The 57118-nt window shown below is 60.3% G+C and carries 53 protein-coding genes (1 of these 53 running past the window's edge); 16 read left to right on the forward strand and 37 right to left on the reverse strand.

What is annotated here, in order from left to right:
• Positions 1-132: 132 nt before the first annotated feature.
• The 12 genes from JH25_RS24340 to JH25_RS24285 all read right to left on the reverse strand — a co-directional run bounded on the left by JH25_RS24340 (position 133) and on the right by JH25_RS24285 (position 14567).
• On the reverse strand, positions 133-369 hold the full coding sequence (locus JH25_RS24340; RefSeq protein WP_032876127.1) for a hypothetical protein: 237 nt from the start codon (positions 367-369) through the stop codon (positions 133-135).
• 4 nt (positions 370-373) lie between these two features.
• The gene (locus JH25_RS24335; RefSeq protein WP_032876130.1) at positions 374-820 is read right to left on the reverse strand and encodes a GNAT family N-acetyltransferase; all 447 of its coding nucleotides are present in this window, start codon (positions 818-820) and stop codon (positions 374-376) included.
• An 89-nt stretch (positions 821-909) separates the two neighbouring features.
• Entirely contained in the window at positions 910-1239 is a 330-nt protein-coding gene (locus JH25_RS24330) for a hypothetical protein (protein WP_032803867.1), read from the reverse strand.
• 150 nt (positions 1240-1389) lie between these two features.
• Positions 1390-2463: a class I SAM-dependent methyltransferase gene (locus tag JH25_RS24325; RefSeq protein WP_032876133.1), complete on the reverse strand. Its 1074-nt coding sequence runs from the start codon at positions 2461-2463 to the stop codon at positions 1390-1392.
• A 38-nt stretch (positions 2464-2501) separates the two neighbouring features.
• Positions 2502-3950 carry a class-II fumarase/aspartase family protein gene (locus JH25_RS24320; RefSeq protein WP_032876135.1) on the reverse strand — a complete coding sequence of 483 codons (1449 nt, stop codon included), beginning with the start codon at positions 3948-3950 and terminating at the stop codon, positions 2502-2504.
• Positions 3950-5383: an adenylosuccinate lyase gene (gene purB / locus JH25_RS24315; RefSeq protein WP_032876137.1), complete on the reverse strand. Its 1434-nt coding sequence runs from the start codon at positions 5381-5383 to the stop codon at positions 3950-3952. Before purB ends, JH25_RS24320 begins: the two co-directional genes overlap by 1 nt.
• Positions 5384-5412: 29 nt before the next feature.
• Positions 5413-6399: an HOASN domain-containing protein gene (locus tag JH25_RS24310; RefSeq protein ID WP_005787772.1), complete on the reverse strand. Its 987-nt coding sequence runs from the start codon at positions 6397-6399 to the stop codon at positions 5413-5415.
• A 37-nt stretch (positions 6400-6436) separates the two neighbouring features.
• Positions 6437-7432 carry an HOASN domain-containing protein gene (locus JH25_RS24305; RefSeq protein WP_032876140.1) on the reverse strand — a complete coding sequence of 332 codons (996 nt, stop codon included), beginning with the start codon at positions 7430-7432 and terminating at the stop codon, positions 6437-6439.
• Positions 7433-7693: 261 nt separating this feature from the next.
• Positions 7694-9145, reverse strand: coding sequence for an efflux transporter outer membrane subunit (locus JH25_RS24300; RefSeq protein WP_032876143.1), 1452 nt, complete (start codon positions 9143-9145; stop codon positions 7694-7696).
• Positions 9142-12318 carry an efflux RND transporter permease subunit gene (locus tag JH25_RS24295; protein WP_032876146.1) on the reverse strand — a complete coding sequence of 1059 codons (3177 nt, stop codon included), beginning with the start codon at positions 12316-12318 and terminating at the stop codon, positions 9142-9144. The genes JH25_RS24300 and JH25_RS24295 overlap by 4 nt, the downstream gene beginning before the upstream one ends.
• On the reverse strand, positions 12315-13481 hold the full coding sequence (locus JH25_RS24290) for an efflux RND transporter periplasmic adaptor subunit (protein WP_032876149.1): 1167 nt from the start codon (positions 13479-13481) through the stop codon (positions 12315-12317). Before JH25_RS24290 ends, JH25_RS24295 begins: the two co-directional genes overlap by 4 nt.
• A gap of 648 nt (positions 13482-14129) precedes the next feature.
• Positions 14130-14567 carry a DUF3995 domain-containing protein gene (locus tag JH25_RS24285; protein WP_032876152.1) on the reverse strand — a complete coding sequence of 146 codons (438 nt, stop codon included), beginning with the start codon at positions 14565-14567 and terminating at the stop codon, positions 14130-14132.
• 93 nt (positions 14568-14660) lie between these two features.
• Between JH25_RS24285 and JH25_RS24280 the strand changes: the two genes are divergently transcribed.
• Both JH25_RS24280 and JH25_RS24275 read left to right on the forward strand, forming a co-directional pair.
• A complete protein-coding gene (locus tag JH25_RS24280) occupies positions 14661-15050 on the forward strand; it encodes a DUF2946 domain-containing protein (RefSeq protein WP_005787761.1) in 390 nt (129 codons plus the stop codon).
• 94 nt (positions 15051-15144) lie between these two features.
• Positions 15145-17271 (forward strand): TonB-dependent receptor, encoded by a 2127-nt coding sequence (locus JH25_RS24275; RefSeq protein ID WP_032876156.1) that lies wholly within the window; start codon positions 15145-15147, stop codon positions 17269-17271.
• A 126-nt stretch (positions 17272-17397) separates the two neighbouring features.
• On the opposite strand, the gene JH25_RS24270 is transcribed toward JH25_RS24275, so the two are convergent.
• Together JH25_RS24270 and JH25_RS24265 are read right to left on the reverse strand one after the other, a co-directional pair.
• A complete protein-coding gene (locus tag JH25_RS24270) occupies positions 17398-18405 on the reverse strand; it encodes an ABC transporter substrate-binding protein (RefSeq protein WP_032876159.1) in 1008 nt (335 codons plus the stop codon).
• Positions 18406-18536: 131 nt separating this feature from the next.
• A complete protein-coding gene (locus tag JH25_RS24265; RefSeq protein ID WP_177327419.1) occupies positions 18537-18986 on the reverse strand; it encodes a hypothetical protein in 450 nt (149 codons plus the stop codon).
• 780 nt (positions 18987-19766) lie between these two features.
• Here JH25_RS24265 and JH25_RS24255 point away from each other — a divergent pair.
• Positions 19767-19997 (forward strand): hypothetical protein, encoded by a 231-nt coding sequence (locus tag JH25_RS24255; RefSeq protein ID WP_005787750.1) that lies wholly within the window; start codon positions 19767-19769, stop codon positions 19995-19997.
• 71 nt (positions 19998-20068) lie between these two features.
• On the forward strand, positions 20069-20305 hold the full coding sequence (locus JH25_RS24250; RefSeq protein WP_032876165.1) for a DUF2789 domain-containing protein: 237 nt from the start codon (positions 20069-20071) through the stop codon (positions 20303-20305).
• A 7-nt stretch (positions 20306-20312) separates the two neighbouring features.
• Here JH25_RS24250 and JH25_RS24245 read toward each other — a convergent pair whose 3' ends face one another.
• From JH25_RS24245 to JH25_RS24190, 13 genes are all read right to left on the reverse strand, one after another.
• The gene (locus tag JH25_RS24245) at positions 20313-20516 is read right to left on the reverse strand and encodes a hypothetical protein (protein ID WP_005787746.1); all 204 of its coding nucleotides are present in this window, start codon (positions 20514-20516) and stop codon (positions 20313-20315) included.
• 200 nt (positions 20517-20716) lie between these two features.
• Entirely contained in the window at positions 20717-21121 is a 405-nt protein-coding gene (locus JH25_RS24240) for a TraR/DksA family transcriptional regulator (RefSeq protein ID WP_003191666.1), read from the reverse strand.
• Positions 21122-21482: 361 nt separating this feature from the next.
• Positions 21483-22505, reverse strand: coding sequence for an ABC transporter permease (locus tag JH25_RS24235; RefSeq protein ID WP_003191668.1), 1023 nt, complete (start codon positions 22503-22505; stop codon positions 21483-21485).
• A gap of 26 nt (positions 22506-22531) precedes the next feature.
• Positions 22532-24085, reverse strand: coding sequence for a sugar ABC transporter ATP-binding protein (locus JH25_RS24230; RefSeq protein ID WP_032876169.1), 1554 nt, complete (start codon positions 24083-24085; stop codon positions 22532-22534).
• A gap of 65 nt (positions 24086-24150) precedes the next feature.
• Positions 24151-25086, reverse strand: coding sequence for a sugar ABC transporter substrate-binding protein (locus tag JH25_RS24225; RefSeq protein WP_032876172.1), 936 nt, complete (start codon positions 25084-25086; stop codon positions 24151-24153).
• Between the two features lie 49 nt (positions 25087-25135).
• Complete coding sequence (locus JH25_RS28540) at positions 25136-25312, reverse strand: hypothetical protein (RefSeq protein ID WP_005787736.1); 177 nt, start codon at positions 25310-25312, stop codon at positions 25136-25138.
• Positions 25313-25438: 126 nt separating this feature from the next.
• Positions 25439-26467, reverse strand: coding sequence for a Gfo/Idh/MocA family protein (locus JH25_RS24220; RefSeq protein WP_032876174.1), 1029 nt, complete (start codon positions 26465-26467; stop codon positions 25439-25441).
• Between the two features lie 94 nt (positions 26468-26561).
• Positions 26562-27572 carry a Gfo/Idh/MocA family protein gene (locus JH25_RS24215; protein ID WP_032876177.1) on the reverse strand — a complete coding sequence of 337 codons (1011 nt, stop codon included), beginning with the start codon at positions 27570-27572 and terminating at the stop codon, positions 26562-26564.
• A 19-nt stretch (positions 27573-27591) separates the two neighbouring features.
• Positions 27592-29523 (reverse strand): 3D-(3,5/4)-trihydroxycyclohexane-1,2-dione acylhydrolase (decyclizing), encoded by a 1932-nt coding sequence (iolD, locus tag JH25_RS24210; protein WP_032876180.1) that lies wholly within the window; start codon positions 29521-29523, stop codon positions 27592-27594.
• Between the two features lie 10 nt (positions 29524-29533).
• On the reverse strand, positions 29534-30349 hold the full coding sequence (locus JH25_RS24205; RefSeq protein ID WP_032876183.1) for a TIM barrel protein: 816 nt from the start codon (positions 30347-30349) through the stop codon (positions 29534-29536).
• A gap of 26 nt (positions 30350-30375) precedes the next feature.
• Positions 30376-31164, reverse strand: coding sequence for a 5-deoxy-glucuronate isomerase (iolB, locus tag JH25_RS24200; protein ID WP_005787728.1), 789 nt, complete (start codon positions 31162-31164; stop codon positions 30376-30378).
• A 3-nt stretch (positions 31165-31167) separates the two neighbouring features.
• Positions 31168-32055, reverse strand: a complete 888-nt coding sequence (gene iolE / locus JH25_RS24195) for a myo-inosose-2 dehydratase (RefSeq protein WP_032876187.1) — start codon at positions 32053-32055, stop codon at positions 31168-31170.
• 83 nt (positions 32056-32138) lie between these two features.
• The gene (locus JH25_RS24190) at positions 32139-34076 is read right to left on the reverse strand and encodes a bifunctional 5-dehydro-2-deoxygluconokinase/5-dehydro-2-deoxyphosphogluconate aldolase (RefSeq protein ID WP_032876190.1); all 1938 of its coding nucleotides are present in this window, start codon (positions 34074-34076) and stop codon (positions 32139-32141) included.
• Between the two features lie 284 nt (positions 34077-34360).
• On the opposite strand from JH25_RS24190, the gene JH25_RS24185 reads away from it, so the two are divergent.
• On the forward strand, positions 34361-35269 hold the full coding sequence (locus JH25_RS24185) for a MurR/RpiR family transcriptional regulator (RefSeq protein WP_032876193.1): 909 nt from the start codon (positions 34361-34363) through the stop codon (positions 35267-35269).
• A 7-nt stretch (positions 35270-35276) separates the two neighbouring features.
• On the opposite strand, the gene pdxR is transcribed toward JH25_RS24185, so the two are convergent.
• Positions 35277-36689, reverse strand: coding sequence for a MocR-like pyridoxine biosynthesis transcription factor PdxR (gene pdxR / locus JH25_RS24180; protein ID WP_032876196.1), 1413 nt, complete (start codon positions 36687-36689; stop codon positions 35277-35279).
• A gap of 92 nt (positions 36690-36781) precedes the next feature.
• Here pdxR and JH25_RS24175 point away from each other — a divergent pair, with 92 nt between their 5' ends.
• Entirely contained in the window at positions 36782-38017 is a 1236-nt protein-coding gene (locus JH25_RS24175; protein ID WP_032876199.1) for a multidrug effflux MFS transporter, read from the forward strand.
• A 101-nt stretch (positions 38018-38118) separates the two neighbouring features.
• Here the strand turns inward: JH25_RS24175 and JH25_RS24170 are convergent, their stop codons facing one another.
• Positions 38119-39024: a hypothetical protein gene (locus tag JH25_RS24170; RefSeq protein WP_032876200.1), complete on the reverse strand. Its 906-nt coding sequence runs from the start codon at positions 39022-39024 to the stop codon at positions 38119-38121.
• A gap of 392 nt (positions 39025-39416) precedes the next feature.
• On the opposite strand from JH25_RS24170, the gene JH25_RS24165 reads away from it, so the two are divergent.
• Together JH25_RS24165 and JH25_RS24160 are read left to right on the forward strand one after the other, a co-directional pair.
• A complete protein-coding gene (locus tag JH25_RS24165; protein ID WP_005787712.1) occupies positions 39417-40100 on the forward strand; it encodes a response regulator transcription factor in 684 nt (227 codons plus the stop codon).
• A complete protein-coding gene (locus JH25_RS24160) occupies positions 40078-41469 on the forward strand; it encodes a sensor histidine kinase (protein ID WP_032876203.1) in 1392 nt (463 codons plus the stop codon). Before JH25_RS24165 ends, JH25_RS24160 begins: the two co-directional genes overlap by 23 nt.
• Before the next feature lie 37 nt (positions 41470-41506).
• On the opposite strand, the gene JH25_RS24155 is transcribed toward JH25_RS24160, so the two are convergent.
• Positions 41507-43102 (reverse strand): L,D-transpeptidase family protein, encoded by a 1596-nt coding sequence (locus tag JH25_RS24155; RefSeq protein WP_032876206.1) that lies wholly within the window; start codon positions 43100-43102, stop codon positions 41507-41509.
• 40 nt (positions 43103-43142) lie between these two features.
• On the opposite strand from JH25_RS24155, the gene JH25_RS24150 reads away from it, so the two are divergent.
• Positions 43143-43856 (forward strand): murein L,D-transpeptidase catalytic domain family protein, encoded by a 714-nt coding sequence (locus JH25_RS24150; protein ID WP_032876209.1) that lies wholly within the window; start codon positions 43143-43145, stop codon positions 43854-43856.
• Between the two features lie 30 nt (positions 43857-43886).
• On the forward strand, positions 43887-44633 hold the full coding sequence (locus JH25_RS24145) for a creatininase family protein (RefSeq protein ID WP_032876212.1): 747 nt from the start codon (positions 43887-43889) through the stop codon (positions 44631-44633).
• A 137-nt stretch (positions 44634-44770) separates the two neighbouring features.
• Here the strand turns inward: JH25_RS24145 and JH25_RS24140 are convergent, their stop codons facing one another.
• Entirely contained in the window at positions 44771-45112 is a 342-nt protein-coding gene (locus JH25_RS24140; protein WP_032876214.1) for a hypothetical protein, read from the reverse strand.
• Positions 45113-45157: 45 nt separating this feature from the next.
• Positions 45158-45802: a hypothetical protein gene (locus JH25_RS24135; protein ID WP_032876216.1), complete on the reverse strand. Its 645-nt coding sequence runs from the start codon at positions 45800-45802 to the stop codon at positions 45158-45160.
• A gap of 137 nt (positions 45803-45939) precedes the next feature.
• Between JH25_RS24135 and JH25_RS24130 the strand changes: the two genes are divergently transcribed.
• Positions 45940-46224, forward strand: a complete 285-nt coding sequence (locus JH25_RS24130; protein WP_032876218.1) for a hypothetical protein — start codon at positions 45940-45942, stop codon at positions 46222-46224.
• On the opposite strand, the gene yfcF is transcribed toward JH25_RS24130, so the two are convergent.
• Both yfcF and JH25_RS24120 read right to left on the reverse strand, forming a co-directional pair.
• Positions 46183-46815 (reverse strand): glutathione transferase, encoded by a 633-nt coding sequence (gene yfcF, locus JH25_RS24125; protein ID WP_032876220.1) that lies wholly within the window; start codon positions 46813-46815, stop codon positions 46183-46185. The genes JH25_RS24130 and yfcF overlap by 42 nt on opposite strands.
• A 94-nt stretch (positions 46816-46909) precedes the next feature.
• Positions 46910-47452, reverse strand: coding sequence for a DUF924 family protein (locus JH25_RS24120; RefSeq protein ID WP_032880980.1), 543 nt, complete (start codon positions 47450-47452; stop codon positions 46910-46912).
• A gap of 71 nt (positions 47453-47523) precedes the next feature.
• Here JH25_RS24120 and JH25_RS24115 point away from each other — a divergent pair, with 71 nt between their 5' ends.
• On the forward strand, positions 47524-48678 hold the full coding sequence (locus JH25_RS24115) for a DUF1624 domain-containing protein (protein WP_032876222.1): 1155 nt from the start codon (positions 47524-47526) through the stop codon (positions 48676-48678).
• Positions 48679-49152: 474 nt separating this feature from the next.
• Here the strand turns inward: JH25_RS24115 and metE are convergent, their stop codons facing one another.
• Positions 49153-51441, reverse strand: coding sequence for a 5-methyltetrahydropteroyltriglutamate--homocysteine S-methyltransferase (metE, locus tag JH25_RS24110; protein WP_032876225.1), 2289 nt, complete (start codon positions 51439-51441; stop codon positions 49153-49155).
• Positions 51442-51729: 288 nt separating this feature from the next.
• On the opposite strand from metE, the gene JH25_RS24105 reads away from it, so the two are divergent.
• The 3 genes from JH25_RS24105 (at position 51730) to mddA (ending at position 55056) form a co-directional block, all read left to right on the forward strand.
• On the forward strand, positions 51730-52827 hold the full coding sequence (locus JH25_RS24105; protein WP_032876228.1) for a carboxynorspermidine decarboxylase: 1098 nt from the start codon (positions 51730-51732) through the stop codon (positions 52825-52827).
• Positions 52828-52855: 28 nt separating this feature from the next.
• Positions 52856-54100 carry a saccharopine dehydrogenase family protein gene (locus tag JH25_RS24100; protein ID WP_032876231.1) on the forward strand — a complete coding sequence of 415 codons (1245 nt, stop codon included), beginning with the start codon at positions 52856-52858 and terminating at the stop codon, positions 54098-54100.
• Positions 54101-54288: 188 nt separating this feature from the next.
• Complete coding sequence (gene mddA, locus JH25_RS24095) at positions 54289-55056, forward strand: methanethiol S-methyltransferase (protein WP_050549297.1); 768 nt, start codon at positions 54289-54291, stop codon at positions 55054-55056.
• A 314-nt stretch (positions 55057-55370) separates the two neighbouring features.
• Here mddA and glsB read toward each other — a convergent pair whose 3' ends face one another.
• Positions 55371-56279 (reverse strand): glutaminase B, encoded by a 909-nt coding sequence (gene glsB / locus JH25_RS24085; protein ID WP_032876236.1) that lies wholly within the window; start codon positions 56277-56279, stop codon positions 55371-55373.
• 55 nt (positions 56280-56334) lie between these two features.
• On the reverse strand, positions 56335-56679 hold the full coding sequence (locus JH25_RS24080; protein ID WP_032876239.1) for a hypothetical protein: 345 nt from the start codon (positions 56677-56679) through the stop codon (positions 56335-56337).
• 314 nt (positions 56680-56993) lie between these two features.
• Between JH25_RS24080 and JH25_RS24075 the strand changes: the two genes are divergently transcribed.
• Positions 56994-57118, forward strand: the 5' end (the start) of a protein-coding gene (locus JH25_RS24075; protein WP_032880982.1) for an LLM class flavin-dependent oxidoreductase. Its footprint extends 958 nt past the window's final position; 125 of the gene's 1083 nt are visible here — the first part of the coding sequence; its start codon is at positions 56994-56996; the stop codon falls past the right edge of the window.

Raw genomic sequence — 57118 nt, forward strand, 5'->3', positions numbered from 1 at the left:
TCATTCAATAACCACATGTTTTTTATGGTAACGGAACAGTTAGTGCCACTTTTTGGTGCAAGTAACGGTTATACCCGTGCCATAAGTCCATTATAAAAAAGGGTTATTGATTAGGTACGGCACACTGTTCAATCACTGTTCACTCAATTGCTTGCACGTCTGTTGAAGTTCAGCGCGCCTGGCAGCGCTCACCTCCACGACGGTCTCCATTTGCCGACAAAGCGCCAGGCGCTCAGCGGCCTCTTCACGCTGGCGGTCCACCTGGGCGTTGAGTTGAACGAAATAGAACCCCAGTAGCGCCGCGAGGCACAGCACCCCCACGGCGAGATACAGCAAGCCGTTGGAGGATGGGGGTTTTTGGGCACTCATGACCTTAGGGTGCCCTGCTCTTTTCGTAGCGAACATCGTCGCCATCAACTGGGCCGACGTTGGACCAGCCCAGGCGTTGATAGAAACCGTTGGCACGGATTTCATCACGCCCGTCAGTGATCAGGTACAGCCTGTTGTGGCGTTCAAACAAAGCGGCTTCAGCCACTGCCATCAGTTGCCGTCCCAGGCCCAGGTTCTCGTGTGTGGGCAACACGAACATCGCGAACACTTCACCTTCATCCAGATCAACCATGGAAAATCCGGCGGCCTGGCCGTTGACTTCGGCGACCCAGGCGCAAGGCGCTTGGCGTATCGCGTCGACCAGTACCGGCGGCGTGATCCCCCGTTCGGCCATCTGCTCAAGGCTCAGATGGTTTTGCACCACCGAGGTGCGAATAGCGCACAGCGTATCGACATCATCGGCTGTCGCCGCTCGAATAAGCACTCGCATACAAGCCTCCATGAAGAAGTGCGCAATTGTATGCAAATACTCACACAGGGTTTGTGGGGGATTTGTAAGCGTCGTTAAACGGCTTCGGCTTATTTACGTGCGACTTTGTAGCGCAGGCAATCCTGGTAAAAACTTTTGCGGATCGCCTCCGGCTTCAGTCTTGAGTGGCTGTCATAGGTTTGCTCGGTAATCCCCATGGCCATCATGCGCATCCAGGATTTGTTGAACTTGATGGTCTGGATCTTCTGCCGAGCGGCATACAGCGACACTCCGGACAACTTCAACTCCTGAGCCCTGGCAGCTGTGCCCGCGCCCCAACTGCACATGTACTTGTCACCCTCACGCAACTCCCGAGCCTGTACGGTGGTCGCGCCCCCCGCCAGGGAGCAGGCAATCAGCATCATTCCAACAGTGCGCATTTGCATCCCCGCCTAACCACCTGAAAATAAAAGTGATTTTGGCGAGGATTTTGTTACAAAGGGGCCATTAAATTGCCTTATTGCGCAATATTTCGGGAACGCTGCGCACCGTGGCGAGGGTGCAAGCGCCTTCGCCACAGCAAGTTCACATCAAGGCTTGAGTTCGAATAGCGCCGGCATCGGCGGCCACTCCGAGGGAACTTTGCGGAAATGGCTGAAACCGGCCGCCTGCGCCATCTGGCGCGCACGTTTCTCACCCATGAACGCTCCCAGCCCTTCCCCGCCATGGGACAGCGAGCAAGTCATGCAATAGAGGGTGCTCTGCGGGTACATGACGCGGCCGAACAGGTTCATGTTCTCGTGCAGCTCTTCGGACAGGTTGAGTTCTACCATCAGGTAGGTGCCGTCTTTGGCCGTGGCGGCGCGCAGATCCTTGAGCATTTGCTGGGGGTCAGTGGCGTCGTGGATCACCACGAAAGTGGTCACGAAGTCGAACTGCTGGCCGCGCAGGGCATCCGAATCGTTGACCTCGAACTGCACCCGGTCGCCCACCCCGGCCGCCTCGGCGTTGGCGCGGGCCAACTCGATGGAAGGCAAGTGGAAATCGCAGCCGACGATGCGCGCCTCGGGGTAAGCCTTGGCCATAGTGATCGCCGCCAAGCCCGCGCCGCAGCCGAAATCCAGCACACTGCCGCCGGTTTTGAGCTTCTCTTCGACACCGTCCAGGGACGGGATCCAGTGCTGGACCAGGTAGTGCTTGTACCAAGGCATGGTCATGCGCTCCATGCCTTTCCAGGTTTCCAGCGGGAACGCTTCTTCGGCGCAGCCACCGCCATGGCGGAAGGCTTCGATGACTTTGGGCGCCATGCTTACGAACGGCACGCTCAACTGGATGATGCCACCGGCGAAATACGGCGAGTCTTCATCGGCGAGTACCGGCACAAATTCAGCGGGCATCCGGTAGCGGCGAGTTTGAGCGTCATAGGTCACATAATTTCCGGTGACCATACTGCCCAGCCATTCACGCAAGTAGCGGGCGTTGTAGCCGGTCTTGTGCGCCAATTGTTCCAAGGTGACGGCCTCGCCGTCGGCCAGTGCCTTGAACAAGCCCAACTGGTCGCCGATGTAGAGCATGGCGCCGCGCAGCGTGTTGCCGTAGTCCTCCATGATGCGCGCCGAAAACTGTTGAACCTTGGCTTGATCAACTTCCATAAGTTTGGACATCTGTCGCTCCTTGATGATTGTGTAAGTCTGTTCAGTGATCAACGCGCCGCCAGTTTGGACAGCACGTTATCGACGATGTGTTCGGACATGCCCAGGTGAGTTCTCGGCTCGAACAGTCGCGCCAAAGCGCCTGCATTCATGACGGCAAGCACCCGGGCGTCGGCTTCGATTGCGGCGCGGATCGACACGTGATCACGCTGGCTGGCCTGGGACACTTCAAAGATGATCTGGTAGGCGCTGCTCTTGCCCAACTTGCGCGCCATTTCGAACACCACGGCTTCGGTGCAGATCGCATCGCCGTAGGCATGGGCAGTGCCCTCCATCTTTTTGACGTTAACGGTGAGCCCATCGATGGTGTCGGTCAGGATCGACAGCGCCATCAGCGCATAGTGAGAAACGTCCGCCACCGCACACCATTCCAGGCGTGTGCCGCGATAATCGCGCTCGTGTTCGAGGATCATCGCGTCCAGGGCCAGCATGACCTGGGCCTTGGCCAGCCGCGCCAACACCACCACTTGCTCGCAGCCTTCGGGGTTGCGTTTGTGCGGCATGGTGCTGCTGCCGATCTGCTGGTCGCTCCAGCCCACTTCCACTTCAGCGATTTCCCAGCGATTGAGCGTGCGGATCTCATCGGCCACACGGGCCAAGGAGGCCGTGACCATGGCCAGGGTGCTGACGAACTCCGCGACGCGGTCACGGGACACGTGCCACCCCGTCAGCGGCACTTGCAGCGACAGGCGCTGCGCGAAGCGTTCCAGCATCGGTATCGCTTCCGGGCCGAACGCCGCCATGGTGCCAACCCCGCCGAACAGCTGCACTACCAGCACACGCTGACGCGCTTCGGCCAGGCGCTGGCGATGCCGCAACAGTTCATCGATCCAGCCGGCGACCTTCAGCCCGAAGGTGGTCGGCAATGCCGGGATCGAGTGAGTCCTGGCCACCATAAGCGAGTCACGGTGCGCATCGGCCAGGGTCGACAACTTGCCGAGCAAGGTCTCCAGGGCCTGGTCCATCGCGTCGAGGACGTCGCGCATTTCCAAGGACTGGGCGGTGTCCTGGATATCCTGGGTGGTGGCGCCGTAGTGAACGTACTCGCGGGCGCTTGGGCTGCAATTTTTTTGCAGGGCGCTCAGCAACGGCATCAGCGAATGGCCGGTGGCAGCCACGCCGTCGGCCAACTGACGCACATTGATGCCCGATAGCAAGGCGGCTTTCTCGATTTCAAGGGCGGCCTCGCGCGGGATGATATTCACATCGGCCTGAGCCATGGCCAGCGCGGCTTCCACATCCAGCCAGCGTTGCAAGCGACAGTGACTGCAGAAGATCTTGCGACTCTGCGGGCCGGCATAGCCTGAACCGTGGGTTTTCGAGTCGAGAATGTGGCTGTGTTCATGGCGGCATTGCTCGCCTTCATGATCGAGGCCCAGGTGTTCGGTGCGTGCGGTGCAAGACGCACGGGCTACCGTTTCCAACGTTTGCGCATCCATTACATACCCTCCATAGCGTACTGGGACTGACTGGTATTGCCTTGGGTTGCCATCACCGCTTCAAGGTCATCGCTTGAACAGCGGGGGATTGTTTTATTGGCCACCTGCTCGACCATCTCCGCCGCCAACCCGGTGTAGGCGGCCGGGTCAAGCAGGTCGTCGAGCGCCTGGCGGGTGAAACAGCCGTGCAGACGTTGATCGCTGAGCAAGGCTTCGCGAAAAGAACCGCCCGAACCTTGAGCCTGCAGGGCGATGTCGTGGATCAGGTGATGGGCCGTCTGCTTGCCCAGACGCGGCGCCAGCGCGAGCATGATGCGTTCCGACAGGATCAGCCCGCCGAGCATATCCAGGTTGCTGCGCATCCGTGCTTCGCGCACGTCCAGGCCGGCCAGCAGTACGCCTTCCATACGGGCGAGCAAGGCCCCGGCATAGATGAACAGCTCCGGCAAAGCAGCCCACTCAATCCGCCAGGTGGTGCCGTCTCGTTCATGCAGCTGGAATGCCGCGTCGGTGAGCGCAAGCATCTGCGCACGCACCAGGCGCGACAGCGCGCTGATCAAATCCACCGTCGACGGGTTTTGCTTGTGGGGCATGGTGCTGCTCCCCACCTGCCCTGCCCGTCGCCCTTCGCGCACCTCATCAATCTCGGTGCGTTGCAGGTGGTAGATCTCATTGGCAACCCGGCCCAGGGTTGCCGATGCCTGCACCAGCAACCACGCCGCCTCCAGAATGCGGTCGCGGGCGCTGTGCCAACTGCTCAACGGTGCCGCCAGGCCGAGGCTTTCCAGAGTCCGGCGCTGCACCTCCAGGCCCTGCGGGCCAAGACCGGCCAGGGTGCCCACGGCGCCGGTGAGATTGCCCACCATGACCCGGGCATAGGCTTCGTCAAAACGCTCAAGGTGTCGATCGATCTCATCGACCCACACTGCCACCTTGTAGCCGAACGTGGTGGGCAGCGCTTGTTGCCCGTGGGTCCTGGCGACCATCGCCGTGTGTTTGTGTCGCAGCGCAAGCTTGAGCAAATGCCCACGGATAGCGCGCAAACGCTGCAACACCAGGCCCCAGGCATCGCGGACCTGCAACATAAGGCCGGTGTCGAGGATGTCCTGGGTGGTCACGCCGTAGTGCACGTATTCACCCAGGCCATCGGCGCACAGGGCCTCCAGTGCGCGAAGGGTCGGCACCAGGATATGCCCGGTTTCCATGCTTTGGCGTCCCAGGGCATCAAGGTCCAGCAGTTCCACACTGGCGACCCGGGCGATTTCCCGCGCGGCCTCAGGGGGGATGATGCCCATCTGCGCCTGGGTCGCCGCCAGTGCTGTTTCAACATCGAGCCACTTCTGCACCTGATTGGCATCAGAGAAGATCGCGGCAAATTCCGGGGACGAGTAAGCGCCCCCGTGGATACGGGATTCAGTTATATGACTTGGCATGTCGGGGTACTCGCGTTGTCCAGGGAGGGCTATTTCACGCGCTGCATTTCTTCCCAGACCGCATCGTAATAAGCCCGCTCCAGCCGGAAGTGCTCGGCCAGCGACGTCAGAAACGCGTTCTGGAACCCGAGGTCCGGAATACGACGTGAAATCAGCGCCCATTCACGCTTGGCGCGTGGCGGCACCAGGCTGATATGCACTTCGTAGTACTGCGCGTCGTCCTGGCTCAAGCCTGCGTTGCGCAAAGCGTTGTACAGCTTGCCGTGATTGCCGGGCACCACCAGCTCGGTGATATAGAACACCGCCAGGCCCCAGCCGACATCGGGGTTACGGAAACACCGCGCGCGGTTGTTCAGGTAGGCGATTTCTTCGGGCATGGTCGAGATGGCTTCGAAATCGGCGGTCAGGCCAATGGCGGCGAGGAGCTTGGCCAACAACCGAGGGTGGGAGCGCTGCTCGTCCTCTTCACCCAACTCGCCGTACAGATAACGGCCGAGTGCGGCGGCCTCGTCGACGTCGGTCAGGTTGACCAACAGGTCGGCGGCATCACGGTACAGGCGGTAGGTGCGGAACCATTGATGGCGCAGAAATACCTGCAGTTGTTCGCGGGAAGCCTTGCCCTCAAACACATACTGCGACATCGGGTGATGCTCTCGCGATTGCGCGGCAATTTGTTCTTCCAGGCGTTGCTGGAAGCCGGTTTCGGACAAGGGCGATGCCAGATCCACCGACGGCATGAAGCGCTCTTGCACGCGATAGATGGCATTGGCCAGCCAGCGACGGGTCGAGGCGCTGGCAACGTCATCGCTGAGCGAAAGGATATACAGCAATTGCTGGCACTGCGCCGCGTTTGCGGCGTCGCCCTGCAAGCCCGACTCGCACAGGCCGCTCAGCATATTGGCGGCAATTTCGATGCGATTGAACGTTGCCTCGGGCTTCAGCGCTTCGGCCAACAAGCGGGCTTCGGCGGTGTGGATATTCTGCAACTGCGGCTGCGAGAAATTACGTGGGCTCATCATGTGCTCCATTATTGTTGTTCTGCGATCACAGGGCTCAGGCAGACAGGCGCAATGCCTGCATCTGCTGCCACAAACTGTCGAAGTAGGCCTTGTTGATTTCGAAGTGACGTTTCAACGCACGCATGAACGTGCGCTGGAAGCCTTCATCGCCGGCGAACTTGGCAATCAGTGCCCACATCTCCTCGGTATCGATCTCATCCTGGGTGCCATGCAGGCGATGGAATTCACTGGGTTGCTGTGGAACATCCAGACGTTGCAACAGCTCGTAGATGCGCCGATGGTTGACGCAACTGACTGACTCCACCGCATAGAGCAGTGCAAGGCCCCAGGCGACATCGGTGTGGCGCACGCAGCGAATGCGATTATTGAGGTAGGCCTTTTCCAACGGATGCAGCGCAGGAAAATCGATCGCCAGCGCTATATCGAAATATTCCATCAGATGGGCCAGCATCGCCGGGTGCGAACGCTCCGGCGTCTCGGCACCCGCTTCACCGTAAAGGTTGCGGTAGAACACCGAGGCGTCTTCGATCGCTTCAAAGCGAAAGGCCAGTTCGGCCAGCAGGCTGTAAAAGTTGTAGGAGCGGGTCCAGTGATGCTCCAGGAAGAACCGCACATCTTGCACAGGCGGCGTACCCTGGAACAGGTGCACCGACATGGGGTGGTTGACCCGGCTGCGAGCGGCGATTTCAGCGTCGACCAGCTGTCGGAACTCATCCACCGGCAACGCGGTGAAGCCCGGCAGGTCAACGGCGAACTCATCTTCGGCGCGGTAGACCTCACTGGCCATCCAACGGCGGGTCGGCTCAGTGCGTGGATCGCCCGGAATGTGCAGTTGCAGCAGGGCTGCCTGGTAGTGGGCGTAGGCATCGGCATCCCCCGACAAGCCTTGCCGGGTCAGCGCGAGCAGTGCTTCCAGCGCGCGGGTGACCTGGGCGTAATGGGCGCCGGGTTCCAGGGCACTGGCCATCAGTGTCGAGGCCGTGGTGAACAGATCGGAATCCGAGCGTTGTAACAGGGCAGCAGTATCCATTGATAACCCCTCGATTCTTGTTTTTGTGATTTGGCGTACTCGAAGAAAAGGCTAAAGGTTCCTCTAGTGGCAAGGTCAATACCTGTAGGAAATTTCTTTTCCCAATAGACATTTACCTGGCGTGTGGAGAGCAAAATGTGGGAGGGGGCTTGCTCCCGATGGCAGTGGGTCAGTGCCAGATGTACTGACTGACCCGCCGCCATCGGGAGCAAGCCCCCTCCCACATTTGCACTGCCGTGCTGTGTTTTTGCTCGGCTGTGGCTAACGCAGCGCCGCAGCCCCACTGCAAGCCTGCCCCGCCTGTTCACAAATCTGCCAGCCACCGCCCAGCGCCTTGTAGATCCCCACCACCGCCAAGCGCTGCTGGGTGCGCGCCGCCGTTAACGCACGGCGGCTGGTGAAGTCGGCACGTTCGGCCTCAAGCACATCCAGATACATGCCCTCGCCTTCGGCAAATCGCGTGCGCGCAAACCTGGCCGCCTCGCGATTGGCCGCCGCCTCCAGCAGCCGCAGGCCCAAGGTGCTGCCCGCGGCACTGTTGGCCTGGAACGCATCGTCGGTTTCCTGCAGGGCACGCAATACGGTCTGGTCATAGGCGATCAAGGCCGCTTGGGTACGCGCCTCGCTGGCGGCGATCCGTGCGCGTACACGCCCGGTGTCCAGCAGCGACCAGCGAATCACCGGGGCGATAAAGTTCGACTGCATACCGGCGTCCCCCAGCGAACCGAGGCTTCCGGCCAGTAGCCCGATGGAGCCCTGCACCTGGATATCCGGATACAAACCAGCGGTTTCCACGCCTATTTGTGCAGTCTCGGCTGCCAGCGTGCGCTCGGCCGCAGCGATATCGGCGCGCCGGGCCAACAAGCCGGCCGGGTCGCCGACTTGCAGGGTACGCAGGCTCAAGGCCTCACGGCCGGGCTTGGCCGCAGGCGGATTGAACCCCTGCGGCGCCTGCCCCAGCAGCACCGCCAACGCGTTGTTGGAGGTTGCGCGTCGCCGCTCAAGGTCGGGCGCTACCGCCTCGACATTGCGCAGCAAGGCCTCGGCGCGCAGCCGGTCGAACTCGGTGGCGGCGCCGACGCTGACCAGATGTTCCACCAGGCCCAGGCTGTCGCGCTGGCTCTGGCTGATATCCGCGACCACCGCCTGTTCAGCTTCGATCCCTTGCAGTTCGAACCAGGTGGCCGCGACGGTGGCGGCGACGCTCGCCTGCACACTGCGCAGCAATGCCTGGCGCGACCCCGCCTGCGCTTGCGCTGCCTCTACCGAGCGGCGGACGCGCCCAAACAGGTCGATTTCCCAGGCCGCATCCAGCGCCGCGCGGGTGGTTTCGATTGAGCGTTCCTGGCCCAACGGCGTCTCGACTTCACTGCGCCGTCGGTGCTCATAACCGAGGGTGGCACCGCCACTGGGCAGAAACCCTTGGCGGCTCTCGCGCAGCATCGCCTTGGCTTCATCCAGGCGTACGGCGGCGATGCCGATGTCGTGGTTGGCCGCCAGCGCCTGCTGGATCAATTGGCTGAGTGCCGGCTCGTCGAACACTTGCCACCACTGCACCTCGACCTCACCGCTGCCCAGACCTGCAACGGGCGCACCGAAGCTTGCCGGCCTGTGCGGGGCGGGCAGCACCGGCGCGGAATAGTCAGGCCCTACCGCAGCGCAGCCGGCCACCAGCAGCAACGGCAACATAAAGAGTGGAAAAGACCGTTTCATGATGCGCGCTCCTCCAGCTGCAACTTCGGACTCGAACCCTGACGCTGCAAGCGCAGCGCCAGGCTGCGCATCACCACGTAGAACACCGGCGTGAGGAACAGTCCGAACAGCGTCACCCCCAACATCCCGGCAAACACTGCAACCCCCATGGCATGACGCATTTCGGCCCCGGCGCCACTGGCCAATACCAGCGGTACCACGCCGGCGATGAACGCAAGAGACGTCATCAGGATCGGCCGCAAGCGCAGTTGGCACGCGTGGACAACCGCCTCCAACGGGCTCGCACCTTCGGCTTCGAGGCTGCGGGCAAACTCGACGATCAGAATGGCGTTCTTCGCCGCAAGCCCCACCAGCACCACCAACCCGATCTGCACGAACACGTTGTTGTCACCGTCCACCAGCCACACGCCGATGATCGCGCTGAGCAAGCACATGGGCACGATCAGCAAGACCGCCAGAGGCAACAGCCAACTGTTGTACTGCGCGGCGAGGATCAGGTACGCCAGCAACACACACAGCGGGAAAATAAACAGCGCCGATGACCCGGCGAGTTTTTGCTGGTAGGTCAAATCCGTCCATTCATAGGTCACGCCTTCGGGCAGTACCTCCTGTGCCAACCGCTCCATCAGCGCAACAGCTTGCCCCGAGCTGACCCCAGGCATCGCCCCACCGGAGATATCCGCCGAAGGGTAGCCGTTGTAGTGAATCACCCGGTCCGGGCCGGAACCCGGTGTGACGGTGACAAACGCCGACAACGGCAACATGTTCCCGGCCGCATTGCGCACTTGCAGGCGGCCGATGGCTTCGGCCTGCATACGATGGTCGGCATCAGCCTGGGCGGTCACCTTGTAGGTCCGGCCGAAACGGTTGAAGTCGTTGACATACAGCGACCCGAGATAGACCTGCAAAGACTCGAACACATCCGCCAGACGCACGCCCTGGCTCTTGACCTGGGTGCGATCGATGTCGACGTTCAACTGCGGTGCGTTGACGTCCAGGCTGGTCATCAATCCGGCGACCTGGCCCGACTCAGTGGCTTTGGTCATCAATACCTGGGTCTGCTGCACCAATGCCTCAAGCCCAACCCCGCCACGGTCCTCGACCTGTAACTTAAAGCCACCGGTCACCCCAAGGCCGGGCACCGGCGGCGGCGGGAATACGCCGAGGAATCCGTCAGGGATGCTCGCGAACTTGGCTTGCAGGCGCCCGGCGATGGCGACCGCGGTCATATCGGGCGAGGTTCGTTCCTTGAATGGATCGAGCATGACAAACATCACCGCAGCATTCGGCACATTGACGAAGCCGTTGACCGATAACCCCGGGAACGCCACGACGCTTTCGACGCCCGGTTCATCCAGGGCGATCTTCGACATCTGCCGCACCACCGCATCGGTACGGTCCAGCGAGGCCGAATTGGGCAATTGGGCGATACCCACCAGATAGTACTTGTCTTGCATCGGCACAAAGCCCGCCGGTACAGCGTTGAAGCCGAACCAGGTCAGCGCCAGTAATGCGCTGTAGGCGACCAGCGCCACCCCGCGGCGGCCGACGACCTTGCGCACCGAGTTGCCATACGCCTGCGGCGCCCGCTGGAACGGTCGGCTCAGCACCTGCACCCAATGCGCAGCACGACCGCGCAGGCTGCGCGGGTCGTGCGCCACGGCGGCGCTGCGCGGGCGCAGCAACAGGCCGGCCAGCGCCGGACTCAGGGTCAACGAGTTGACCGCCGAGAGGATCGTGGAAATCGCGATGGTCAGCGCAAATTGCCGGTAGAACTCACCCTGCAGGCCACTGAGAAACGCTGTGGGAATAAACACCGCCGCCAGCACCGAGGTAATGGCGATGATCGGGCCGGTGACCTCCCCCATTGCCTTGCGCGCTGCCTCGGTGGGCTCCTCGCCGTTCTCGATATGCCGCTCGACGTTCTCGACCACCACGATGGCATCGTCGACCACGATGCCGATCGACAACACCAGCCCGAACAACGACAAGGTATTGAGGGAAAACCCCATCAGATGCATGACCGCGAAGGTGCCAATGATCGACACCGGCACAGCCATCAACGGGATCAGCGATGCGCGCCAGTTACGCAGGAACACCACCACCACGATGACCACCAGCAGGATCGCTTCCATCAGCGTGATGGCGACTGACTCCAGCGAAGCGCGCACAAACACGGTCGGGTCGTAGGCTATCCGCGACACCAGCCCTTCGGGGAAGTTGGCCTGCAGGCGCTGCATGGTGTCACGCACCGCCTGCGCTACATCGAGCGCATTGGCCCCTGGGCTCTGGATGATCTGCAAAGCCACGGCCGGCTCGCCATCCAACAGGCTGCGCAGCGCATAGGCATCGGCGCCCATCTCGATACGGGCCACATCGCGCAGGCGCGTGACCTGGCCGTTATCGCCGGTGCGGATGATGATGTCGCCGAACTGCGCTTCGTCCGTCAGGCGCCCGAGAGTGTTGACCGTGACTTGGAAAGCCGCATTGGAATCAGGTGACTGGCCGACCGAGCCGGCTGCCACTTGCACGTTCTGCTCGCGTACGGCGCCGATCACATCACCGGCGGTCAAGCCACGGGCAGCGATCAGGTCCGGGTCGAGCCACAGCCTCATGCTGTATTCACCGGCGCCCCACACCAGCACGTCGTTGATCCCCGGTATGCGCGACAGCTCATCGCGCACCTGCAAGTAGGCGTAGTTGGAGATGTACAGCGGGTCATAACGTTGGTCGGGAGACAGCAGGTGGACCACCATGAGGATGTCCGGCGAGGTCTTCTGCGTGACCACACCGAGACGCTGCACCTCTTCGGGCAAACGCGGCAACGCACGCGAGACGCGGTTTTGCACCTGGATCTGCGCCATGTCGGCATTGGTGCCCTGGGCGAAGGTCGCCGTCAGGATCATGCGGCCATCGGTGGCCGACTGCGAGGTCATGTAGAGCATGCCCTCAACGCCGGTGATCACCTGTTCCAGTGGCGCCGCCACCGTCTCGGCAATCACTTGCGGGTTGGCCCCAGGATAATTCGCGGTGACTTGCACAGTGGGTGGCGTGACCGCGGGGTATTCGCTCAGCGGCAGGTGGAAGAAGGCGACAAGGCCGCCGATCATCATCAACACCGACAGGACGATGGCGAAGATGGGCCGATCAATAAAGAACCGTGGAAAGCTCATTGCACGCCTCCCACAGTCAGCGGTGCCTCAAGCGGCTTGCCCTCGATGCTGGCGGCCAGCGGCGTCACCGTCATGCCCGGGCGCACCAGCCCTTTGACAACAATGCGCTCGCCCGGTTGAAGGCCCTGTTCAATCACCCGCAGGCCGTCAGCCATCGGGCCCAATTCGACCGGGCGGTATTGGGTCTTGTCGCCGTCACCGACCACCAGCACATAGCGCCGGCCCTGGTCGGTGCCGATGGAATGGTCGGCAATCAACACCCGCGTTTGTGCCGCGCCGGTGTCCAGCTTGACCTTGGCGAACAGCCCGGGGGTCAGGCGCCCGTCCGGGTTTTCGACCACCGCACGCACGCGCACGGTGCCGGTCTTGCGGTCGGCTGCGTTGGCCAGAAAGTCCACCCGCCCGGCCCGCGCATAGGTCGCATCATTGAGCATCGCCACCATTACCTTGGCAGCTTTGTCCCCCTTCGATCCGGCGTGTTCACGGGTCGCTGCCAACGAGTGCAGATAGGTGCGCTCGTCGACATCGAAGTACACATGCAACGGATCGACCGAAACGATCGTCGTCAACGGCGTCTGCCCTCGGGTGACATAGTTGCCTTCGGTGACGAGGGCACGATCGATGCGGCCGCTGATGGGCGCGGTGACGCGTGTGTAGCTCAGGTCCAGCTGTGCCGTATCCAATGCCGCCTTCGCTGCCTCGACCTGGGCCCTGCCGGCATTCAAGGAGGCAATGGCGGTGTCGAGGCGATCACGCGCCACCACCTTCTTGGCGAACAGTTGCTCGGCTCGGCCATGCTCGGCCTGGGCCAGCAACGCATTGGCCTCGGCCTCGCGCAAACGCGCCTTGGCAGCGTTCAACGCGGCCTGAAATCCCCGCGGGTCAATCACAAACAACGGGCTGCCCTTGGTGACGAACTGGCCTTCGGGCACGCTGACACTTTGCAGATAACCACTGACACGCGGGCGCAGTTCGACCTGCTCAATGGCGGTCAACGAACCGGTGTACTCGACAAACGGCGTCACCGCTCGCGCCACCACTTCGGCCACCGGCACGCTGGGCGGCTTGGCGGCAGCGGCCGGCGGCGCGTTGTCTGTGCATCCGCCCAGCGTCAACACCACGGCCATTGCCCCGGTGATCAGGCTTATTGGTTTGGCGTACATCGTTCACCCTCCTTGGAATTTTCAAGACAAATCGACACTGGAGGTTTTTATCGGGCTTGCCACATTGGGAAGGTCAAGCGCTATAAAACCGGGAGGGTGTGTTTTTGTCTGGAGGGTGTTTGGAGCGAGAGCTGGGTGCGCAAGTCAAGAGCTACCGGCGCTATAGCCACTTTGATGTGGCTAACCACGATGCGAAGCGAGCCGCTCTTGATTTTGATCTGCTTTTGATCTTAGGCGCCCCGTCAAACCACGCTGGCCGTAATCCGACAGGGATTTGGGGGGTAAACCGGCAGGGATGCCGGTTTAGCCGCCCCGCGCCATGGATGGCGCGTGGCGGCGCCCCCCCAAATCCATGGCGGATTACGGGCACACCGAGCCTAAGCGAGGTGCCGAGTGGTGGGGCAAGAGCGTTTTGCTTACTTTTGCGCTTTTCAAAAGTGAGCCGCCGTAAGGGCGGAACCAATAGCAGCCGTTACCTGAATAACGGATATGTACTCGGTCTGATCCAGCATCCTGGTCGGCCCTGAGGCCACCATCGGGAGCAAGCCCCCTCCCACATTTGGATCTCGATTTGTCAGGTAGATATGTGCTGGCTGTCCGACCGTCACGAGAGCAAGCTCCCTAGCCACAGGTATGGCGCCGAGACCATCAGGTCCACGCCACCACCAACAACCCGGCACCCAACACCAGGCACAACGGCGAGTACAGGTACGTATCCAGGCGTGCAAACCGAGAGTTGCCGACCTTCTTGAAAAAACCTACCAGCTCCGAATCGCCAATCGCCCGGGCAAACATCAGCACCGCAATCACACTGATGCCCCACTGCAACGCGCCATGGGACACCGGCGAGAAATACAGCCCGGCGCGCAGGCAAACGAGCAAGGCAATCGCTACCAGCCCCATCGCGACCAGAAAGGTGCCCAGCGCCGACGGCTTGAACGCCGGTCGCGGCCCGCTGGCAAATTCGCCAGGCAATTGCGGAATCGCCGCCAGGCTGCCGAATTTGCCGCCAGCCGCCCAGTAAAGATGCACCATGCTGATAAAGGTAAAAACCCCGACAATCCATCGCGCAATGACAAAACTCATGGCGGACGCTCCCGAAAAATGTGGGAATCAGGATAGTCGCCCTGAGATTTTTTGCAGGCATTTCGTCGGCGGCTGATGGTAAAGTGCCGCCCCATGAAACTCGCCCGTGCCGACCGCTCGCTCATTGCCTGGATGCTCTACTGCTGCGTCCTGTTCAATGTATTCGCCTGCAGCATTGGTCATGGGCAGATGGTGGGGATGCAGCTCAACGGCATCAGCGGCCAGTTCTGTACGGTGGACCCGCGCACCCAGGCGCCCCTGCCCAGCAACTCCACGGATGAAAGTCTGCCAACCCTGTCGAAGGCCTTTGGTTGCCCGCTGTGTTCTACCGGCGGCATGGGGCCTGCGCTCAACTCCCATCTGAATGTGGCGGTACTGCCACAACCCCATGCGCCACCTGCTGCGGTGGTGCTCGCCGCTGATATTCCTGCCCGTTTCACCTGGCCCACGGCTAACCCGCGTGCGCCACCTGCCTACGCCTGATCCCTGCGCTTTCTGATCTGCATTGCCGACCGTTTCCGAGAGGAAGGACCGGTGGCTGTGCGTTGTTTTCAAGCCAAGTTTTCAGGATTCAACCATGAAACATCTACCCCTGTTGGCGGGCCTGTTCGGCTGCCTGCCCGTTTGCGCCTGCGCCCTTGAGTTGGCGCCGACCACCATTGAAGGTGATCAAAACATTGAGCCCGGCCTGGCTCTGGATCAATCCAGCGGCATGGCCTCGCGCCTGGGCCTGAGCGTGCGGGAAACCCCGGCCTCGGTGGCCATTGCCAACCGCAACGATATCGAGCGCCGTGGCGCCAGGACCTTTCGCGAGGCGGCCAATACCCTGCCCGGCGTCAACGCCAGCGCGCCGCCCGGGTTTGGTGGTTTTGTCTCGTACCGCGGGTTTACCAGCAGCCAGATTACCCAGATGTTCAACGGCATCAATGTCGCCACAGGCCTGGCGCGGCCGGTGGATGCGTGGATCTACGACCGTGTGGAACTGGTCGGCGGCCCCTCCTCCCTGATCAACGGCGCCGGCTCCGTGGGCGGCTCGCTCAATTACGTGAGCAAGTTGGCCACCCGTGAAGAACAGGCCGCAGAAGGCCAACTGACCTACGGCAGCTACGACACCGCCGGTATGGCCTTCGGCCTTAATCACGCGCTGACCGAGCCCGGCGCCGACGTGCAGCATTACGCGCGACTGGATGTGAGCCGCAACACCAACCACAGTCACATCGACCGCGCTCAACGGGATGCCTGGAGCGTGGCGTTTTCCCTCCTCAGCGACCTCACGCCCAACCTTTCCCACACCCTGGCCCTGGAATATCAGGATGAGCATGAAGACAGCCCGTATTGGGGCACACCGGTGCTCAATCCCAAGGCCGGCGAACTGAAGATCGACAAGCACAACCGCTTCAACAACTACAACGTCGCCGACGGACGTTATGAGCAGCGTACAATCTGGGCCCGCTCGATCATCGACTATCGGATCAACGACAGCACCACGCTGAAAAATACCCTCTACCACCTCGACAGCCAGCGCGATTACCGCAACCTGGAGACCTACCAGTACAACGCCGACAACAGCGCCGTTAACCGCTCCACGGCCTATCAGGTGCGGCATCAGGGCGAACAGAACGGCAACCAGTTTGAACTGCGCCATGACACCGGCGTGTTCGGCCTCTCCACCACTTGGTCTGGCGGTTTTGAGTACAAGATCAACAGCACCACCAACAGCCCCTTGAACGTATCGGGTCAAAGTACCGTCGACCCGAACAACTACAACCCGGGACACTTCTATGACATCCCCGGCACCCGACCGGGCTTCATCAAGGACAAGACCAACCAGGTCACCACCAAGGCACTGTTCGTGGAAAACCGCCTGGGGCTCACGGACAAGCTGTCACTGCTGACCGGCCTGCGTTATGACGCCATCGACCTGGACGTGACCAACCACCGCACAATCACCGCTACCAACCCTCGGCACTTCAAGCGCAGTTGGGAGCCAGTAACCGGCCGTGTGGGGCTTACCTATCAGTTTGTTCCGTCGGCCAACGTCTATGTGCAATACAGCACCGCCGTCGAACAGCCCAATACCACCACCCAGGTGTTCGACGTATCCACCGGCAAGCAGTGGGAGATCGGCAGCAAGTTCGATTACCTGGACGGTCGCGGCTCGGCAACGGTCGCCGTCTACAAGATCGAACGCGAAGACTTTGCCGTCACTGACCCACAGGACCCCACCAACAGCATCCCGGTGGGCGCGCAGTCGTCCAAGGGTATCGAACTGGCCAGCTCACTGCGCATCACGCCAAGGCTGCTGGCCGAAGGCAACTTTGCCTGGGTGGATGCCGAGTACGATGAATTCAATGACAAAGTTGCCAGCGGCGCCGTGGTATCGCGCAAAGGCAATACGCCGACCAATGTGCCCAAGCGCGTGGGCAACCTGTGGTTGACCTACGACTTCTCAGAGGATTGGCAAGGGGGGGTGGATGCGCGCTATGTCGACCAGGTGTATGCCGATTATGCCAACACCCAGACAGTGCCGGCTTACACGCTGTTCGGTACGTTCCTGCGCTACAAGCTGGACGCCCGCACCTCGGTGACCGCGCGCGTGCGCAACTTGACCAATGAGGTGTATGCCGAGTTTGCCCATGTGTCGCCAGCTTACTATCTGGGGTCACCGCGGACCTTCGAAATAGCGGTACAAACGCGATTCTAAATCTGGAATGCAAAAAAATTGTGGGAGGGGGCTTGCTCCCGATAAGGGAGTGTCAGTCAATTTATCTGTGATTGACACTCCGCCATCGGGAGCAAGCCCCCTCCCACATTTTGTTCTGCATTCAGGCTATTTAAGGGCCGCCTCAACCTTCTGGGCTACATCTGGCGTCAACCACGCCTTCCACACCTCAGGGTGCTCCTTGAGGAACGCCTGGGCCACGTCCCGTGGCGCGGTGTGGTTTTCGCTCATCTTCGCCAGGGCCTTGTTAAGCGGCTCGATGGGGAACTCGACTTTTTCGAAGAACTGGGTGATCTGCGGATATTGCTGCTGGAACGGCGTCGATACGCCAATGCTCAATTTGGATGCCAGCGAGCGCGTAGGCTTGGGGTCAGTGTTGTCCGCGTCGGTCAGGGTCTTCCATGCATCGGCATCAAACGGCGGTTCTTCCAGCTGGATCAATTTATAGCGCCCCATCAACGGGGTGGGTGACCAGTAATAGAACAGCACCGGCTTGCCCCGGCGGATCGACGAGGCAATCTCGGCATCCAGCGCTGCGCCCGAGCCGCTGCGGAAGTTCACATAAGTGTCGTCCAGGCCATAGGCCTTGAGCTTCTGTTTGTTGACCACTTCGGACGTCCAGCCGATGGGGCTGTTGAGAAAGCGCCCCTTGCCCGGGGATTCCGGGTCTTTGAATACATCCTTGTAGCGCGCCAGGTCCTGTACGCTCTTCAGGTCCGGCGCCAGGGCCTTGAGGTTTCTGGACGGGTCGCCCTTGACCACGTATTCCGGCACCCACCAGCCTTCAGTGGCGCCTTTGACTGTGTCTCCAAGCCCTACCACTTTGCCTTCGGCTTCAGCCTTGACCCAAACAGGGCTGCGGCCCGCCCACTCTTCGCCGATCACCTGGATGTCGTTCTTGGCCAGGGCGGTTTCCAGGGTGATGGTGGTGCCAGGCAAGGTGTCGGTGGGCAAGTCATAACCCTTTTCGACGATAAAGCGCAGTACTTCGGTGATCAGGCTGCCGCTTTCCCAGTTGAGGTCGGCAAAATGCACCGGTGCCTGAGCAGCCGATACCGGCAGTGACAGACTCAGGGCCGTCAGTGACGCTGCCACCAGTGACTTCAATCCTCTCATGCCTTTGCACCTCGCGTTCTCTCAGTCATGGCAAACGGCTTTGCCGCTAATGCGCGAAGCCTCTGAATAGTTAAGTCAACTCAACTGTAGTAGAGGTTCCGAAAGACAAAGGTGCACAGCGTATTTATCGGTTATTCGCTGGCCTTGAACGTCACCAGTTCACCCTTGCGCCACTTGGCGGCCTTGCCCGTCACGGCCTTGAGAGTTTTGGTCAACCCTTCCTGCAATTGTTCATGGGCGGCAAATACCAGCATCACGCTATGGCCTTCCTTGAACACAATGCCCTGGCCTTCGTTCGACGATACAAAGGCGTAGTCGCCGAGGCCGTAAACGGTCAACTTGATATCGCGAAACTTGAGTTCGAACTTTCCACCTTCGCGGCTGGGTAAAACAGCCGCACGGAAATGGTCGCCCACCTTGAGTTCCAGGCGTGGCTTGTCATCCACGACCAGTGCCGCTTCGGTATCGATCTCGGCGATGTAGATGCCTTCCGGCGTCTGTTCAGTGACGTAGACAAACCGGGATTGAAACTGTTTGACCAACTTTGCGCGCAAATCACCCAGCACGAATAACGCGTGCATATCCAGATTACTGACTGCCAAGGAAACGCCCCCACATCAAGAAAGCGCTGGCCGCCGAAGCGGGCAGCACAAAAAAACGGCCGTTACGGCACGATCACACATTCGTCAAAAACCTGAAGATAACCCGCAGGACTCGTACACCCAGCCGCGGTGGACCTAAAGCAAGGTCAGCCGGTGGCACAGCAAATCACAGGTTCAACGACCCGAGAATACGAGTCGACCAACTTCAGAGAATAACCCAGTCAAAAGTGCACTTTCCGACACCCGAAACAAAAAATACACGGGCATGGAACCAGTTGCGAACTACCGACGACAATACTAAAACAGCAAGCCGGGTCAAAACCACCCGAAACGCCAAACACAGGCTAACAAGATCGATCGACAGGAGCTGAGCATGCAACGACGTCAACACAATGCTACGTCCTTCCACACTCGTTCATCATGTCCAGACGAACGCCAATACTACTGCTTGCATAACCTTGATGGGTACTCCCATTCGGTTATTTACCAAGTGGTACCGGCCGGAAAGAACTTTTTCCACATTCTTGAAGTGCCCAGTGGCAGGATCAAGGGGTTTCGCAGCGACCACAATAAAGCCTGTGAATTGGCCAAAATGCTTGAAGCCAGGCTGCATGCCCTTTGCGGGGGACTCGTTTCGTCACCTGGGTGACTTTACTGCGCCTGCGCCCCTCAACAACTGCCATACTGGCCCGTCCATTGAAGTTTGCCCCGTGCGGGTCAGGTTTCATCAGTGCAGTTACCTTGAAGGGAAGGCTATACGTGACGGAATTTGATATTGGCGAATTTTTTATCCACGGCGATGCCAGGGAAGTAGACGGAGAGTTTCAAGCAGTCATTATCATGCGGGCCAAACCACCGCTGACCACTGTGACCGCGCACCAAGTAGAAAAAGACCGTTGGTTCAAGACTGTAGACGCCGCTGCCTTTGCAGCAAAAGAAGCCGCAAAAGCCCTGAAAACCGCCGTGGATTCGGGTGCTCTCAATTCCTGACACCTCGATAGAACTCTAACGCGCCTCAAGCCTCCCATACACAACGATCCTCACTTTGTATGGAGTACCCAATGGACGCGCCAATCCCCACGCTCGAAACCCTGTTTGAACAACTGGGCCTGGATTCAACCCCTGAGGCCATTGATGCCTTCATCGTCGCGCATCCGTTGCCGGAAGGCGTGAAGTTGATCGATGCGCCGTTCTGGACGCCCCAACAGGCGCAGTTTCTTAAGGAAGAACTGCGTGAAGACGCTGAGTGGGCCATCCCGGTGGATGAGTTGAATCAGCGCCTGCATCAATCTCACTAGCAAGGTCTCAATGCAGGCTGTCTGACTGTTCCATGCGCAACAGCGCTTGCCAGGCAGCCTGACACTCCTGCGCCTCATCGCGACTGGCAAAAGCGGTGCCGCGCTGTTCACCATTGAGCAACACTACCCAGCAGGCTTTCTGACCCAAGGCACGCAGGGTCTCAGGTACACCGCTGCCGATCATCACGGCCACATCGACTTTGTTTTGCATGGAAGTTCTCCGTAGCATTAGTTAGCTGCCTAACAATGTTGGCCATGCTACGGTTTTATTCCAGTTGGAAAAAGCTATCCTGGGAATAGCTTCATTGCATAAACAGCAACAATCCATCGCGCCAGACGCGGGCCGGATGATCTCGGGAGGTTGTTGCAGACGGGGCAGCCAGCTCACTGGCAGGCCCCCCATTCAGCACATCAGGCTTGACGCTGATGCTTGTCGATCTGCTCGTGGCGCTCTTGGGCTTCGATGCAGTACTTGGTGGTCGGGCTGATCAGCAGGCGCTTGAGGCCGATCGGCTCGCCGCTGTCATCACACCAGCCAAAAGAATCTTCCTTGATGCGCTCCAGGGCGCGCTCAAGTTGCGGCAGCATACGCTGGTCGCGGTCGATGGCATTTACCAGCCAGGTGCGCTCTTCTTCGACGGAAGCCGCGTCAGCCGGGTCCGCCGGGGTGTCCAGGCTTTCAATGGCGATGCGGTTCTGTTCAATGCGCTCGTGGTGTTCCACCTTCATGTCTTGCAGCAACTTCTCGAAAAAAGCGTGCTGTTCGGCATTCATGTAGTCATCCGCCGGCATGGCCAGCAACTTTTCCTTTGTCATTGATTTCTCTATAAAAAATACGTGCATTAAGGCGAATAAGGGAGCGTTCCGCAAGGCCTGTGCAGGTCTCGGAAGGGCGCCGTCCATTTCAAGCGCCACCCGGCACTCAATTTACGAGGGGCGGCAGTCTAAGGCCGACTTGAGAGCGCAGCAACTGAAAAGACAGGCATTTTTTCCCAATTAACCCCCAAAGGCACCAGGACGGGCTTGGCGAACGGTCATCGGAGTGCGTTTATAGCAAGAAATTCAAGTTTGTGGAGCTATATAGAAGACAAACGGTTGAAAGTGGCTGATCCCGGGCTAAATGTGGGAGGGGGCTTGCTCCCTCCCACATTTGATCTGAGTCGGCCCTTGGATTCACTCAGCGCTTGAGCTTGCGCTTGTTGCGGTACTGGTCGATCACCACTGCCACCACGATGATCAGGCCCTTGATGATGTCCTGGATATACGCATCCACCCCCACGAAGGTAAACCCGCTGGCCATCACGCCGAGGATCAGCGCGCCGATCACGGTGCCGGTGATGCGCCCCACCCCGCCCGCCAGGCTGGTGCCGCCGATCACCGCAGCGGCAATCGCATCCAGCTCGTAGGACATGCCCATGCCCGCCTGCCCTGTCGCGGCACGGGCCGAGGCCACCACGCCGGCCAGGCCCGCCAGCAGCCCGGCGATGCTATAGACGATGATCAAGTGGCGCTTGACGTTGATGCCCGAGGTGCGCGCCGCCTGCATATTGCCGCCGATGGCGTAGGTGTACTTGCCGTACTTGGTATAACGCAGGGCAATATGGAAGATCACCGCCACCACCAGGAAGATGATCACCGGCATGGCACCATGGCCGATGGCCGTGTAGGAATCCGAGAGCATGCTCACCGGCTGGCCTTCGGTGTAGTAACGCGCCAGGCCACGGGCCGAGACCATCATGCCCAGGGTCGCGATAAACGGCGGGATGCCGGTCACCGCGATAATGCTGCCATTGATCGCCCCTGCCAGCAGCCCCACGCCCAGGCCCATCGCCACCGGGATCCACACCGGCAAGTCGGTCAGGGACGGAAACACCGCCCGGGAAAAATCCGAGGTCTGCGCCAGGCTGGCAGCGATCATCGCCGACAAGGCCAGCACCGAGCCTGACGACAAGTCGATCCCCGTGGTGATGATCACCTGGGTCACGCCGATGGCCAGCAGGCCGATGATCGAGACTTGCAGAATCATCAGCACCAGGCGCTGGGAGTTCATCAAGAAGCTCTGGTCGCGCACGATCCAGCCGAACAGTTCAAACACCAGGCCGATACCGATCAGCACCAAAAAGATGCTCAGCTCGGTGGGCATGCGTCGACGATTCTTCACCGGTGCCGTCGCCGGCTTGTTGTCTGTTATTGCGTTCATAGCCCATCACCTTCTTATTCTGTAGATCAGTGGACCGCAGACATGCCGGAGGCCAACTGCATGACTTTTTCCTGGGTGGCCTCGGCACGATCCAGGGTGCCCATCAGTTCGCCTTCGTGCATCACCATCACCCGGTCGCTCATGCCAAGCACTTCGGGCAGTTCCGAGGAAATCATGATCACCGCCATGCCTTCGCTGGCAAGAAAGGCGATCAAGCGATAGATCTCGGCCTTGGCGCCCACATCGATACCGCGGGTCGGTTCATCCAGGATCAGCAGCCTTGGGTTGGTCATCAGCCAGCGTGCCAGCAGTGCCTTTTGCTGGTTACCGCCCGACAAGGTGTCGATGCATTGCTCCAGGGACGGAGTTTTTACTCGCAGCTTCTTGCACATCTCTTCGCACAGGCCGCGCAGGGCCTTCTGCTGGATAAAGCCACTGCCCGAATAGTGCGGCAACACCGCCATCTCCATGTTTTCCAGCACCGACAGGCACGGGAACAGGCCGCTGAGTTTGCGATCTTCGGTCAATAGCGCAAAGCCTTTCTCGATGGCCATGTGCGGGTCGGTAATGCGCACCGCCTTGCCGTCCAGGGTGATTTGCCCACCGGTGCTTGGGGTAATGCCAAAAATGGTTTCCGCCACATTGGTACGCCCAGAGCCCATCAGGCCGGCGATACCGAGAATCTCCCCGGCGTGCAGGTCGAACGAGACGTCCTTGAACACGCCGTCCAGGCTCAGGTCGCGTACCGACAGCAGCAACTCACCTATCGGCGTCTCGCGCACCGGGAACAACTGGCTCAACTCTCGCCCCACCATCATCGAGATCAGGCTGTCGCTGTTCATGCTGTCGGCACGTTGCAGGCCTATGTACTGGCCGTCGCGGAACACCGCCACTTCATCGGCGATAGCGAACACTTCGTTCATTTTGTGCGTGATGTACACGATGCCTTTGCCCTGTGCCTTGAGGTCGGCAATGATCGAAAACAGGTGGGCCACTTCCTTGTCGGTAATGGCCGAGGTGGGTTCATCCATGATCAGGATGTCGGAGTCGTACGAGACCGCCTTGGCAATCTCGACCATCTGCCGTTCGGCGATGCTCAGGTTGCCCACCTGCTCTTCAGGGTCGAGGTTGATGCGCAGGCGCGCCAGCAACTCGGCGGTGCAGCGATGCATTTCGCGGTGGTTGACCATGTGCAGGCTGTTGAGCTGCTCGCGGCCGATCCAGATGTTCTCGGCGATGCTCATATGGGGCATCAGGTTGAGCTCCTGATGGATCATGGCGATCCCGGCCTTTTGCGCCGCCAGCGGCGTTTCGAAGGTAATAGGCTTGCCACGCAGGCGGATTTCCCCGGCGTCGGGCTGGTAGATGCCGGCGATGATCTTCATCAGCGTCGATTTACCCGCGCCGTTCTCGCCCATCAATGCCAGCACCGTGCCGGGGCGCACCCGCAGTTGCACATCGTCCAGGGCGACAACACCGGGAAAGCCTTTGCTGATGTTGAGAATTTCCAGCAGGTAGGGTTCGTCCAGCGGCAACGGCTGGATGCCCGGGGGCTGCGAGGCAGCGGCTTGAGCAAGCATAGGGAGGCACTCCATCTGCAGGGCGGCCGTGACCGCCCTGCCGGCTTATTGTTGTTGTGTCAGGGCTACTTGAAGTCTTTGACGTTGTCCGGGGTGATCAACTGGAACGGGATCACCACGTTCTGCTCCACCGGCTCTTTTTTGGCCATCTTGCGCGCCGCTTCCACGGAACCCACCGCTTGGCCCTTGGCGTCCTGGAACGCCGAGGCGGCCATGTCACCCTTGGTGATCGCGTTCAAGCCATCCGGCGTACCGTCAACACCGGCAATCAGCACGCTGCCTTTTTCCTTGCCGGCCGATCGCAGGGCCATGGACGCCCCGATCGCCATCTCATCGTTGTTGGCCAGCACCGCATTGAAATCACGCCCCTGGGTCAACCAGTCGTTGACCAGGGTCATGCCCCGGTCACGCAGCCAGGCGCCGGTCTGCTCCTGCTCGATCTTGATGTCCGGGTACTTGGCCAGCACTTCCTTGACACCCTTGGTGCGGTTGGTGGTGGAGTTGTTCGCCAGGTCACCCAGCAGGATCACGATCTTGCCCTTGCCGCCGAGTTTTTCGGCGATGTATTGCATTTGCAGGCGCCCGGCCTCGACGTCATCGGAGGTCACTGCCACCACGTCCTTGGGCAAGTCTTTCTGGTCCGGGCGACGGTTGACGAACACCAGCGGAATGCCCGCCTTGGTCGCAGCCGCAATGATGTTCTTGGTCGAAGCGGTATCGACCGGGTTGACGATAATGGCGTCGACTTTCTGGCTGATAAAGTTCTCGACCTGGCTCAATTGCTTGACCACATCGGCCCGCGCGTCTTCAAACTGCAATTGCACGCCATCGCCCTTGGGGTAGGACTTGGCTTGCTTGTCCATGTCTTCGCGCAGGTAGGTGAGGAAGGTGTCATCGAACGCAGACATCGTGACGCCCACCTTCAGATCGGCGGCGCCGGCAACGCCACTGGCCAGCAGCATGGACAGGGCCAGCGCGGTAAAACGGATCGGGGTCTTCATGAACGGTCTGTCTCCACTTTCTTGTTGGTTTTTTTCGACGTTGCGTTTATCAGGACTCGGCTGTCAGTCGCACCACTGGCGCCCCTGGAATGCAGCACACCAGCGCGCCCTGGTTTTCGACGCACAGCACGTTAAGGAAGGAGAAGTAGAACGGCCGGGCGCGGGGCAGTCCGCGTGGCGCTTGGGCGGGGCGTAAAACTCGAAGTACAGCGTTGAAGATTTTCATCTGACGGTACCTGGTTGTTTTTGATCTTGTTTTTGTTGAGTCGCCCGCTGGGTCCGGGACGTACTTTATGCAACCTGGAAACGACTGTATTAGAAAATAATTTCCATATCAACCTGTTTTAGAATTTTATTCTATTTTTGTCGAAACCACTTGCTGGCGCTCGGCGCCCAGGCGTGCGGCGTCCAATATACGGGTGGTTTCCAGCGCGTCATAGGCGCTCACCGGCAGCGGTCCCTGCCCTTGCACGGCCAACTGCAACTGGCGATAGAACTGTGTCCAGCAGCCCTTTTCCGACGGCACCCGCTCACGCTCCGAGCCTTGTTCGAACCAGCCCCAGCGTCGATGCTCCTCCGCGCCCCAGTGCTCGCCTTCGGTCTTCGGCGATTTACCGGCGATCAGCGCTTCTTCCTGGCCATCCAACCCTTCGACGGTGTAGCAACCCAAGGTTCCACTGACACGAAAGCGCGGCGCCTGGCTGTTCTGCAAGGCGTTGCCCCACAGGTGTGAAATCACGCCGTTGGCGTGGCTCAGGGAAACAAAAAAGCCGTGATCCACGCTGGGGTGTTCAGGGGTGTAGTGCAGTTGGGCGAACACTCGGTCCACCGGGCCGAACAGTTGCAGCGCCTGATCGACCAAGTGGCTGCCCAGGTCACGCAGCCACCCGCCGCCGCTGGCATTGCCCACGGCTTGTGGGCTGTAGCGTTCTACACGAGATTCAAAGCGGGTGATGGTGCCCAGGGCACCGGCATCGATGAGTTTGCGCAGAGTCAGGTAATCCGAATCCCAGCGCCGATTCTGGTAGACGCTGAGCAGCGAGCCCTGGCGCTCGGCGGCAGTGATCAGGGCTTGGGCTTGTTCGGCGTTGGCCGCAAAGGGTTTGTCGCTGACCACCGCCACGCCGTGTTCGATGGCTTCCAGTACCAACGCTGGGCGACCTTTGAGGGTGGTGGAAATCACCAGGGCGTCGACGCCGGCTTCGACGATCTGGCCGATGGAGTCGAAGGCCTTCACGCCTGGTAGATCGGTACTTAATTGCTGGCGACGCTCCGGCGAGCGTGTGACAACGCCCACAAACGTCGCACCAGGCAACGTCGCAATCAGCGGCGCATGAAAGAAGCGCCCTCCGTGGCCATAGCCGACTAGTCCAATTCGCATGATTCACTCCTGCTTTGAAGTGCAAACACTGTTCAAATGTGGGAGGGGGCTTGCCCCCTCCCACATTGACCAGGTTCCACCTGTGAGATTGGGATCAGCCGTAGAAGTGTGGGCGATCCGGCAAGCTCACCTGCACAATCTGCCCGCTGCCCTGGGCTTCAATACACGCATCCGCCGCCACCGCCGCCGCATACCCATCCCACGCCGACGGCCCACCGACCTGCCCAGCCCGCACGCTGTCGATAAACGCCTGCAACTCCACGTCATAGGCACCGATAAAGCGATCCTTCCAATCCATCAGGATCGCATTGGACAGCTTCGCACCGCTGCGCAGTTGCACCTGGGACGGCTCCGGCAACTTGGCGATGCCGGTCTCCCCCACCACTTCGCACTGGATGTCGTAGCCGTATTGGCAGTTCACAAATACCTCCACGTCGATACGCGTGCCCTTGGCGGTTTCCAGCAGCACGATCTGCGGGTCGCGCAGGTGGGCCAGGGCCTTGCTGGTCTTGCGCGGGAAGACCACCTGCACGGACACATAGTCGTCATTGAGCAACCAACGCAGCACGTCCAGTTCGTGGATCAGGGTGTCGGTGATCGCCATGTCGGTGTTGTAATTCTCGCCCACCGTCGGGTTACGGTGCGCGCAGTGCAGCATCAACGGCTCGCCGATCTGGCCGCTGTCGATCACAGCTTTCAAGGCCCGATAGCCTTCGTCATACGGACGCATGAAGCCCACCTGCACCAGGCGCTTACCGCAGGCCACTTCGGCCTCGACGATCTTGCGGCAGCCTTGCGCGGTGACCGCCAGGGGTTTTTCACAGAACACCGGTTTGCCGGCGGCGATGGCGGCCAGCACGAACTCTTCGTGGCTCGGCCCCCACGACGTCACAAGGATGGCTTCGACCTCTGGCGAGTTGATCAGCGCATGGCCGTCCGGGTACACCTCGGCGTCCAGCTTCAAGTCCGCCACCACCTGCGCGGCCTGCGCAAGGTTGATATCAGTGACCGCCACCACCTGGCTGTTGAGCAAGGTCTGGCTGCAACGACGGATATGGTCCCGGCCAATGGCGCCCGTACCAATCACTCCAAGCTTCAAAGACATGTAAACACTCCTCTTGTTATTAGTACTGCCGGGCCTTGGCCAGGTGTTCATTGAGTTTTTTTGCCGCTGCATTCGTGCGTTCACTGGTGGACACCTGCGCCACACCTACCCGCCACCACGACAGGTAGCCGTGGACCATGGTCTTGGGCAGCACTTTGATATCGATCAGCGTCGAGACGGTTTGCGTGCGCGCATCGGCCAGGGCCGCTTCCAGCTGCTCTAGCGTGCTGACCTTGTAGGTCTTGCAACCATAGGCCGCCGCACTCATGGCGAAATCCACCGGCACCAGGCCGCCGTCGAGCTTGCCGCTCTCGGGGTTGCGGAAGCGAAACTCGGTGCCGAAGCTGTCCATGCCATTGCCGATTTGCAGGTTGTTGATGCAACCGAAGGCCATGTTGTCGAGCAGCACCACGTTGATCTTGCGCCGTTCCTGGATCGAAGTGGCCAGCTCCGAGTGCAGCATCATGTAGGAGCCGTCACCGACCAGGGCGTAGACCTCTTTGGTCGGCTCGGCGAGCTTCACGCCCAAGGCGGCATTGATCTCGTAGCCCATGCACGAATAGCCGTATTCGACGTGATAGGTATTGACGCCCTTGCTGCGCCAGGCGCGCTGCAAGTCCCCGGGCAGGCTGCCGGCGGCGGCGACGATGATCGCATCGTCGGCCAGCGCCTGGTTGAGCACGCCCAGTACGCGGCTTTGGGTCAGGCAGGAGCCGGTCAGCTCGATAAACTCGCGCAGTACGGCGCGGTCCAGAAGGTCGTCAACTTCCGGCACGAAATCATCGTCTGAGTATTGCACCTGGTACACGCGATCCACTTCGGCATTCAGTTGCGCCTTGGCGTCAGCGATCTGCTCGCCCCAGCCGGAACGGTAATCGCCGAGGGCATCGGCCAGCGCTTCAAGCGCGACTCTGGCATCCGCCACCACTTGCACACCGTCCAGCTTCAACGCGTCGCAGGTGCTGACATTGAGGTTGAGAAAAGTCACCTCGGGGTGCTTGAACAGCGATTTCGACGAGGTCGTGAAGTCGGTATACCGCGTGCCGATGCCGATGATCAGGTCCGCCTCGGGGGCCAGCAGGTTCGCCGCCAGGCAGCCGGTTTCGCCGATGCCGCCGACGTTCAGTGCATGGCTGGAGACCACCGCGCTTTTACCGGCCTGTGTTTCGGCAAAGGGAATCTCAAAGCGCTCGGCAAAGGCTTGCAGCGCCGCATTGGCGCCGGAGTACTTCACCCCGCCGCCACAAATGATCAGCGGTTTGCGCTTGCCGCGAAACGCCGCCAGCGCATCGCCGATCATCGCGGCGGTGGCCGGGCGCCGGTCGATACGGTGCACGCGCTTTTGCAGGAAGTAGTCGGGATAGTCCCAGGCCTCGGCCTGCACATCCTGGGGCAACGCCAATGTCACCGCGCCGGTTTCGGCAGGGTCGGTGAGCACGCGCATGGCGTGGATCGCCGCCGTCATCAACTGTTCGGGGCGGTTGATGCGGTCCCAGTATTTGCTCACGGCGCGGAACGCGTCGTTGGTGCTGATGCTCAGGTCGTGGAACTGCTCGATCTGCTGCAGCACCGGGTCGGGCTGGCGGCTGGCGTAGACATCGCCGGGCAACAGCAGCAGCGGTATGCGGTTGGCCGTGGCGGTGGCTGCGGCAGTGAGCATATTCGCAGCGCCAGGCCCCACCGAGGCCGTGCACGCATAGATCTTGCGGCGCAGGTGCTGCTTGGCAAACCCGATGGCGGCATGGGCCATGCCTTGTTCGTTGCGGCCCTGGTGCACCACCAGGTCGCCGCTGTCCTGCTCAAGCGCCTGGCCAAGGCCCAACACATTGCCATGCCCGAAAATAGTGAACACCCCGGCAACGAACTTGCTCTGTACGCCGTCGACTTCGATGTATTGGTTATCCAGAAACTTCACCAAGGCCTGGGCCATGGTCAATCGTGTGGTGCTCATGTCGCGCCCCTTATCGTTTTTGCAGGTGGGCGATGCTTGCCCCCAACGCCTGCCGGATATCCGCCAATCCATGCACGCTTTCGGCAAACGGCTCGAACGACAGATAGCCGCTGTAGCCGGTGCTCAGCAAGGTGTCGATCTGCGCCGCATTCCCGAGAATATCGTCCTCGCCCACCAGCACGCGGTGGCCGTCGCGGATTGAGTCAAGCGGCGCCTCGTGGTCTTCCACCCCGGAGATATGCACCAGCCCGGTCAGCTCCGGGAAGAACTCATGCTCGCCGGCCAAATGATGGTGAAAGGTGTCATGCACCACACGAAACACATCCAGGCCACCGATGGCCTTGATTGCATCCACTGCCACGCGCTTGCGGCGCAGGGCGGATACTGCGAAGCCCAGGGGTTCGATGAAACCGAGAATCCCGTACTCACGCAGGATCAATCCCAGTTCGCTCAACGCGGTGCGCAAACCAGCGGCGCGCTGCGCGTCGTTACGCGTATCGCCAGGCTGATTGAACGGGCACATCACCAGGCCCTGGGCCCCGCACTCACGGGCGTAGGTGGCCAGTTCGATTGCCTGAGCGCGGCGTTCGTCGTTCCACACATCAAAAGGGTACAGCGCGTTGATCGACAGCACCTTGATGCCCTGCGCCGCGCACAACTCACGCACGCGGGCGGCGGACATGCCGTATTCGATTTCGCGGTTTTTGAGGTCGTTGCGAATCTCGATGGCATCGCACTGGAGGGCTTTGGCCAGCTGGATAAAATCCGCCAGGGGCAAGTCAGGCGCGACCATACGGTTAAGGGCAAAACGTAGCGGCGACTTCATTGTTGTTGTTCTCCGTCCAAAACCGTTTAAAGGTCCAGCAGCCAACTGTGCTGCGGGTCGTTATGGAAATGCCAGGCGCGCTTGGGGCCGGCCATGACATTGAGGTAATAAGACTCGTAGCCATACGGCACGCTGACCGGGTGATATCCCTTGGGCACCACCACCAGGTCGCTGTTTTCCACGGCCATGGCCTGGTCGATGCTGCGGTCGTCGGTGTACACGCGCTGGAACACAAAGCCCTGGGGTGGATTGACCTGGTGGTAGTAGGTTTCTTCCAGAAAGCTCTGGTGCGGCAGGTCATCGGTATCGTGTTTGTGCGGCGGGTAACTTGAGGAATGCCCCGACGGTGTGCGCACTTCCACCACCAGCAGCGAATGGGCCGGCTCGCTGTCGGGCAGGATGTCGCAGACGTAGCGGGTGTTGGCGCCTTTGCCGCGCACACTGCGTTTGCACTGCTCGGGGCGGATCAGGCGCGGGGCAAAACCCGCCGCACCCGGCGCCGCACACACGGCGATCTGTACATCGCTCAGGGCCGTGACCTGGGCGTCGGTGCCCGGCGGCAAATAGGCGGCGAACGGTGATTTGTCTTCGAACACCGACTGGCGATCACCCAGGTTCTGCCAATTGAAGCCTTCGCCTTCGATATTCACCCGACCGCTGAGCAGCACCAGGCACAGCTCCTGATCGCCCGCGCTGACCGGCAAGGTTTCGCCCAGGCTCAAGCGGTAAGCGGCGAAGCCTACGTACTCCAGGCGCCCCGCCTCCAGGGCAACCATGGTTTGCCCGCGTTTGCTGCTTTTGACCAACAAGCTCATCACTCAAACCCTCTCGTCGAGAAGCGCACGCAAGGTGTCATAGCCCTTTTTCGCGTAGATATAACTGGGCGCCACGGCCGGGTCCTGCTCGGCTTCCACCACCAGCCAGCCTGCGTAGTTCGCAGCGAGCAGCACGTCCAGTAACGACGCAAAGTCGATATCGCCGTCCCCTGGCACGGTGAAAGTGCCGTTGACGATGCAATCGGGAAAACTCCACATCTGATTGCGCGCCAATTGCACCACGGGTTTGCGCACGTCCTTGAAATGCACATGGCAAACGCGGTCGATGTGCTTGCGCAACACCTCGATGGGTTCGCCGCCGCCCATGTAGCAGTGGCCCGAATCGAACAGCAGGCCGACTTCCGGCCCCGTGCGTTTCATCAACTGGTCAATGTCTTCGGGAGACTCGACGTAGGCGCCCATATGGTGGTGGTAGGCCAGGCGCACGCCTTGAGACAAGGTGAAACGCGCCAGCTCGGTGAGCTTGTCGGCGTACGCCTGCCAGGCCTGTTCGCTATGAAAACGCGGACGTTCTATCAGGCGAATGCGTGAACCCTGGATCGAATCGGCGACTTCGCCGTATACCAGTACGTTGGCGCCGTTTTGTTTGAGCAGTTCGACATGGCCGGCAATGGCCTCGATCTCCTCGGCCACCGAACGACGGGCCAGGCGGCTGGAGTACCAGCCCGAGACCAGCGCCAGATCATAGGGACGCAGCACGTCGCCGACGCCCTTGGCATCCTTGGGAAACTTGCCATTGAGTTCAAAACCTTCGTAGCCGATGTCCTTGCCTTCACTCAGGGCCGTGCTCAGCGGGGTTTCACCGCCAAGGGCCGGGAGGTCGTCGTTGCTCCAGGAGATCGGGTTGATGCCAATTCGGATTGCGGGCATGGCTGCACCTTTATTATTTTCAGGTATCACTGAGATCTGCTCTATGTGGGAGGGGGCAAGCCCCCTCCCACATTTGACCTAATTCAATTTCGAGCACTGCGCCAGGCGTTGATGAGTTGTTCGAAGGTAGCCTGTACCTGCTGGATCAAGGTCTCATCATCGATCTCCCCCGCCATCCACGCCCGGCTCGGCTCCTGGAAGATCGTGCGGCCGACGGCAAATCCGCGGCAGGTGGTGCTCAGGCGGGCTTGCTGAAAACCGTCGGCAAGACATTCAGCCGACGCGTTCAGGCCAAGCAGCACCACGCCACGGCAGTATGGGTCGCGCTCCTGGATCAGTTCGTCGAGCTTTTTCCAGTCGGCGGCCGACTGCGCTTCGATCTTCCACCAGGCCGGGTAGATACCCAAGTTGTACAGGCGCTTGAGGCTGCGATACAAAACGTCGGGATAAGTGGAGGGGTGATCCTTGGGCGGGATGACTTCCAGCAGCAGTTCATGGCCGCTGACGATGGACGCCTCATACACCGCCTTGAGCTGCGCCTCCTGTTCCAGGCGCAGCATAGGTTCGTCATCGGGGTGAAATTGCACCAGGCATTTGATGATCTGTTCCTGGGGCCAGGCAATCAGGTTGCTGCCCACCGAGCGACCGTGTTCGAACGCCAGAGGCCGTGAGTTCTGCACTTCGACCGGGCGGGCAATCCACCAGCCTCGGCCGCTGGCGGCATTGAGGGCATCCTGGCCAAAACGCTGATCGGCAAGCAGGCCCACGTCGGCCTCGATGCCCTGCTCGGCGAGCTTGGTCTCCACACGTTCGATGGCCTGGATAAACAGCTGCTTGATGGCGCTGATTCGCGTCAAGTCCTGGCCGCCTTTTTGCGCCAGGTCCACCAGCTGCCAGCGGTGATCGAAGGCAAACACGAACAGTTGCTTCCAAGCCTTGCGCGGCACCGTGACGCGGTGCAGGCGCTGCAGGGTCGCATCCTGATCGGGACGGGTGATCGGCACCGGGCTGTTGAACAGGTAATCGAGTTCGGCGGGCGTGGGCATGGCCGGCGCACAGGCGTGCCGCGAGACCACCAGGCCGCCACAGGCATTGGCCAACTGGCTGCAACGCTCGTCGCTGGCGTCGTTGAGCCAGCCACTGAGAAAGCCTGACATGAAGGCATCGCCAGCACCCAGCACATTAAGCACTTCAACGCGCACACCGGGATAGATCGCCCCATCCTCCAACCGCGCAGGGATCTCGCCGTGGATCACCGTGCAGCCTTGCGGGCCGAGCTTGACCACCAGGGTGGCGGCCGTCAGTTCGCGCACCGTGCGCAGGGCGGTGAGCAGGTCTTCACTACCACCGGCGATGAGGAATTCTTCTTCAGTGCCGACGATCAGGTCGAAACGCGCCAGGATTTTCTGCACATGCTGGCTGACATTCTGGTCGGCAACAAAACGGGTTTCGCCATCGGCCTTGCCCGCCAAGCCCCACAGCACAGGGCGGTAGTCGATATCCAGCACCCGTTTGACGTTGTGTTTGGCTGCGTAATCCAGCGCCTGAATGCTGGCCTTGTACACACCGTCGGTGGAGAAATGCGTGCCGGTGATCAGCAGCGCCTTGCTCGATGCAACAAAGGCTTCGCTGATGTCTTCGGCGCGCAGGGCCATGTCGGCGCAGTTTTCGCGGTAGAACACCAGGGGAAAGGTTTCACGGTCTTTGAGACCCAGCAGCACCAGGGCGGTGAGGCGTTCGGGGTCGACCTTGATGCCGCTGACATCGCAACCTTCGCGGGCCAGGGATTCGATCAGAAAACGGCCCATATGGTCGTCGCCCACCCGGCTCAGCATCGCCGACTTGAGCCCCAGCCGGGCAGTGCCGAAGGCGATGTTGGCGGAGGAACCGCCGAGGTATTTGGCAAAGCTGGACACATCCTCAAGCCGCGCACCCACTTGCTGCGCGTAGAGGTCGACGCCCAGGCGCCCCAGGCAAATCAGATCCAATTGACGCCCACTGGCAAAACGAGTCTGGCCCATGCTGGCTCCTGTTATTTTTATCAGCCTGCGTTGTGCCGCCGTAGTGGCGGCAAACGCTCTTGGTGGGAGCAGACTAGAACGTCCGACGGCGGCAATCAATATTTATTCCATAATTATTTTTAGTGGAATATATTTTCCAATACGTCAGCATAGCGGCACGCCAGCGCCCGTGCATCGTTTCAGCAGGCCACGCGGGCCGTGATGCCGAGGTATTTTTTTGCGCCTACCCTGTAGACTTGCACCACCCATCAGCGCATCAGACGAACACGCCAGAAGGATTGCCCATGTCCCGCACCGATCCCGAGACCACCCTGGAAGCAACTGTCGCCAGCCCTCCGATCAATGCCGAACGCCTGTTGCAGCTGATCACCGACGAATACGAAAGCCTGCCGCGCCAGCTCAAGCGCATCGCCAGTTACATGAGCCAGCAGAGCGACCGGATCATGGTCGATCGCATCAGTGACATCGCCCGTGAATGCGAAGTGCACCCCTCGGCCATCGTGCGGTTTTCCCAGCGTTTCGGCTTCAGCGGTTTCAGTGAAATGCAGGCGCTGTTTCGCGAGGCCTATACCCACAAGACCACACCGGTGCAGAACTACCAGCAGCGCATCCGCAGCATGATCGCCAACAAGTCGCAGAAAGCCAGCGGCGGCGACCTGGCGCGTGAGTGTGTCAACGCCACCCTGTCCGGCATCGAACGCCTGGGCCTGGAACTGGACGATGCGGCCTTCGAGAAAGCCGTGGACCTGGTGGTCAATGCCGACAACATCTATGTGGTCGGTGTGCGCCGTTCCTTTGCCGTGGCCGACTACCTGGTCTACAACCTGCAGCACACCAACAAGCGCATCCACCTGATCTCGGGGCTAGGCGGCAGTTATCGCGAGCAGATGCGCAGCGTGCGCGCCAATGACCTGGTGATTGCCATCAGTTTTACGCCCTACGGCAAAGAGACCCAGCACTGCCTGCGCATTGCCCAGCATCACCAGGCCAAGACCTTGATCATCACCGACAGCAACCTGTCGCCGCTGGCCAAGCGCGCGAATGCGGTGCTGTTGGTCAATGAAGGCTCATCGTTTGCCTTTCGCTCGCTGAGCGCCACCTTGTGCCTGTGCCAGGCGTTGTTTATTGCGGTGGCCTATCGGTTGGAATTGAAGGTGGATGAAATTCATGAGCAGGTCGGGTTCGACGACTGACGCGCTCCTACAGCAATTGCGCCAGAGCCCGGCCGTGGAAGCGGATCTGCGCGAGGGTCAATGCGGTGTAGCCGACAATCACGGCGGGCGGCAACGTTACATCGACACAAAACTTGCCCAGTGGCTGCAAACTCAGCCCGGCGTCGGCGGCACGGGCGCAGAAATCCGCCTCTGGCACCCCTGCCGGTAACCACAGCACAAAATGCAGCCCGGCCTGCTCGCCAGTGACCGTGACGTCCGGCGGGAGACAGGCGAGCAGGGCATCACGCCGCGCCTGATAGGCCTGACGCGAAGCGCGCAAATGCCGCACAAACGCACCGCTGCCAAGAAAGTCCACCAGGCCCGACTGATCGCTGGCGCCCACCGAATGCCCGGTCAGTTGCAAGGTGCGCAGCAGTGACGGACGCAGGGTTTTGGGCACCACCATGAAACCGACTCGCAACCCTGGAAACAGGTTCTTGTTGAAGCTGCCGCAGTAGAGCACGCGGTCGTTCGCATCCAGGGACTTGAGCGCGGCCAAGGGTGCGCTGTTGTAGTTGTACTCGCTGTCGTAGTCGTCTTCGACCACCCAGGCATCCGCTCGATTTGCCCAGTCCAGCAATGCCAGGCGGTGCGACACCGACAGGGTCACGCCCAGCGGGGCCTGGTGCGCGGGGGTCACATACACCAGTTGTGCGTGTGCGGGCAACTGAGCGGTATCGAGCCCTTCGGCGGTGACCGGGATCGACTGCACCTGTGCGCCGGCCAGCTTGAACAGACGCCGCGCCGGGGTGTAGCCGGGGTCCTCGACGCAGGCCAGGTCACCCGGTTGGAGCAGCGTGCGGGCGATCAGGTCAAGGCCATGACGAATACCCGTGGTGACAATCACTTCATCCGCCTCGCAGTGCATGCCGCGATAACTGCGCAAGTAATCCGCAATGTGCTCACGCAGGGCCGGCAGCCCACCAGGATGCGCGGCCTCCAGTACACCAGGGCCTGCGGCCAACAACCCACGGGCGACGCAACGCGCCCAGGCTTTCAGGTCGAACAGGCCGGCATCCGGGCGCCGTGCGACAAAGGGCACATGGCTCTGTACCCCGGCGTGGGGTGGGTCGGGGTCAACCGGGCGGCGCAGCATTTGTTTTGACGCCGGGGCCGCAATAAATTGCTCGGGAATCACCGCGCGCACCCGCGTGCCAGAGCCCGCCACGCGCTGCACATAGCCTTCGCTGTGCAAGCGGTCGAACACGACCTCAAGGGTGCCGCGCGAAACCTGCCAGCGCTCGGCCAGGCTGCGGGTCGATGGCAAACGGCTGTCGGCCGGCAACTGCCGAGTCAGGATCGCCCCCCGCAAAGCCTCATAGGCGCCCTGCTGTTTACCCTCGCCCAAGTTGTCCGGGCGCGGCAAGTCAAGGTTGGAGGCGGCTTTTCCTCGGCTCATAGTGGTCCAGTCCTTCCATGCACAAGTGGTTCTGCGGATTAAACCACAACGCCGCTAGAGTCCGGGCTCTACCCCTCGCGAAGTAACCGCCCATGACGCAACGCATTCTCGCTCCCTGGTTCTGGCTAACGCTGCTGACGGTCCTGGTGGGCTTGCCGCGCCTCACCCTGGACCTGCACTTGCCCGCCCTGCCCGCTATGGCCGACTACTTCCAGACCTCCGATAGCCAACTGCAGCTGGTACTGACGCTCTACACCCTCGGATCGGCGATTTCCTTGCTGGTCAGCGGCCCGCTTACCGACCGCTTCGGCCGGCGTCCGGTGTTGCTGGCCGGGTTGACGATGTATGTACTGGCAACCCTCACCTGCGCACTGGCCGACAGCCTGAGGGTATTGATCATTGCGCGGCTGTTCCAGGCCCTTGGCGGGTGTTGCACCACGGTAATAGGCCGGGTGATCGTGCGCGACTATTTTGCCCCACAGGAGCAGGCGCGCTTGCTGGGGTTGATCTCCATGGCAATGGCGGTCTCGCCCATGGCCGCGCCGGTGCTTGGCAGCGTGCTGTTGCCCCTCTTGGGTTGGCGGGGTTTGTTTGTTTTGCTGGCGGTGATTGGCAGCCTGTTGTGCCTGGTGGTCCAGCGCCGCCTGCCGGAAACCCGTCCGCCACAAGTGGCCGCCGCGCCACCCACCCACTTGCTGAGCATCTACGGCCAACTGCTGCGCGACCGCTATTTCCTGCGTTATGCCTTGGCGATCGGCTGCGTGTACAGCACCTATTTTCCGTTTATCAGCGAGTCTTCGGCGTTGCTGCAACGCGGCTTTGATTTATCGCCGAGCGCCTACGCCCTGGTATTTGCCGCAACGATCAGTGGCTATATGTTCGGCGCCAACCTGTTCCGCCGCCTGGTAGCGCGGTTCGAGGCAGACCGCTTGATCAGCTTCGCCATCGGCCTGAATGTGCTGGGCAGCGTACTGCTTGCGACGGCCACGACACTGCTGGCGCAGGATTGGCTGGCGATTGTGTTGCCGATGGTGGTGATCATGGTGTCGGTGGGGCTGACGATGCCCGCCTGCCAGTTGTCGGTGTTGCAGCCCTACGGCGCGATTGCCGGTACGGCGTCGGGGTTGTTCTTTTTTATTCAGATGTTTGTGACGGCTGTGAGCAGTTGGGCCACCGGGCTGCTATCGGATGGCACTGCACAACCGTTGGTAATCATGACATCGCTGGCCAGCACCTTGCTGGTCATCAGTTGGCTGACGTTGCGCAAAACGAAAAGTGGGAAGGAGCAAAGCCCTTCCCACCCTTTACCGAGCCAGGCCCGGGTTTAGTGCATGAAGATCGCGATCAGAATGATCACCGGAATCGGCACGCCGAGGAACCACAGCAGTAATGAGCGCATGATGCTTTCCTTAAATGAATGGGCCTTGAATTAACGAACGTAGTTTTCGGTTTCGACGTACACCACGGCATCCCGGCGGCGACCGCCGAAGGTGGCAGCGAAGCTGGCGAAGAATGCACCGATCAACAGCGCCACGAAGGTCCACAACGAGGTATAGGCAGCCACTTTCGCGGCGGTCTCGGCGGCCTGCTTGGCTTTGAGCTTGGCGTCTTCGATGGCTTTACGGGCATCTCCGTACACTTTATCGATACGCGCTTCGGCATCGGCCTGGCTGAGGTTGGTGCGCTGGGTGATCAACTGGGCCAGGTAGGCACGGTCTTCGGCGGCCAGTTGACCGTCATTGCTCAGGGTCCGGGCGAAGATACGGCCGACCACGGCATGGGCCGCATCGTCGCTGACCCCGGCTGGGCGGTCATCGCGGAACAGGCTGTCGACGTAGTAGCCGAAGTCGCCGCTGTCGGCACCTTTGGCTGCGCTACCGGCTGCTTGGGTCAAGCCACTGGCGGCGCCCGACGCAACGCTGGCACCGGCTTTCACACCACCACTGACGACACTGCTGACCGAACCGACCACCAGCATTGCCGTGATCAATGTGGCCACGGCCCACGCCAGGAAACCATGGGCGGTATCGCGAAAGTACACTTCATCGCCATGCATGTTGGCCCACTTCACCCGCAAGCGGCCGGCGATGTAGCCACCCAGGCCCGAAGCAACGATCTGGGTAAAGGCCAGCCAGACAATCGTGGAAATGCCAAGGCCCTTGGCACTGATACCGCTATCGGCCCACGGCGACACCGCCGAAAAGCCCAGGCCGAAGCCCAGCAGCACCAGAATCAGTGACAGCGCAGCCGCCGCAGCGGCCCCGGCGAAGATCGCCCCCCAGGAAACCCCGGAGAGCGTGCTTGACTCTTGCAGCGCGGATGAGGATGTGATCATTGTTGTTTTGCTCCAGGCATGAAAAATAGTGTTACAAGTCTCAAAAGGGACAGTGCAGGCACCATGCCAGTCGGCAAATAATTTAAATTCCTTGTATTTCAATAAGTTAATTAAATTGAACTTACTTAAGTCATGCAAGTTGCAAGAAACGGCCGTTAAGGGCGGGCGATATGCATTCATGTGGGAGGGGGCTTGCTCCCGATAGCACTGTGTCAGTCAACAAACTCTTGCCTGAGACACCGCTATCGGGAGCAAGCCCCCTCCCACATCGATTCGTGCCAGTCATGAACAGGTGGCAGTTTTGCCAAGATGAAGTTTTATTTAGGAAACATTCAGCAACTTCTTGGCAAAATGACGTCCACTTCTAGTGTGAACGCTCACCAGGTAATCCTATGACCCGCATTTTGACCATCGAGGATGACGCCGTAACGGCCCGCGAGATCGTCGCCGAGCTGAGTAGCCATGGACTGGACGTAGACTGGGTAGACAACGGCCGCGAGGGCCTGGTCCGCGCCGTAAGCGGCGATTACGACCTGATCACCCTCGACCGCATGTTGCCCGAACTGGATGGCCTGGCCATCGTTACCACCTTGCGCACGATTGGCGTATCGACGCCGATCCTGATGATCAGCGCCCTCTCCGATGTCGACGAGCGTGTACGTGGCCTGCGTGCCGGCGGTGATGACTATCTGACCAAGCCGTTCGCCTCCGACGAAATGGCCGCCCGTGTCGAAGTGCTGCTGCGGCGCAAAAGCACGGTCAAGGAGTTCGAAACCGCCCTGCGCGTGGCAGACCTGGAATTGAACCTGATCAGCCGCGAAGCCAGCCGCGCCGAGCAGCCGCTGACCCTGTTGCCCACCGAATACAAACTGCTGGAATTCCTGATGCGCAACACCGGGCAGATCCTGTCGCGGATGATGATTTTCGAGGAAGTCTGGGGTTATCACTTTGACCCGGGCACCAACCTGATCGATGTGCACATCGGTCGCCTGCGCAAGAAAATCGATCCCCCGGGCCTCACGCCGCTGATCCGCACGGTACGAGGTTCCGGGTATGTCATTGCTGAACCCCTCTAAGGGCTGGCGCTCTTCCAGCAGCCGCCTGCTGGCGCTGTACAGCTCGTTGTTCGTGGCGTGGAGTTGCATCCTCATGGGGGTGCTGTATTACGAGGTGTCGGGCTACCTCAGCGACCTCTCGCGCCATTCTCTTCTGCAACGCCAGCACTTGTTCCAGCGCTTCGACGGCGAAGCCCTGGTGGAAGCGCTGACCACCAGCATGACCTTCGACATGAAGGGCGTGGATGCTTATGGCTTGTTCGATGAGCAGTTTCGGCCCTTGAGCGGGCCAATCCGCACGGTACCGGCGGACCTGCCCCTGGATGGCAAGATCCACACCCTGGCCAATTGCGTCGAATCCGATGACCCCAAGCTGCCCAAGGACAGCTGCGATGCCGTGGCCACCCACACCGACGACGGGCGCTGGCTGGTGCTGGTGCGCGCCAACGGGTCGTTGTTCGGTGTGACGCGGATCATCTGGCATGCCCTGCTGTGGGCGCTGTCGTTGACCATCATCCCCGGCGCTGCGGGCTGGCACCTGCTGCGCCGGCGTCCGTTGCGGCGCATCCGCGGGATCCAGGCCAGCGCCGAAGCCATCGTCGCCGGCGACCTGACGCACCGCTTGCCGCTGTCCAATCGGCGCGACGAACTGGACATGCTCGCGGCCATCGTCAACGCCATGCTCGAACGCATCGAGAAACTGATGAACGAGGTCAAGGGCGTGTGCGACGCCATCGCCCATGACCTGCGTACCCCCCTCACCCGCCTGCGCGCACAGCTTTACCGCATCAAGCAGCAAGCCGAGGAAGACTCCGCCCACGCAGTGAAACTCGATGACGCCATTGCCGAAACCGACACGCTGATGGCGCGCTTTCGCGGGCTGCTGCGCATTTCCGAACTGGAAGATCACCAGCGCAGGTCAGGCTTCCTGGTGCTGGACCCGCTGCCGTTGCTGCGCGAATTGCATGACTTCTACCTGCCCCTGGCGGAGGAAGGTGAGATGGAGTTGGTATTGCAGGCTCCCGAATCGCTGCCGTGGGTAACGGGCGACCGCGCCCTGTTGTTTGAAGCCTTGGCCAACCTGTTGAGCAATTCGATCAAGTTCACTCCGCCCAATGGCAAGGTCATCCTGCGAGCGGTCAATGATATGGGCAGTACGCGCATTGAAGTGCTCGACTCGGGGCCCGGAATTCCGGCGGCTGAACGCGCGTCGGTGTTCCAGCGCTTTTATCGGGTGGATGAAAACGATCAGCAAGGTGGCTTTGGTCTGGGGCTGTCGATTGTGGCGGCGATCATCAACCTGCATGGCTTCAAGCTCGACGTCGGTACCAGTGAGCTGGGCGGCGCCCGACTGGTGCTGGAATGTCGCCAGCAGTTGATACCTGAATAGGTCAGATGGGGTCATGAAGACCCCTGCCACATTGTGCCTAGAGCACACTTCCCATGGCTTTGATCAACACCGGATCAAGCGCATAGATATCCGGCGCATAGACCAGGCTCCCCTGACGATCCACTTCCACCGTCCAATACCCCAACAGCACCGGCACCGGGGTGGCCAGTCTGAATTCATGGGTCAAGCCGGTGGCCAACAGTTCATCGGTACGGGTGCGTTCGGCCGGGGTCACCAGCAGGTCACGCAGCAGCAGCGGTTGCTCGACCCTCACACACCCCGAACTGAACGCCCTTGGCCCCTTGGTAAACAGCGGCTGGCTGGGCGTGTCGTGCAGGTACACCGAGAACGGGTTGGGGAAGCGCATCACGATCTTGCCCAGCGGGTTGCGCGGGCCAGCCTGTTGGCGCAGCAGGATATTACCAGGGCGCGCCCAATCGACCTGCTCGGGGGTCAGCGGATGACCTTCGGCGTCGAGTACTTGCAGGTTTTGCTGGCGCAGGTACTCGGGGTTGAGGCGGATAGCCGGGAGCTTGTCCTCGCGCATGATGGTCGGCGGGATGGTCCAGGTGGGGTTGAGGGTCAGCCGCGTGATGCGCGACTTGAGCAGCGGTGTCTGGCGTTCGGCGCGGCCCACTTGCAAGCGGGTTTGCCACACAGGGATGCCGCTCTGGTACACGCTCAATTGCGCGGCGGCCACATTGACCACTACGCCTTCAGGCTCAAGGTCCTGGGCCAGCCAGCGGAAACGCTCCAGGTTGATGCGCAGTTGCTCGCGGCGTACCGCCGGGCTGATGTTAAGTTCGGCCACGGTGCCGGCGCCGATCACGCCATCGGCTTGCAACGAGTGGCTGAGCTGGAACGCCTTCGCCGCCTTGACCAGGTCGCCCTGATATTGCTTGCCGTTGGGCAACTTGGCCAGATAGCCGCCACTGTGCAGGCGTCGCGCCAACTCCGGCACGCGCGGGTCTTCCATGCCGGGGCGTAACAACGGGCCACTACCCACCGCATCCCAGTGCGGTAAAGGCTGCTGGCGCAGGCTGGAATAGACGTTGCGCAGGCTGCGGTACAAGTCTGCACTTGGGCGTGCCTGGTCAAACGCTTTGGCCATGTCCTGCAAGCCGGTGGCGGCAAATGCCAATACTACGGTGTTCGGGTCCGTCGCAGGCGGTTGCGAATGCCAGAGCGGTTCATAGCGCGATTGCAGCAGGCGCCCGTAATGCAAATCGTGCAGGGCTTGCAGGTATTGCTGACTGGTCGCGATATCGCTGCACAGCACGTTGGCCGTGGCATCTACCGCAGGCAAGCTATAGTGGGTGGGGTCCAGGCCGTCGTCGGCCAGCATCAGTAACTGGGTTTGCAAGGCTTGCCGGGACTCGTCGGCCGACCATAACGGTGCATTGCCTTGCTGCTGGTAAAAGGCTTGCAGGCGCACTTGGGCGGTGGCATCGACCCGCGAGACCAGGTGGGGGCAGACGCTGGGCAGTTGCGCCAGCGCCTGCTGTACCGGCGCCAGGTCGACGGGCGCAGGCGTGGTCACAGGTAGCTGCTCAGGCGCCAGCGCATCGGCTGTCGCGACCAATGGTGCAACGAGCAGGCAAATGCTCAAGTAACATGCGTGTTTTTTGAACAATTGACTTAGCTCCACTCCACAGCGGGGGAATCGACTGTAGATGCTGACTTTTATGCGCCACCTCGGCTTGATCACCGGGGGCCTGGCTTTACTGAGCAATTTTGCGCTCGCGGCCACTGGCACCCCACCTTCCTTGTATAGCAGCCTGGCGCGCTCGGCTCCAGAACTCAATCCCACTGTACTCAAAAGCGCCCTGAGCGCGGTGCAGTGCGCTGTCAATAACGGCGAAGAACGTTCCGATCGCCTAGCGGTTATTGACTACTCCCAGCCCTCGACCGCCCGTCGGCTGTGGATCTTCGATTTGCGCAAACAGACCCTGCTGCTGCGTGACCTGGTGGCGCATGGCGCCAAGTCCGGGGAAAACTTCGCCACCCAGTTCTCCAATCTCGAAGGCAGCCATCAATCCAGCCTGGGCTTGTTCCGCACCCAGGAAAGCTACCTCGGCGCTCATGGCTACTCGCTGCGCATGGATGGCCTGGAGCCCGGCTTCAATGACCTGGCGCGCGACCGCGCCATCGTGATCCATGCCGCCGACTACGTCAGCCCGTTGTGGAGCAAGCGCGAAGGCCGCATCGGCCGCAGCCAGGGCTGCCCGGCAGTACGCCCGCAGGTCGCCCGTCAAGTGGTAGACAAGCTCAAGGATGGGCAGTTCATGTTTTCCTGGTACCCCGACCAGCGCTGGTTGAAGTCCTCGACGTACCTCAATTGCAAGCCCCAACAGGTAGCGAGTAGTCGTACAATCCGTGGCGGATAGCCTGTCCCCACAGATAAAAGAGAGCCTCGCATGCTTCTACACACCAGCACCTGGATCGAAATCGGGCAGTTCCTGGAACGCAGCCGCACGGTCGTGATCCCCATCGGCTCCAACGAACAACACGGCCCCACGGGCCTGCTGGGCACCGACTGGATGTGCCCGGAGATCATCGCCCATGAGGCGCAAAAAAACGCCGACATTCTGATCGGCCCGACTTTCAATATCGGCATGGCCCAGCACCACCTGGGGTTTCCCGGCACCATCTCGCTGCGCCCTTCCACCTTTATCGCCGCGATTGGCGATTGGGTGCGTTCGCTGGCCGGGCATGGCTTCGAGAAAATCCTGTTCCTGAACGGCCACGGCGGCAATATCGCCACGATCGAAGCGGCGTTTTCCGAACTGTACGCCGAAGCCAGCTTCGCCCGCCGCCCGGCCGGGTTTGCGCTGAAGCTGGTGAACTGGTGGGACCTGGAAGGCGTCACCGACCTGGCCCAGCGCCAATTCCCGGTCGGCCACGGCAGCCACGCCACGCCGTCGGAGATTGCGGTGACGCAGTGGGCTTACCCGCAGTCGATCAAGTCTGCCGATTACTCACCGCAAATTGCCAACACCGGGCCGATCCGCGAGGCGCTGGACTTTCGCGCGCGCTTCCCCGATGGCCGCATGGGTTCGGACCCGGCGCTGGCGACGGTGGAGAAAGGTGGTGAGTTGGTGGCGTTGGCGGCGCTGGGGCTGATCAAGACCGTGAGCAGTTTCAGCAACGAAGCCAAACCCTGAGCCGAGTATTGGTCCAAATGTGGGAGGGGGCCTACTCCCGATAGCAGTGTGTCAGTCAGCTCATCTGTAGCTGACCCACCGCCATCGGGAGCAAGCCCCCTCCCACATTTTGAAAGGCATTGCCTTTCAGAACGGGCTTACTTGCAGTCCTGGGCCGCCTGCTCAAGCCGCGACGGTTTGATCGCAGAGGCCAGCGGTTTGCGCTCATACAGGAACACCTTGGTGCCGTCCTGGGACTTGTAGGCTTCCAGCACATCATCAGCAGCAATCTTGCTGGTCAACAGCACCTTGGCGTGACGCGAATTCTGCGTCACGGTCGAGGTGATGCCGTGTTTTTCCAGCTTGGGCAATACGCATTGCACATAGCCTTCGGGGGTCTTGTCGGTTTGCAGGGTCAGCGATGGGGCATTGGGAGCCGTGATACAACCGGTCAGCAACGAGGCTGCAAAAGCCAGGGCCGGGGCGAAAAAAGAGCGCATACAGATTCCTGAAAATAACCAATAGGGTTCACATCCACTCGCGAATCAACCTGCGCGAACCAGGGCCTTGAGCGACACATCGAACTGCTTCAGGGCATCTTGCTGTACATCTCGCTGCGGCTCGATCAGCGCGGCAATCTCCGGCGCCGCCTTGCCGTGCACCCACACTGACGGCACTTGCCTGTCCACCGAACCTTCGGCCTTGGCGATGTATTGCAGGTTCGCGTCATAGAAGCGTGCTGCAAAGCGTGCCTCGACCCGGTCGTTACGCTGGGTCAGCAATTGGTTATGGGTATCGAGCACCACCACCACATCCGGATGCGCCTGCACCATGTCATCCAGGCTGCCATAGACCGTCACCGAGAAAAAAGCGCCCTGCAGCGAGTTCATCAACCAGTCGATGGCCAGCTCGGGATCGGAGCTGTTGACGAACGCCTGGCGAATCCGCCCATCCAGAGCATCCTTGGCGCCGTTAAGTGCCATGGCATGGTAGCGCTCAAGGTAGATGAGGTTGTCGCGGGTATTTTCGCTGAACAACACCCCTACCCTCTGGGTGCGTTGCAGGGATTCTACGCTAGCGGCCAGCGGCAGCAAATGGCCTGTACGCAGCTCATCGGCAATCGCCGGGGTGGTCATGAGGGTGGTGCCCAACATCAGGGCCATTAAAGCAAGCTGGATAATCGTCCTCATCGCGCATTTCCTTGAGCTGCGTCTGGATGAGCAGATTCTGCGCGCTTGGCGAAAAAACAGAACTTGTGATCCTTGATGGTGACTATCATTTGAACCGATAGTGTCAGGCAGCCCATAAAACCTATAAGGACCCCGCCATGAAGCCCTACCAGAAAACCTTCGACCGTATCCGCGATGCCGTACTGCCGGAATTTCGCGAGCGGGTCGCCGATTACCTGGTCGAGTATGAAGAAGTGTTGCTGGACCCAAGTGCCGACGCCAAACAACGCTCGGCCAGCGCCCAGCAACTGCGTGGTTACCTGCGGGGCTTGAACACCATGCGGGTGCTGGGTATGGCCCACTGGGAGGACCTGGACCGACGTGTCGAGGAAGAGTGGCAGCTAGAGCACAGGCCGTCGCAGGTTGACCCACTCCCGCACTGACGGCCGTTGCCACTGGCGTTGCGCGTACATCACCAGCTCGGCCGGCACGGGGTCGCCGTTGAGGATCAGGCGATTGAGCATCACCGCCAGGTCTACATCGGCGATCGACCACTCGCCAAACAAATGCTCAGGGTTGCCTGCCAGGAGAACCTGCGCCGCGCCGATCAACTTACGCGCAGCAGCCTGAGCCACCGGCGATAAAGGTGGCATCTTCTGCCCGCAGAACACCACCAGCGTCGAGCGTTCCTGGCGAATCGGCAGCAAGTCGCTGCGCAACCATGCCTGAACCTGCCGCGCCCTCGCCCGCTGCTGTAGATCAGCCGGGTAAACACTGATCTGGGGGTACGCCTGGTCCAGGTACTCAGTGATTGCCGAAGATTCCGACAGCGTAAAATCACCGTGCTCCAGAGTCGGTACCCGTTGGGTCAGGGAGCGCTGGGCGTAATCTGCCGACTGGTTTTGCCCAGCATCCAGGTCCAGGGGGGCCGTGTCGAACGTCAGGCCTTTTTCACGCAGGGCCACGAAAACCGACATGGCGTAGGGGCTGGTGAACAGCGAATCAACGTAGAGGCGCAGCGGGGGTTGGCTCATGGGCTATCTCCGAAGATGAAACGCCACGCTACGAGATTCAGGTCGATAAGGACAATGCAGGGTTTTTATGGGGGCATTCCTGGTGGGAATAGCATCAACCAGCGAAACCACCCGCTTTGAGGAACAGGTGCTCCTGCTCGGTGGTGACCCTGCCCAACACCGCATTGCGATGGGGAAAGCGCCCAAACCGCTGGATAATATCGGCATGTTCCCTGGCCCAGTGATAGGTGCTGGCGTCCAACTGCTGGTTAAGCACCAACGAGCGCTGCTGGTCTTGCGGGTCTTCCGAATGCTCAAACGGTAAATAACAAAACGCGCGTAACTGGGGATCGATCTGTTGATCCAACCCGGCGTCCACCATCTGCTGCGCATACAGACGCGCCAGCGGGTCGGTGGCGAACATATGCGCAGTGCCGCGAAAGGCGTTGCGCGGGTATTGGTCCAGCAGGATCAATAACGCCAGTGCGCCGTCGGCCGTGGCCAGCCAACCGTCCAGCTCGCGCCGCGCGGCTTGCATATGGGTGGCGTGGAAGGTGTCGCGAAAGGCTGTATCGAAGCCATCGTCCTTGGCGAACCAACGCTTGGGCCCCGCCTGTTTCCAGAATTCGATCACGGCCTCGGCTGATTGCGTCTTCATGCTGATCATCATGTGCCTCAATAAATGTTATAGGATAACGTCAATTATTTGCCCGCTTGTGATTCCCACTTATGACTGACGCTACTACCTTACGCCAACGCCTGCAGTCCATCGACGCCCTGCGCGGCCTGGTGATCCTGTTCATGCTACTGGACCACGTGCGTGAAACCTTCCTGTTGCATCGCCAGGTCAGCGACCCCATGAGCATCGACAGCACCGAGCCTGCGCTGTTTGTCAGCCGCACCCTCGCCCATCTCTGCGCGCCGGTATTTGTGTTGCTCACTGGATTGTCGGCGTGGCTGTACGGCCAGAAGTATCAGGGGCGACGCGATGTGTCGGCCTTTTTGTTCAAACGTGGGCTGTTTCTGGTGGTGCTGGAATTCACCTTGGTCAACTTCGCGTGGACCTTCCAGTTGCCGCCCAGTGTGATCTATATGCAAGTGATCTGGGCCATCGGCGTGAGCATGATCGCCCTCGCAGCACTGGTGTGGTTGCCGCGCCCGCTGCTGATCAGCTTGGCGCTGATGATCATCGCCGGGCATAACCTGCTCGACGGAGTGCACTTTGCCCAGGATTCGGCGTTGCAGAGTGGCTGGTCAATCCTGCATGAGCGCAGCTGGATCGAGGCGTCGGAAAACCTGCGTCTGCGCGTGACTTATCCGGTGCTGCCGTGGATCGGTGTGATCGCCCTGGGTTATGGATTCGGGCCATGGTTTGCCGCTACCGCACTACCGGCTGTGCGTCAGCGTCATTTGCTGATCGCGGGCGTGACGGCATTAATGGGTTTTGTGCTGCTGCGGGCAGTCAATGGCTACGGCGAGCAGCCTTGGTACGTGTATGACAATGGCGTGCAGACCCTGATGAGCTTCTTCAACATCACCAAGTACCCGCCGTCGCTGTTGTTCCTGGCGTTGACGTTGGGGGTTGGGTTGTTGCTGTTGCTGGCATTCGAACGCGCTGGGCATAAGCGCTGGATTGGCGTGCTGGCGGTGTTTGGCGCAGCGCCGATGTTCTTTTATCTACTGCATCTGTATGTGTTGAAGGTACTGTATGTCGCCTGTGTGGCGTGGCTTGGGCTCAACCACGGCAACTATTTCGGCTTCGACAGCATCGGTGCGGTGTGGCTGACAGCTTTGGTGTTGCCGCTGGTGCTATACCCGCCGGTACGTTGGTTTGCCGGGCTCAAAGCGCGCCGGCGCGATATCGCCTGGCTCAAGTACCTCTGACCTTACGCGGCTCAAAATGTGGGAGGAGGCTTGCTCCCGATAGCGGTGGATCAGTATCCAATTCCTTGGCTGAACTACCGCTATCGGGGCATAGGTATCTACACAACTTTGTAGCTGCCGACCGTAACCACGATGCGAAGCGAGCCGCTCTTGATCTGCTTTTGATCTTGATCTTAGGCGCCCCCCCAAATCAGTGTCGGATTACGGGTACACCGAGCCGAAGCGAGGTGCCGAGTGGTGGGGCAAGAGCGTTTGGGTACTTTTGCGCTTTTCAAAAGTGAGCCGCTGTAAAAGCGGAACCAATATCAGCCGTTACCGCAGGAATGGATATGTACTCGGTATAACTGTGTCGGCTGTCAGGCCGCCATCGGGAGCAAGCCCCCTCCCACATTTAGATCCTGGGGTGTCGGGTAGAGATGCTTCGGCTGTCAGGCCGCCACGGGGGCAAGCCCCCTCCCACACTTGCAGACAATATCAGGCCAATTCGGCGCGCAGTTGGCGGGCGGCGGTGACCATGTGAATGAGCGCCGCCTCCGTCTCCGGCCAACCGCGGGTCTTCAAGCCGCAATCGGGGTTGACCCACAAACGCTCTGCCGGAATCCGCTTGGCGGCCTTGCGCAGCAAGTTAGCCATCTGCGATACATCCGGCACCCGTGGCGAGTGGATGTCATACACACCGGGGCCGATGTCGTTCGGGTAGTCAAAGGCTTCAAAGGCATCAAGCAACTCCATGTCCGAACGCGACGTTTCGATGGTAATCACGTCGGCATCCATCGCTGCGATCGACTCGATCACATCGTTGAACTCGCTGTAGCACATGTGAGTGTGGATCTGGGTTTCGTCGCGCACACCGCAGGCGCACAGGCGGAACACTTCAGTAGCCCAGTCCAGGTAGTGTTGCCACTGCGCCTGGCGTAACGGCAACCCTTCGCGGAACGCGGCTTCGTCGATCTGCACGATCTTGATGCCAGCGGCTTCCAGGTCCACCACTTCGTCACGAATCGCCAGGGCCAGTTGCCGGGCCTGCACTTCGCGGCTCACATCTTCCCGTGGGAACGACCACATCAGCATCGTTACCGGGCCGGTCAACATGCCCTTCAATACCTTGTCGGTCAGCCCCTGGGCGTAGCGGATCCACTCCACGGTCATGGCTTTCGGTCGGCTCAGGTCACCGAAGATCACTGCCGGCTTCACGCAACGAGAACCGTAGCTCTGCACCCAGCCGAAACGAGTGAACGCGTAGCCATCCAGTTGTTCGGCGAAGTACTCGACCATGTCGTTACGCTCGGCCTCACCGTGCACCAGCACATCCAGGCCGAGGTTTTCCTGCACCTGGACAGCGTGCTTGATCTCGCTGTGCATGGCTTCGACGTATTCGGCTTCGCTCAACTTGCCAGCCTTGTACGACTGGCGCGCCAGGCGGATCGACGCGGTCTGCGGGAACGAACCGATGGTGGTGGTCGGCAACAGTGGCAGGTTCAGGCCGGCGCGCTGCTTCTCGATACGCTGGGCAAACGGCGATTGGCGCTGGCTGTCCTGCTCGGTGATGGCGGCGACGCGGGCTTGTACGGCAGGCTTGTGGATCCGTGTCGATGCCTGGCGAGCAACCTGTACGGCACGGCTTTCAGCCAGGGCGGCAAGTACAGCGGGTGCCTCGGGCTGGTCGACAGCCTGGGCCAGCAGCGCCACTTCTTCGCACTTTTGCACGGCAAAGGCCAGCCAGCTTTTCAACTCGGCATCCAACTTGTCTTCACGGCCCAGGTCGACCGGGCTGTGCAGTAACGAGCAGGACGGCGCGACCCACAGGCGATCGCCGAGCTTCTCATGGGCATGCTGCAACGTGGCCAGGACCCTCTCCAGGTCGCAACGCCACACGTTGCGGCCATTGACCACGCCCAGGGACAAAACCTTATAGGCCGGTAAGCGATCCAGGATGGTCGGGTACTGTTCCGGTGCTCTCACCAGATCGATGTGCAGGCCATCCACCGGCAAGTTGGCCGCCAGGCCGAGATTTTCTTCCAGGCCACCGAAGTAGGTAGCCACCAGTTTTTTCAGCGGGTCCCGCTGGATCAGGTTATAGGCACGCTCAAACGCGTTCTTCCAGTCCTGCGGCAAGTCGAGCACCAGGATCGGCTCATCAATCTGCACCCACTCAACGCCCAGGTCCGCCAGGCGCTGGAAGATCTGCCCGTACAGCGGCAGCAAGCGCTCAAGCAGATCAAGCTTGTCAAAAGCGTCGCCCTTGGCCTTGCCCAGCCACAGGTAGGTCAGTGGGCCAATGACGACAGGCTTGACGGTGTGGCCCAGGTCACGGGCTTCCTTGACCTCTTCGAACAGTTGATCCCAACCCAGGTGGAACTGCTGATCGGCGCTGAACTCCGGCACCAAATAGTGATAGTTGGTATCAAACCACTTGGTCATCTCCTGGGCGTGAGCACCGCCGCAGCAGTTGTCACTGACGCCGCGAGCCATGGCGAACAAGGTGTGCAACGTGGCGTGGCCATCGGCCGGGCGGAAACGCTCGGGGATCACGCCAAACATCAGCGAGTGAGTCAGCACCTGGTCGTACCAGGCGAAATCACCAGCAGGCAGCAGTTCAATACCAGCCTGTTTTTGCAGCGCCCAATGGGTCTTGCGCAGGTCACGGCCAACGGCGCGCAGGCCGGCTTCGTCGAGCTCGCCTTTCCAGAACGCTTCCTGCGCTTTTTTCAGTTCACGATCGCGTCCAATGCGCGGAAATCCGAGGGAATGAGCGACTGCCATGACGTAAAGCTCCAATGTCGATGTTTATGGCGCTCATTGTCGGCAGTCGGCAATAGTGAGACAAACTCATTTAATTCTAGATCATCACAAGATCCATTCATGTTCGTACGACTGCGCATTGCCCATAACCGCACTGGCAGTTATTACCGTCATCCTAACGAACGGTCACACTCGTTCCGTATGCTTAAACGCAAGCGCGCAATTTCCGCCCGCTAACCTTTCGATCTGCCCCAAGTGCGGGCACAATGCGTGTCCTTTTTTGGCAGGCACCGCCGCAGGCTCTCAAAAATGATCAAAACGCCGTACTACCTCATCGATAAACAGAAGCTTCTGGTCAACATGCAGAAGATTGCCTACGTGCGCGAGCAGTCCGGCGCCAAGGCTCTGCTGGCGCTCAAGTGTTTTGCCACTTGGTCGGTGTTCGACTTGATGCAGCAATACATGGACGGCACCACCTCGTCGTCGCTGTACGAGTTGAAGCTCGGTCGCCAGAAGTTCGAAGGTGAAGCGCACGCCTACAGCGTGGCCTGGGCCGACGATGAAATCGAAGAGATGCTCGAGAACTGCGACAAGATCATCTTCAACTCCATCAGCCAGCTGCAGCGCTTTGCCGAGCGCAGCGAAGGCAAGACCCGTGGCCTGCGCGTAAACCCGCAGGTGAGCAGCTCCGATTACCTGCTGGCCGACCCTGCGCGCCCGTTCAGCCGCCTGGGCGAGTGGGACCCGGTGAAGATCGATGCCGTGATCGATCAGATCTCCGGCTTCATGTTCCACAACAACTGCGAGAACGGCGACTTCAACCTGTTCGACAAGATGCTCGGCACCATCGAGGAACGCTTCGGTGAGCTGCTGCACAAGGTCAAGTGGGTCAGCCTCGGCGGCGGCATCCATTTCACCGGTGAAGGCTATGCGCTGGACGCGTTCTGCGCACGCTTGAAGGCGTTTTCCGAGAAGTACGGCGTGCAGGTGTACCTGGAACCCGGCGAAGCAGCGATCACTAATAGCGCCTCCCTGGAAGTCACCGTGCTCGACACCCTCTACAACGGCAAGAACCTCGCCGTGGTAGACAGCTCCATCGAAGCCCACCTGCTGGACCTGCTGATCTATCGCCTCAACGCCAAGCTGGCGCCGAGCGAGGGCGAACATACCTACATGGTGTGCGGCAAATCCTGCCTGGCCGGGGACATCTTCGGCGAGTATCAATTTGATCGTCCGCTGGCCATCGGCGATCGGCTGTCGTTCATCGACACCGCGGGCTACACCATGGTCAAGAAAAATTGGTTCAACGGCCTGAAAATGCCGTCCATCGTAGTGAAACAACTCGACGGTACAGTCGAGGTGGTTCGTGAATTTGGTTACGACGACTACCTGTCCAGCCTTTCCTAAGCTGGCGGATATAGGAGAAATAAAGCAATTGAAAAAGAACGTTCTTATCATTGGTGCAGGAGGTGTCGCCAAGGTGGTGGCCCACAAGTGCGCGCAGCACAACGACGAACTCGGTCGTATTGCTATCGCGTCGCGCAACATCTCCAAATGCCAGGCCATCATCGACAGCGTCAAGGCCAAGGGTAGCCTCAAGGTACCCGCCGATATCCAGGCCTTTGCGCTGAACGCCCTGGACGTGGAAGCGACCAAGGCCCTGATCCGCGAGACCGAGTCGCAGATCGTCATCAACGTAGGTTCCGCGTTTCTCAACATGTCGGTGCTGCGTGCCTGCATCGACACGGGCGTTGCCTACCTCGACACCGCCATCCACGAAGAGCCGGGCAAGGTCTGCGAGACCCCGCCGTGGTACGGCAACTACGAATGGAATCACCTGGAAGAATGCAAACAGAAGAACATCACCGCCATCCTTGGCGTGGGCTTCGACCCGGGTGTCGTCAACGCGTACGCCGCGCTGGCGCAGCAACAGCATTTCGACCGCATTGATTCGATCGACATTCTCGACGTCAATGCCGGCTCCCATGGCAAATACTTCGCCACCAATTTCGATCCGGAAATCAACTTCCGCGAATTCACCGGGCAGGTGTGGAGCTGGCAGAACAGCCAGTGGACCAGCAACACCATGTTCGAAGTCAAACGTACCGACGACCTGCCGGTAGTCGGCTCGCAAAACCTCTACCTCACCGGCCACGATGAAGTGCACTCGCTGTCGAAAAACCTCGACGTGCCCAACGTGCGGTTCTGGATGAGCTTTGGCGAGCACTACATCAACGTGTTCACCGTGCTGAAAAACCTCGGCCTGCTCTCGGAAAAACCGGTCAAGACCGCCGAAGGCCTGGAAGTGGTGCCGTTGAAAGTGGTCAAGGCCGTGCTGCCCGACCCGTCATCGCTTGCCCCGGGCTACACCGGCAAGACCTGCATCGGCGACCTGGTCAAAGGCACCAAAGGCGGCCAACCACGCGAGATGTTCATCTACAACGTGGCCTGCCATGAAGAAGCCTTTGCCGAGACCGACAGCCAGGGCATCTCCTACACCGCAGGCGTACCACCGGTAGCCGCAGCGCTGCTGGTTGCGCGTGGTGAATGGGATGTGAAGCACATGGCCAACGTCGAGGAACTGCCGGCTGAGCCGTTCCTCAAGGCGTTGGATGTGATGGGGTTGCCGACTCGGATCAAGGACGAGAACGGTGATCGGGCTTGGGATGCGATTGCCTGAATAGGTGATTGCTGACTGACAAAAAATGCGCCCCCAGGGCGCATTTTTTGTTTGGGCAAGCACACCACAATCCACGCAAGATAATCGCCAATCCATCTAAGCAACTGTCAATTCTCACAGGTTAAGGGCCGCACAAATTCCACTAGTCTGACTCACTTATCCCCTCACCATGTGCGAAAGGAATCGTCATGAGTCCGCAAAAACAAACCAACGACCTCACGGTACATCTGGCCTGGCTGCTCTACAGCATTGCCTGCTATCTGATTTTCCTGACCGTGTTTTTATACCTTATAGGCTTCACTGGTAGCGTGCTGGTGCCCAAAGCCATTAACGATGGGCAACCTGTCAACTGGCCGCTCGCAGCGCTGAGTAACGGCCTGCTGATGATTCTGTTCGGTGCCCAGCATAGCCTCATGGCACGTAGAAGCTTCAAGAACACAATGACCACACTCATTCCCCCCGTGGCTGAACGCTCCACCTATGTACTGCTCAGCAGCCTGGTGCTTGGGTTGATGTTCTGGCTGTGGCAACCCATTCCATACACCGTCTGGGAGGTTGAAGCGGCTTGGGCCAAGGCACTGTTGTCAGGTGTGTTCTGGCTGGGCTGGGGCATGGTGTTGCTGGCAACCTTCCTGATCAGTCACTTCGAGCTGTTCGGGTTAAAACAGGCCGTTGATCATTGGCGAAACACCCCACAAAAGGCGGCGATATTTAAAACGCCGCTGTTCTACCGTGTCGTGCGTCACCCGATGTACCTGGGATTTTTGATCGCTTTCTGGGCAACCCCGCATATGACGGCAGGCCATCTGTTGTTTGCGCTGGGGATGTCGGTTTATTTGTTCGTGGGTGCCCGTTTCGAAGAAAGGGATCTGGTGCAGCTGTTTGGTGAGCGGTATCGACGCTACAGGCGTGAGGTGGGCATGATTGTGCCGCGCCTCAAAAAGCCACGTCGCTAGATTCCTGCAGGAGCGAGTTTGCTCGCGAAGATCGTCAAGGATGACGCAGGCAGCCTGGATGAACGCTGGGCATCTGCCGGATGCTGAAGGCGCGCAGTTGCTGGTAGACAAAGTCTTGGTGAAGCCTGCCCCGCCGCATAAAGCCAGGCCGTACACCACTCCCCAGAACACTGAAGATGCAAATGTGGGAGGGGGCTTGCTCCCGATAGCGGTGCGTCAGTCAATTAATTTATATCTGACACACGGCTATCGGGATCAAGCCCCCTCCCACATTGTGTTTTTATAGCGCCTGTTGATCAGCGTTCCACTCGCCCCTAGAACACCGACCACCCAATCCGCTCACTCAACAATTCCAACGCCTTCATCCCCGCCAGCGAGTTCCCTGCCGCGTTCAACTCCGGCGACCACACGCACACCGTAAACTGCCCCGGTACCACCGCGACGATCCCCCCGCCTACCCCGCTCTTGCCCGGCAACCCAACGCGATAGGCAAAATTGCCCGCCTCGTCATACAGCCCGCTGGTGGCCATGATCGAGTTGACCTGCTTGGTCTGGCGCGCTGTCAAAATCTGCTCGCCACTGTGGGCACTCACGCCTTCATTGGCCAAGAAACTGAAGGCCCGGGCCAAGTCCAGGCAGCTCATCTGCAGCGCGCAATAGTTGAAGTAGCTGTGCAGCACCGCGTCCACATCGTTATGGAAGTTGCCGAAGGATTTCATCAGGTAGGCCATGGCCGCATTGCGCGCACCGTGCTGGGCTTCGGATTCGGCGACCACGCTATTGACCAGGATCTGCGGGTTACCCGACAGGCGCCGTACAAAGTCGCGCATCGACAAGATCGGCACCGCAAAGCGCGATTGGTTGATGTCGCAGATCACCAGAGCGCCGGCATTTATAAACGGATTGCGCGGGCGGCCGCGTTCGAATTCCAGTTGCACCATGGAGTTGAACGGCTGCCCCGAAGGTTCGTGGCCCAGGCGTTCCCAGATGCTCTCGCCGCCGTGATCGATAGCCTGCACCAGGCTGAAGACCTTGGAGATGCTTTGCACCGAGAACAGTGTGTCGGCATCACCGGCGCTGTAGGCCGTGCCATCGTTGCCGTAGACCGCAATGCCCAGTTGGTCGGCGGGCACGTCGGCCAGCGCAGGGATGTAGTCGGCCACATTGCCGAGGCCGATCAGGGGGCGCACTTCGTCGAGAATCGACTCGAGCAGCGCCTGCATATCTTGTCCTGTCATCTTTGTTTGAATCAGTGAAAAACCAGGCGCGCAGGATACGTCAATGGGCGCGGAAGCCCCACACAATCTCTACCACCCGCTCGGCAACCACCACGTACACCAGGATCAACAACAGTTGTAGCGCCAGGTGATAGCGCAACTTGGCCAGCCTTCGAATGCCGTCACTGACGTTCAGCAACATCAACAGCGTCGACAGGATAATCAACCCCCAACCGGCGACGTTGGAGGCGAACACCCCGATAAACAACTCCTGTTGCCCCACCAGCGTATTGGTCCCCGCTGCGAACAACAGCGCGCACACCAGCAGGTTCTTTACGTTGTCGAAGATCTGTGTGCTCAGGTCGTTGTCCAGCAACGCCAGATATCGCGTCCATAACGTGCGCATACTTGAGTACCGATTGGGAGGGCTCGTCACTCAAGGTAGTTCATTTGCAGGCGCTGTCGAGCCAAGGCGAGGCATTAGAAATGCGCCACGTCCGAGAACAGTTTTTTAGAGGCCTTATCTATAAACGCTCTCCATTTGAGATCGAAGCCAAAAAACAGCTTCTATAATAATCAATCATAATTATTCTTTAATTTTATAATTAGGTTAGAACCAATCGGCATTTTACAGATTCGCCCGTGAGCCCTACTTTCATGCGACGGACCGACCCCCTGCCCGGTGGAGGCTTGTTTACCGACCTCGACAAGGACCTGACCATGAGCATCGAATTCATCGGCTATATCGGCGGCCATCACGCCTCGGAAATCCACCCGCGCAGCGGCCCGACTCTGCAACCGGACTACGTTGAAAGCGTCGCCCGTGCCCACGAAACGGCGGGGTT

It is taken from the genome of Pseudomonas sp. BRG-100 (genome assembly GCF_000737955.1).
Classification (GTDB): Bacteria; Pseudomonadota; Gammaproteobacteria; order Pseudomonadales; family Pseudomonadaceae; genus Aquipseudomonas; species Aquipseudomonas synxantha_A.

Coding starts and splice junctions, on each gene's coding strand:
- JH25_RS24145 (WP_032876212.1), top strand. CDS start 43,887: ATGCTTCTACACACCAGCACCTGGATCGAAATCGGGCAGTTCCTGGAA.
- JH25_RS24290 (WP_032876149.1), bottom strand. CDS start 13,481: ATGTACGCCAAACCAATAAGCCTGATCACCGGGGCAATGGCCGTGGTG.
- JH25_RS24160 (WP_032876203.1), top strand. CDS start 40,078: ATGTCATTGCTGAACCCCTCTAAGGGCTGGCGCTCTTCCAGCAGCCGC.
- metE (WP_032876225.1), bottom strand. CDS start 51,441: ATGGCAGTCGCTCATTCCCTCGGATTTCCGCGCATTGGACGCGATCGT.
- JH25_RS24115 (WP_032876222.1), top strand. CDS start 47,524: ATGACTGACGCTACTACCTTACGCCAACGCCTGCAGTCCATCGACGCC.
- JH25_RS28540 (WP_005787736.1), bottom strand. CDS start 25,312: ATGAAAATCTTCAACGCTGTACTTCGAGTTTTACGCCCCGCCCAAGCG.
- JH25_RS24325 (WP_032876133.1), bottom strand. CDS start 2,463: ATGTCCAAACTTATGGAAGTTGATCAAGCCAAGGTTCAACAGTTTTCG.
- JH25_RS24335 (WP_032876130.1), bottom strand. CDS start 820: ATGCGAGTGCTTATTCGAGCGGCGACAGCCGATGATGTCGATACGCTG.
- JH25_RS24150 (WP_032876209.1), top strand. CDS start 43,143: ATGCTGACTTTTATGCGCCACCTCGGCTTGATCACCGGGGGCCTGGCT.
- JH25_RS24130 (WP_032876218.1), top strand. CDS start 45,940: ATGAAGCCCTACCAGAAAACCTTCGACCGTATCCGCGATGCCGTACTG.
- JH25_RS24310 (WP_005787772.1), bottom strand. CDS start 6,399: ATGAGCCCACGTAATTTCTCGCAGCCGCAGTTGCAGAATATCCACACC.
- JH25_RS24230 (WP_032876169.1), bottom strand. CDS start 24,085: ATGCTTGCTCAAGCCGCTGCCTCGCAGCCCCCGGGCATCCAGCCGTTG.
- JH25_RS24215 (WP_032876177.1), bottom strand. CDS start 27,572: ATGTCTTTGAAGCTTGGAGTGATTGGTACGGGCGCCATTGGCCGGGAC.
- JH25_RS24175 (WP_032876199.1), top strand. CDS start 36,782: ATGACGCAACGCATTCTCGCTCCCTGGTTCTGGCTAACGCTGCTGACG.
- JH25_RS24330 (WP_032803867.1), bottom strand. CDS start 1,239: ATGCGCACTGTTGGAATGATGCTGATTGCCTGCTCCCTGGCGGGGGGC.
- JH25_RS24220 (WP_032876174.1), bottom strand. CDS start 26,467: ATGCGAATTGGACTAGTCGGCTATGGCCACGGAGGGCGCTTCTTTCAT.
- JH25_RS24250 (WP_032876165.1), top strand. CDS start 20,069: ATGGACGCGCCAATCCCCACGCTCGAAACCCTGTTTGAACAACTGGGC.
- JH25_RS24135 (WP_032876216.1), bottom strand. CDS start 45,802: ATGAGGACGATTATCCAGCTTGCTTTAATGGCCCTGATGTTGGGCACC.
- JH25_RS24205 (WP_032876183.1), bottom strand. CDS start 30,349: ATGAAGTCGCCGCTACGTTTTGCCCTTAACCGTATGGTCGCGCCTGAC.
- JH25_RS24340 (WP_032876127.1), bottom strand. CDS start 369: ATGAGTGCCCAAAAACCCCCATCCTCCAACGGCTTGCTGTATCTCGCC.
- JH25_RS24190 (WP_032876190.1), bottom strand. CDS start 34,076: ATGGGCCAGACTCGTTTTGCCAGTGGGCGTCAATTGGATCTGATTTGC.
- purB (WP_032876137.1), bottom strand. CDS start 5,383: ATGCCAAGTCATATAACTGAATCCCGTATCCACGGGGGCGCTTACTCG.
- iolD (WP_032876180.1), bottom strand. CDS start 29,523: ATGAGCACCACACGATTGACCATGGCCCAGGCCTTGGTGAAGTTTCTG.
- JH25_RS24275 (WP_032876156.1), top strand. CDS start 15,145: ATGAAACATCTACCCCTGTTGGCGGGCCTGTTCGGCTGCCTGCCCGTT.
- JH25_RS24080 (WP_032876239.1), bottom strand. CDS start 56,679: ATGCGCACGTTATGGACGCGATATCTGGCGTTGCTGGACAACGACCTG.
- JH25_RS24240 (WP_003191666.1), bottom strand. CDS start 21,121: ATGACAAAGGAAAAGTTGCTGGCCATGCCGGCGGATGACTACATGAAT.
- JH25_RS24245 (WP_005787746.1), bottom strand. CDS start 20,516: ATGCAAAACAAAGTCGATGTGGCCGTGATGATCGGCAGCGGTGTACCT.
- JH25_RS24185 (WP_032876193.1), top strand. CDS start 34,361: ATGTCCCGCACCGATCCCGAGACCACCCTGGAAGCAACTGTCGCCAGC.
- JH25_RS24320 (WP_032876135.1), bottom strand. CDS start 3,950: ATGGATGCGCAAACGTTGGAAACGGTAGCCCGTGCGTCTTGCACCGCA.
- iolB (WP_005787728.1), bottom strand. CDS start 31,164: ATGAGCTTGTTGGTCAAAAGCAGCAAACGCGGGCAAACCATGGTTGCC.
- JH25_RS24265 (WP_177327419.1), bottom strand. CDS start 18,986: ATGCACGCGTTATTCGTGCTGGGTGATTTGCGCGCAAAGTTGGTCAAA.
- pdxR (WP_032876196.1), bottom strand. CDS start 36,689: ATGAGCCGAGGAAAAGCCGCCTCCAACCTTGACTTGCCGCGCCCGGAC.
- mddA (WP_050549297.1), top strand. CDS start 54,289: ATGAGTCCGCAAAAACAAACCAACGACCTCACGGTACATCTGGCCTGG.
- JH25_RS24120 (WP_032880980.1), bottom strand. CDS start 47,452: ATGAAGACGCAATCAGCCGAGGCCGTGATCGAATTCTGGAAACAGGCG.
- JH25_RS24170 (WP_032876200.1), bottom strand. CDS start 39,024: ATGATCACATCCTCATCCGCGCTGCAAGAGTCAAGCACGCTCTCCGGG.
- JH25_RS24225 (WP_032876172.1), bottom strand. CDS start 25,086: ATGAAGACCCCGATCCGTTTTACCGCGCTGGCCCTGTCCATGCTGCTG.
- yfcF (WP_032876220.1), bottom strand. CDS start 46,815: ATGAGCCAACCCCCGCTGCGCCTCTACGTTGATTCGCTGTTCACCAGC.
- JH25_RS24140 (WP_032876214.1), bottom strand. CDS start 45,112: ATGCGCTCTTTTTTCGCCCCGGCCCTGGCTTTTGCAGCCTCGTTGCTG.
- JH25_RS24105 (WP_032876228.1), top strand. CDS start 51,730: ATGATCAAAACGCCGTACTACCTCATCGATAAACAGAAGCTTCTGGTC.
- JH25_RS24270 (WP_032876159.1), bottom strand. CDS start 18,405: ATGAGAGGATTGAAGTCACTGGTGGCAGCGTCACTGACGGCCCTGAGT.
- glsB (WP_032876236.1), bottom strand. CDS start 56,279: ATGCAGGCGCTGCTCGAGTCGATTCTCGACGAAGTGCGCCCCCTGATC.
- iolE (WP_032876187.1), bottom strand. CDS start 32,055: ATGCCCGCAATCCGAATTGGCATCAACCCGATCTCCTGGAGCAACGAC.
- JH25_RS24280 (WP_005787761.1), top strand. CDS start 14,661: ATGAAACTCGCCCGTGCCGACCGCTCGCTCATTGCCTGGATGCTCTAC.
- JH25_RS24165 (WP_005787712.1), top strand. CDS start 39,417: ATGACCCGCATTTTGACCATCGAGGATGACGCCGTAACGGCCCGCGAG.
- JH25_RS24305 (WP_032876140.1), bottom strand. CDS start 7,432: ATGGATACTGCTGCCCTGTTACAACGCTCGGATTCCGATCTGTTCACC.
- JH25_RS24300 (WP_032876143.1), bottom strand. CDS start 9,145: ATGAAACGGTCTTTTCCACTCTTTATGTTGCCGTTGCTGCTGGTGGCC.
- JH25_RS24285 (WP_032876152.1), bottom strand. CDS start 14,567: ATGAGTTTTGTCATTGCGCGATGGATTGTCGGGGTTTTTACCTTTATC.
- JH25_RS24235 (WP_003191668.1), bottom strand. CDS start 22,505: ATGAACGCAATAACAGACAACAAGCCGGCGACGGCACCGGTGAAGAAT.
- JH25_RS24295 (WP_032876146.1), bottom strand. CDS start 12,318: ATGAGCTTTCCACGGTTCTTTATTGATCGGCCCATCTTCGCCATCGTC.